Annotated in this window: 54 protein-coding genes and 2 tRNA genes (1 of these 56 only partly in view); 37 read left to right on the top strand and 19 right to left on the bottom strand. The window is 69.6% G+C overall.

Translation table 11 applies throughout. The features are described 5' to 3' along the window. The 4 genes from azf to EXE51_RS01870 all read right to left on the bottom strand — a co-directional run. Nucleotides 1–39 carry the beginning of an NAD-dependent glucose-6-phosphate dehydrogenase Azf gene (gene azf / locus EXE51_RS01885; protein WP_049932190.1) on the bottom strand. Its footprint begins 855 nt before the window's first position, so only the first 39 of its 894 coding nucleotides appear in the window; it begins with the start codon at nt 37–39; its stop codon lies beyond the left edge, outside the window. 120 nt (nt 40–159) lie between these two features. Beyond that, entirely contained in the window at nt 160–510 is a 351-nt protein-coding gene (gene sepF / locus EXE51_RS01880; RefSeq protein WP_049932189.1) for a cell division protein SepF, read from the bottom strand. A gap of 68 nt (nt 511–578) precedes the next feature. Next, nucleotides 579–3,389: a DNA mismatch repair protein MutS gene (gene mutS, locus EXE51_RS01875; RefSeq protein ID WP_137691941.1), complete on the bottom strand. Its 2,811-nt coding sequence runs from the start codon at nt 3,387–3,389 to the stop codon at nt 579–581. An 84-nt stretch (nt 3,390–3,473) separates the two neighbouring features. Further along, nucleotides 3,474–4,028, bottom strand: coding sequence for a hypothetical protein (locus EXE51_RS01870; RefSeq protein ID WP_049932185.1), 555 nt, complete (start codon nt 4,026–4,028; stop codon nt 3,474–3,476). A gap of 269 nt (nt 4,029–4,297) precedes the next feature. Between EXE51_RS01870 and EXE51_RS01865 the strand changes: the two genes are divergently transcribed. Beyond that, nucleotides 4,298–5,161 carry a hypothetical protein gene (locus tag EXE51_RS01865; protein WP_137691940.1) on the top strand — a complete coding sequence of 288 codons (864 nt, stop codon included), beginning with the start codon at nt 4,298–4,300 and terminating at the stop codon, nt 5,159–5,161. An 86-nt stretch (nt 5,162–5,247) separates the two neighbouring features. Here EXE51_RS01865 and EXE51_RS01860 read toward each other — a convergent pair whose 3' ends face one another. Then, the gene (locus tag EXE51_RS01860; protein ID WP_049932183.1) at nt 5,248–5,778 is read right to left on the bottom strand and encodes a hypothetical protein; all 531 of its coding nucleotides are present in this window, start codon (nt 5,776–5,778) and stop codon (nt 5,248–5,250) included. 395 nt (nt 5,779–6,173) lie between these two features. Between EXE51_RS01860 and EXE51_RS01855 the strand changes: the two genes are divergently transcribed. The 8 genes from EXE51_RS01855 (at nt 6,174) to EXE51_RS01820 (ending at nt 16,285) form a co-directional block, all read left to right on the top strand. Beyond that, a complete protein-coding gene (locus EXE51_RS01855; protein ID WP_137691939.1) occupies nt 6,174–7,661 on the top strand; it encodes a VWA domain-containing protein in 1,488 nt (495 codons plus the stop codon). A 121-nt stretch (nt 7,662–7,782) separates the two neighbouring features. Then, the gene (locus EXE51_RS01850; protein ID WP_094593439.1) at nt 7,783–9,108 is read left to right on the top strand and encodes a choice-of-anchor W domain-containing protein; all 1,326 of its coding nucleotides are present in this window, start codon (nt 7,783–7,785) and stop codon (nt 9,106–9,108) included. 138 nt (nt 9,109–9,246) lie between these two features. Further along, nucleotides 9,247–10,953, top strand: coding sequence for a SipW-dependent-type signal peptide-containing protein (locus EXE51_RS01845; protein WP_137691938.1), 1,707 nt, complete (start codon nt 9,247–9,249; stop codon nt 10,951–10,953). Nucleotides 10,954–11,153: 200 nt separating this feature from the next. Continuing rightward, nucleotides 11,154–11,924 (top strand): hypothetical protein, encoded by a 771-nt coding sequence (locus EXE51_RS01840; RefSeq protein ID WP_137691937.1) that lies wholly within the window; start codon nt 11,154–11,156, stop codon nt 11,922–11,924. Further along, entirely contained in the window at nt 11,921–13,030 is a 1,110-nt protein-coding gene (locus EXE51_RS01835; protein ID WP_137691936.1) for a hypothetical protein, read from the top strand. The genes EXE51_RS01840 and EXE51_RS01835 overlap by 4 nt, the downstream gene beginning before the upstream one ends. Beyond that, nucleotides 13,030–14,145 (top strand): signal peptidase I, encoded by a 1,116-nt coding sequence (locus EXE51_RS01830; RefSeq protein ID WP_137691935.1) that lies wholly within the window; start codon nt 13,030–13,032, stop codon nt 14,143–14,145. Before EXE51_RS01835 ends, EXE51_RS01830 begins: the two co-directional genes overlap by 1 nt. Continuing rightward, on the top strand, nt 14,145–15,218 hold the full coding sequence (locus tag EXE51_RS01825; protein ID WP_137691934.1) for a hypothetical protein: 1,074 nt from the start codon (nt 14,145–14,147) through the stop codon (nt 15,216–15,218). Before EXE51_RS01830 ends, EXE51_RS01825 begins: the two co-directional genes overlap by 1 nt. Before the next feature lie 269 nt (nt 15,219–15,487). Then, nucleotides 15,488–16,285, top strand: coding sequence for a ZIP family metal transporter (locus tag EXE51_RS01820; RefSeq protein WP_086216603.1), 798 nt, complete (start codon nt 15,488–15,490; stop codon nt 16,283–16,285). A 19-nt stretch (nt 16,286–16,304) separates the two neighbouring features. Here the strand turns inward: EXE51_RS01820 and thiD are convergent, their stop codons facing one another. The 5 genes from thiD to EXE51_RS01795 all read right to left on the bottom strand — a co-directional run bounded on the left by thiD (nt 16,305) and on the right by EXE51_RS01795 (nt 21,403). Continuing rightward, a complete protein-coding gene (gene thiD, locus EXE51_RS01815; protein ID WP_049932170.1) occupies nt 16,305–17,162 on the bottom strand; it encodes a bifunctional hydroxymethylpyrimidine kinase/phosphomethylpyrimidine kinase in 858 nt (285 codons plus the stop codon). Nucleotides 17,163–17,273: 111 nt separating this feature from the next. After that, complete coding sequence (locus tag EXE51_RS01810; RefSeq protein ID WP_049932168.1) at nt 17,274–17,903, bottom strand: DsbA family protein; 630 nt, start codon at nt 17,901–17,903, stop codon at nt 17,274–17,276. Between the two features lie 56 nt (nt 17,904–17,959). After that, nucleotides 17,960–18,826: a phosphatase PAP2 family protein gene (locus EXE51_RS01805; RefSeq protein ID WP_049932166.1), complete on the bottom strand. Its 867-nt coding sequence runs from the start codon at nt 18,824–18,826 to the stop codon at nt 17,960–17,962. Continuing rightward, nucleotides 18,823–20,718, bottom strand: a complete 1,896-nt coding sequence (locus EXE51_RS01800) for an ABC transporter substrate-binding protein (RefSeq protein ID WP_137691933.1) — start codon at nt 20,716–20,718, stop codon at nt 18,823–18,825. Before EXE51_RS01800 ends, EXE51_RS01805 begins: the two co-directional genes overlap by 4 nt. A gap of 382 nt (nt 20,719–21,100) precedes the next feature. Then, on the bottom strand, nt 21,101–21,403 hold the full coding sequence (locus tag EXE51_RS01795) for a hypothetical protein (RefSeq protein WP_137691932.1): 303 nt from the start codon (nt 21,401–21,403) through the stop codon (nt 21,101–21,103). 128 nt (nt 21,404–21,531) lie between these two features. Between EXE51_RS01795 and EXE51_RS01790 the strand changes: the two genes are divergently transcribed. Continuing rightward, entirely contained in the window at nt 21,532–21,963 is a 432-nt protein-coding gene (locus EXE51_RS01790; protein WP_049932159.1) for an HIT domain-containing protein, read from the top strand. Nucleotides 21,964–22,044: 81 nt separating this feature from the next. Continuing rightward, a complete protein-coding gene (locus EXE51_RS01785; protein WP_137691931.1) occupies nt 22,045–22,839 on the top strand; it encodes a CpsD/CapB family tyrosine-protein kinase in 795 nt (264 codons plus the stop codon). A 27-nt stretch (nt 22,840–22,866) separates the two neighbouring features. On the opposite strand, the gene EXE51_RS01780 is transcribed toward EXE51_RS01785, so the two are convergent. Beyond that, nucleotides 22,867–23,388: a hypothetical protein gene (locus tag EXE51_RS01780; RefSeq protein WP_089308695.1), complete on the bottom strand. Its 522-nt coding sequence runs from the start codon at nt 23,386–23,388 to the stop codon at nt 22,867–22,869. A 163-nt stretch (nt 23,389–23,551) separates the two neighbouring features. Between EXE51_RS01780 and EXE51_RS01775 the strand changes: the two genes are divergently transcribed. After that, entirely contained in the window at nt 23,552–24,562 is a 1,011-nt protein-coding gene (locus EXE51_RS01775) for a transcription initiation factor IIB family protein (protein ID WP_086216609.1), read from the top strand. A 294-nt stretch (nt 24,563–24,856) separates the two neighbouring features. Here EXE51_RS01775 and EXE51_RS01770 read toward each other — a convergent pair whose 3' ends face one another. After that, a complete protein-coding gene (locus EXE51_RS01770) occupies nt 24,857–25,705 on the bottom strand; it encodes a DUF6293 family protein (RefSeq protein WP_049932841.1) in 849 nt (282 codons plus the stop codon). A 162-nt stretch (nt 25,706–25,867) separates the two neighbouring features. Here EXE51_RS01770 and EXE51_RS01765 point away from each other — a divergent pair, with 162 nt between their 5' ends. From EXE51_RS01765 to EXE51_RS01730, 8 genes are all read left to right on the top strand, one after another. Further along, entirely contained in the window at nt 25,868–27,496 is a 1,629-nt protein-coding gene (locus tag EXE51_RS01765; protein ID WP_094495627.1) for a GTPBP1 family GTP-binding protein, read from the top strand. Between the two features lie 283 nt (nt 27,497–27,779). Then, nucleotides 27,780–29,648, top strand: a complete 1,869-nt coding sequence (locus EXE51_RS01760; RefSeq protein WP_094495628.1) for an ABC transporter substrate-binding protein — start codon at nt 27,780–27,782, stop codon at nt 29,646–29,648. Nucleotides 29,649–29,919: 271 nt separating this feature from the next. Continuing rightward, nucleotides 29,920–31,008 (top strand): ABC transporter permease, encoded by a 1,089-nt coding sequence (locus EXE51_RS01755; RefSeq protein ID WP_094495629.1) that lies wholly within the window; start codon nt 29,920–29,922, stop codon nt 31,006–31,008. A gap of 1 nt (nt 31,009) precedes the next feature. Continuing rightward, nucleotides 31,010–32,560 (top strand): ABC transporter permease, encoded by a 1,551-nt coding sequence (locus EXE51_RS01750; protein ID WP_369335074.1) that lies wholly within the window; start codon nt 31,010–31,012, stop codon nt 32,558–32,560. Further along, complete coding sequence (locus EXE51_RS01745; protein ID WP_094495630.1) at nt 32,560–33,648, top strand: ABC transporter ATP-binding protein; 1,089 nt, start codon at nt 32,560–32,562, stop codon at nt 33,646–33,648. Before EXE51_RS01750 ends, EXE51_RS01745 begins: the two co-directional genes overlap by 1 nt. Continuing rightward, nucleotides 33,645–34,979, top strand: a complete 1,335-nt coding sequence (locus tag EXE51_RS01740; RefSeq protein ID WP_094495631.1) for an ABC transporter ATP-binding protein — start codon at nt 33,645–33,647, stop codon at nt 34,977–34,979. Before EXE51_RS01745 ends, EXE51_RS01740 begins: the two co-directional genes overlap by 4 nt. Next, nucleotides 34,963–35,361: a hypothetical protein gene (locus EXE51_RS01735; RefSeq protein WP_094495632.1), complete on the top strand. Its 399-nt coding sequence runs from the start codon at nt 34,963–34,965 to the stop codon at nt 35,359–35,361. The genes EXE51_RS01740 and EXE51_RS01735 overlap by 17 nt, the downstream gene beginning before the upstream one ends. A 40-nt stretch (nt 35,362–35,401) precedes the next feature. Further along, nucleotides 35,402–35,947, top strand: coding sequence for a hypothetical protein (locus tag EXE51_RS01730; protein ID WP_094495633.1), 546 nt, complete (start codon nt 35,402–35,404; stop codon nt 35,945–35,947). Nucleotides 35,948–35,978: 31 nt separating this feature from the next. On the opposite strand, the gene EXE51_RS01725 is transcribed toward EXE51_RS01730, so the two are convergent. Beyond that, complete coding sequence (locus EXE51_RS01725; RefSeq protein WP_094553627.1) at nt 35,979–36,338, bottom strand: dihydroneopterin aldolase family protein; 360 nt, start codon at nt 36,336–36,338, stop codon at nt 35,979–35,981. An 89-nt stretch (nt 36,339–36,427) separates the two neighbouring features. Between EXE51_RS01725 and EXE51_RS01720 the strand changes: the two genes are divergently transcribed. The 8 genes from EXE51_RS01720 to EXE51_RS01690 all read left to right on the top strand — a co-directional run bounded on the left by EXE51_RS01720 (nt 36,428) and on the right by EXE51_RS01690 (nt 45,096). After that, a complete protein-coding gene (locus EXE51_RS01720; RefSeq protein WP_137691930.1) occupies nt 36,428–37,744 on the top strand; it encodes an amidohydrolase in 1,317 nt (438 codons plus the stop codon). A 458-nt stretch (nt 37,745–38,202) separates the two neighbouring features. Further along, complete coding sequence (locus EXE51_RS17455; RefSeq protein WP_158413871.1) at nt 38,203–39,645, top strand: DNA primase; 1,443 nt, start codon at nt 38,203–38,205, stop codon at nt 39,643–39,645. A gap of 118 nt (nt 39,646–39,763) precedes the next feature. Continuing rightward, nucleotides 39,764–41,053: an adenosylhomocysteinase gene (locus EXE51_RS01710; protein ID WP_086220818.1), complete on the top strand. Its 1,290-nt coding sequence runs from the start codon at nt 39,764–39,766 to the stop codon at nt 41,051–41,053. A 70-nt stretch (nt 41,054–41,123) separates the two neighbouring features. Then, a complete protein-coding gene (locus EXE51_RS17635; protein WP_167373095.1) occupies nt 41,124–41,273 on the top strand; it encodes a hypothetical protein in 150 nt (49 codons plus the stop codon). 89 nt (nt 41,274–41,362) lie between these two features. After that, nucleotides 41,363–42,121, top strand: coding sequence for an endonuclease NucS (gene nucS / locus EXE51_RS01705; protein WP_137691929.1), 759 nt, complete (start codon nt 41,363–41,365; stop codon nt 42,119–42,121). A gap of 128 nt (nt 42,122–42,249) precedes the next feature. Beyond that, complete coding sequence (locus EXE51_RS01700; RefSeq protein WP_004599151.1) at nt 42,250–42,780, top strand: 50S ribosomal protein L16; 531 nt, start codon at nt 42,250–42,252, stop codon at nt 42,778–42,780. Between the two features lie 141 nt (nt 42,781–42,921). After that, nucleotides 42,922–44,976 (top strand): DEAD/DEAH box helicase, encoded by a 2,055-nt coding sequence (locus tag EXE51_RS01695; RefSeq protein ID WP_049932853.1) that lies wholly within the window; start codon nt 42,922–42,924, stop codon nt 44,974–44,976. 49 nt (nt 44,977–45,025) lie between these two features. After that, nucleotides 45,026–45,096 (top strand) — tRNA-Pro (locus tag EXE51_RS01690). 503 nt (nt 45,097–45,599) lie between these two features. On the opposite strand, the gene EXE51_RS01685 is transcribed toward EXE51_RS01690, so the two are convergent. After that, nucleotides 45,600–46,748, bottom strand: a complete 1,149-nt coding sequence (locus EXE51_RS01685; protein ID WP_394334821.1) for a DNA cytosine methyltransferase — start codon at nt 46,746–46,748, stop codon at nt 45,600–45,602. Nucleotides 46,749–46,877: 129 nt separating this feature from the next. Next, complete coding sequence (locus EXE51_RS01680) at nt 46,878–47,486, bottom strand: carbonic anhydrase (protein ID WP_049932855.1); 609 nt, start codon at nt 47,484–47,486, stop codon at nt 46,878–46,880. Between the two features lie 218 nt (nt 47,487–47,704). On the opposite strand from EXE51_RS01680, the gene EXE51_RS01675 reads away from it, so the two are divergent. Continuing rightward, nucleotides 47,705–47,778, top strand: a tRNA-Phe gene (locus tag EXE51_RS01675). Nucleotides 47,779–47,819: 41 nt separating this feature from the next. Here EXE51_RS01675 and EXE51_RS17630 read toward each other — a convergent pair. After that, entirely contained in the window at nt 47,820–47,990 is a 171-nt protein-coding gene (locus tag EXE51_RS17630) for a hypothetical protein (protein WP_167373096.1), read from the bottom strand. A 60-nt stretch (nt 47,991–48,050) separates the two neighbouring features. On the opposite strand from EXE51_RS17630, the gene EXE51_RS01670 reads away from it, so the two are divergent. Both EXE51_RS01670 and EXE51_RS01665 read left to right on the top strand, forming a co-directional pair. Continuing rightward, nucleotides 48,051–48,788: an HAD family hydrolase gene (locus EXE51_RS01670; RefSeq protein ID WP_049932881.1), complete on the top strand. Its 738-nt coding sequence runs from the start codon at nt 48,051–48,053 to the stop codon at nt 48,786–48,788. Beyond that, entirely contained in the window at nt 48,785–49,780 is a 996-nt protein-coding gene (locus EXE51_RS01665) for a phosphotransferase family protein (protein WP_137691928.1), read from the top strand. The genes EXE51_RS01670 and EXE51_RS01665 overlap by 4 nt, the downstream gene beginning before the upstream one ends. A 23-nt stretch (nt 49,781–49,803) precedes the next feature. On the opposite strand, the gene EXE51_RS01660 is transcribed toward EXE51_RS01665, so the two are convergent. Then, entirely contained in the window at nt 49,804–50,361 is a 558-nt protein-coding gene (locus tag EXE51_RS01660) for a hypothetical protein (protein ID WP_241990576.1), read from the bottom strand. Between the two features lie 212 nt (nt 50,362–50,573). Here EXE51_RS01660 and EXE51_RS01655 point away from each other — a divergent pair, with 212 nt between their 5' ends. After that, the gene (locus EXE51_RS01655; protein ID WP_004599158.1) at nt 50,574–50,768 is read left to right on the top strand and encodes a cold-shock protein; all 195 of its coding nucleotides are present in this window, start codon (nt 50,574–50,576) and stop codon (nt 50,766–50,768) included. A gap of 185 nt (nt 50,769–50,953) precedes the next feature. Here the strand turns inward: EXE51_RS01655 and EXE51_RS01650 are convergent, their stop codons facing one another. Continuing rightward, nucleotides 50,954–51,268: a 2Fe-2S iron-sulfur cluster-binding protein gene (locus tag EXE51_RS01650; RefSeq protein ID WP_049932858.1), complete on the bottom strand. Its 315-nt coding sequence runs from the start codon at nt 51,266–51,268 to the stop codon at nt 50,954–50,956. Nucleotides 51,269–51,429: 161 nt separating this feature from the next. Between EXE51_RS01650 and EXE51_RS01645 the strand changes: the two genes are divergently transcribed. The 4 genes from EXE51_RS01645 (at nt 51,430) to EXE51_RS01630 (ending at nt 54,795) form a co-directional block, all read left to right on the top strand. Then, nucleotides 51,430–52,542, top strand: coding sequence for a hypothetical protein (locus tag EXE51_RS01645; RefSeq protein WP_137691926.1), 1,113 nt, complete (start codon nt 51,430–51,432; stop codon nt 52,540–52,542). A gap of 86 nt (nt 52,543–52,628) precedes the next feature. Next, a complete protein-coding gene (locus EXE51_RS01640; RefSeq protein WP_049932860.1) occupies nt 52,629–53,012 on the top strand; it encodes a DUF5611 family protein in 384 nt (127 codons plus the stop codon). Nucleotides 53,013–53,268: 256 nt separating this feature from the next. Then, nucleotides 53,269–53,727: a universal stress protein gene (locus EXE51_RS01635; RefSeq protein WP_049932861.1), complete on the top strand. Its 459-nt coding sequence runs from the start codon at nt 53,269–53,271 to the stop codon at nt 53,725–53,727. 90 nt (nt 53,728–53,817) lie between these two features. Continuing rightward, nucleotides 53,818–54,795: an ROK family protein gene (locus tag EXE51_RS01630; RefSeq protein ID WP_049932862.1), complete on the top strand. Its 978-nt coding sequence runs from the start codon at nt 53,818–53,820 to the stop codon at nt 54,793–54,795. A gap of 27 nt (nt 54,796–54,822) precedes the next feature. Here EXE51_RS01630 and EXE51_RS01625 read toward each other — a convergent pair whose 3' ends face one another. Further along, a complete protein-coding gene (locus EXE51_RS01625) occupies nt 54,823–55,833 on the bottom strand; it encodes a PrsW family intramembrane metalloprotease (RefSeq protein WP_049932863.1) in 1,011 nt (336 codons plus the stop codon). 139 nt (nt 55,834–55,972) lie between these two features. On the opposite strand from EXE51_RS01625, the gene EXE51_RS01620 reads away from it, so the two are divergent. Continuing rightward, on the top strand, nt 55,973–56,259 hold a 287-nt coding region (locus EXE51_RS01620), incomplete at its 3' end, for a hypothetical protein (protein ID WP_137691925.1).

Raw genomic sequence — 56,259 nt, 5'->3', positions numbered from 1 at the left:
CCGTCCGCCGGCGCCCGTCAGCAGTACCGGCTCGTCCATTCGACTCTACGTGGGCGGGAGAACGGCATATATGACACGGTTCGACCGGTACGCCCGAATGCTGGCCGCGAGGCCGGGGTCACGAGAAGAAAACGGGGACGAGCGGTCGGGAGGGCGCGCCTATAGCTTCTGCCGCGAGACCTTGACGCCGGTGGGGGTGACGATGATCTGGTCGTCGCCCTTCTGGACGATGTCGCCGTCGACCTCCTGGACGACCTGCCGGAGCTCGTCATAGACGTGTTCTATCGTCCGGTCCGACGTGGAGTGGCGGGTGATGTCGGCGATGACGAAGTCGCCGTCGTACACCGCGTCCTTGATCGGGATGACGTCGCTCTGGTCGGCGATCTCCGCGAAGTGTACCTGCGTGTCCGTTTCCGCGTGCGCGTCGGCGAAGTCGTCCGCGTCGAGTTCGACGTAGTCGTCGACGGAGCGGCTCCCACCCCCGCCGAGGATCTTGCTCATGATGCCCATACACACCACACGACGAGGTCGGACATTAGTTCTTACGTCAGACGCACCCCCGGCGAGCGGACGCGGCCTCAGTCGAGTCGCTCCTGCCACTCCTGGACCCGCGAGAGCAGCTCCACCGGGGGCGTCTCCGCGACGTCGACGTCGCTCAGCTCCTCGATCACGGCGCGGGTCTCGGCGTCGAGCCGCTCGGCCGCCTCGGCGTCGGATCCGGTCGCTGCGGTCTTCGCAGCGCCGCCGGAGCCGCCGGGTTCGACCGACGTGTCCGCGGAATTGCCTCCGTTCCGACGCGCGTTCGAGGGCTGGGCGTCCGCTCCCGTTTCCCCGTCGGCGTCGGACGCGTCCGAGAACGACCCGGACGAGAGGTCGAACACGACCTGCTGGGTGCCGCCTTCGCCGTCGCCGCCGGCGCCCCTGCGGCTCCCGTTTCTCCCGGTCCGCGAGCCGCGGGCCTCGATCGCCTTCTCCTCGCGGAGCCGGTCGAGGACCTCGTCCGAGCGGGAGACGACGGGGTCCGGGACGCCGGCGAGGTCGGCGACGTGGACGCCGTACGAGCGGTTGGTCGGGCCGTCCCGGACGGTGCGGAGGAACGTCACCTCGCCGTCGCGCTCGTCGACGGCGACGTGGACGTTCTCGACGCGCGGAAGGTGGTCAGCGAGCGTCGTCAGCTCGTGGTAGTGGGTGGCGAAAAGGGTGCGCGCGCGGACCTCGTTGTGGAGGTACTCGGTCGCGGCCCACGCGATGGAGATGCCGTCGTAGGTGGCGGTGCCGCGGCCGACCTCGTCGAGGATGACCAGCGAGTCCTCGGTGGCCGAGTGGAGGATGTTCGACAGCTCCTGCATCTCCACCATGAACGTCGATCGACCCTGCGCCAGCTCGTCGAGCGCGCCGACACGCGTGTAGATGCCGTCGACGAGCCCCACCTCGGCGGCTCGCGCGGGGACGAACGAGCCCGCCTGCGCGAGCAGCTGGATCAGCGCGGCCTGCCGCATGTACGTCGACTTGCCGCTCATGTTCGGGCCGGTAACGATGAGGAAGCCGCGGTCGGCGTCGAGCCGCAGGTCGTTCGGGACGAAGTCGGTCGTCCCCTCGACGACGGGGTGGCGGCCGGCCTCCACGTCGAGCCGGCGCTCCGTCGTCAGCTCCGGGCGCGTCCAGTCGCGACGCGCGGCGTGGGTCGCGAGCGAGGCGAGCGCGTCGAGTTCGGCGATCGCGCGCCCGGCGTCCTGAAGCAGTTCCGCGCGCTCGGCGACGCGCTCGCGCAGTTCCTCGAACAGCTCGTACTCCAGCTCGCCGCGGGCCTCCTCGAGGCGGAGGACCTCCCGTTCCTTCTCCGCGAGCTCGTCGGTGACGAACCGCTTCGAGTTCTTCAGCGTCTTGATCTCGCGGTAGTGCTCGGGCACCTGATCGGCGACCGACTTGCCGACCTGAATGTAGTAGCCGTCCGTCTTGTTGCGGTCGACGGTGACGTGGCTGAGCCCGTGCTCTCGCTTCTCGCGCTCCGCGAGCCCGTCGAGCCACGAGTTCACGCCCTCGTGGCGGTCGATCAGGTCGTCGAGCTCGTCGTCGTAGCCGCGCTTCAGGAGTCCGCCGCTCGTCTTCGCCTTGGGCGGATCCTCGGCGAGGGCGTCGGCGAGCTCTTCCCGGAGCGCGGCCGCGCGGTCGCGGTCGACCCTACCGAGCACGGCGGCCGCGGGCGAGTCGGCGAGGGCGGTGTCGTCGAGCGCGTCCGCGAGGGCGGGCAGCAGCGCGAGCGTGTCGCGGATCGAGAGCAGTTCGCGCGCGCCCGCGCTCCCGCTCGTCGTGCGCGCCGCGAGCCGTTCGAGGTCGTACGCGTCGCCGAGCACCTCGCGGAGCCGGTCGCGCGCGAGCGCCGCGGACGCCAGCGCCTCGACCGCGTCGAGCCGGTCGTCGAGCGTCCGGCGATCGCGGCGCGGCCGGGTGAGCCACTCGCGGAGTAGCCGCCCGCCGGCGGCCGTGAGTGTGTGGTCCACCGTGTCGAACAGCGAGCCGTCGGCGTCGCCCCGCATCGTCTCCGTGATCTCGAGGTTGCGCTGCGTGGTCGCGTCCACGTCGACGCGGTCGTCCGCGCCGTACGCCGTCAGGCGGGTCATCGAGGCCAACACGCCCGCCCCCGTCTCCTCGACGTACGAGAGGACCGCGCCCGCGGCGCGGACGGCGAGCGTCGAGTCGAGCCCGACGCTGTCGGTCGTCTCGCGGCCGAACTGCTCCCGTACCGCGTGCTCTGCGCGCCCGGTCGCGAACGCCTCCGCGTCGAAGGCGGTGACGCGTCCCGAGAGGTCCTCGCGGACCGCCCCGAGCAGGCCGTCGTCGTTCCGGACCTGCGGACCGGGCAGCACCTCGGCCGGGTCGAACCGGTACAGCTCCGCGCGCAGTTCGCCCCCGTCGTCGACGGTCGTGGCGAGGAACCGCCCCGTGGTCACGTCGGCGAACGCGAGGCCGTACGGCCCGTCGTCGGCGGGTCCGTCCGCCGCGCCGCGCCCGTCCTCCTCGCGGACGACCGCCGCGAGGTAGCGCGCGTCGTCGTCGCTCGTCTCCAACACCGTGCCCGGCGTGACGACGCGGACGATCTCGCGGGCGTGGTCGCCGCCCTCGGTCTCGTACTGGTCCGCGACCGCGACCCGGTAGCCGCGCTCGACCAAGGCGTTCACGTACGGCGTCAGCTCCGAGAGGGGCACGCCCGCCATCGGGTACGACGAGCCGTGGGAGGACTTCTGCGAGATCGACAGATCGAGCTCGTCGGCGACCAACTCCGCGTCGTCCGCAAAGAACTCGTAGAAGTCGCCGCACTGCATCGCGAGGACGTCCGCGTCCGTCTCCGCCTTGAGATCGAGGAACTCCCCGACGATCCCCGTTGCCATATGTCTCTACTCCCGCCGTGCGCGGCTAAAACCCTGCGGGTGTCCGTCCGGTCGGCCCGAGCCCCGCCGCGCGCCGGCGCGCCGTCATCCCAGCCGGTTCCGCTTCGTCGACGCCCGGTGAGCGATCCCGGACGCCCCGAACACGAGCGTGAAGAGCGCCGCGTACGCGTACCCGGAGACTGCGCCGAACGGGGCGGTCCCGGTCCACCCCGCCGTCGCCAGCAGTCCGCAGACGACCGCGAGCCCCGCGTAGTACTCGGCCCAGAGGATCTCGTTCTCCGAGACGATCTCCAGGTACACCTCCAGCTGTCGGCTCTCCTCGGTGAGCGACACCAGCCCCCGGTCCGACTCGTAGTCGATGAACCCGCTCGCCGCCAGCTTCGGCAGGTGCGACTGGTGGAGCGCGGTGTACACGCGCTTGCGCTGCTTGTACGTCACCGCCGGAATCTCGACGTCGTTCTCCCACGCGGCCAGCTGCTCGGCGATATCCCTGACGCGCGCCTCGGTGCCGTTGGTCTTCAGGTACTTGATCACGTTGCGACGCCGCCGATTGCTCAGCGCGGTGAACACCTCGTCGCGCGAGGGGCCCTCACCGTCGGTGTCCGACGACGCCGCTTGCTTGGCGAGTTGTGGTGTCATAGCTCATACATGCCGAATGAGAGTACGGTTATCATGGGAGGATATATCACTTCGCATTGTACCCACTAGAGCCGGTCCCCGGAAGATTCGCCCGAACAGAACCGTACACACTCGCCGTACTTCGGGCGTTCTTGACGTCTCCGACACAATTCATTACATCGATACAAGTGGATTTGTCCGGGCGCTGTAACGATGTTGTGGGCCGGAGAGCCCGCGTCGGACGCGGTAGGCGGCGCATACATAGGTCGGTGCGTCGCGTTCGGACCAGCATGAACGTGTCACGAGACTCGGTCGTCGGTCGCCTCCGGCAGCCGGAGTACACCGGTGCGAACCGGTGTCTCCCCTGTACGGCCGTCAACGTCGGCATCGCGGCGGCCTGGGCGGGAGCGGTGGCCGCGGTGGGCGCGCCGCTACTCGGGGCGGTCGGGTTCGGCGGCGCGCTCGGAGCCATCTGGCTCCGCGGGTACCTCGTTCCCGGGACGCCGGAACTCACGAAGCGCTACCTCCCGGAGCGGGCGCTCGCGCTGTTCGGCAAGGCGCCCGGCAACGCCGAGCCCCGCGGGCTGGGCGTCGGTGAGGTAGACCCCGAAACGTACCTCCTCGACGCGGGCGTCCTCGTCGAGACGCCCGCGGGCGACGACTTCGCGTTCGCCCCCGACTTCGCCGCGTCGTGGCGGGCGGCGGCCGAGGACGGGGCGGGAGCGACGCCCGACGAGGGGAGACGGACCGACCGCGACGACCTCGCGGCGCTCGCGGCGCTCACCGGACTCGACCGGCACGAACTCTCAATCGACTGGCGGGGCGGCGCGGGGTTCGCGTACGCCGGCGAGGAGCGGATCGGTCACTGGGAGTCGCGGCCGGCGTTCCGGGCCGACGCCGCGGCCGACCGCGTGCTGACGGGGCTCGACGGCGACTGGGCGGATCGCCCGCTCGCCGAGCGGAGCGCGGTCCTCGGCGCCCTCCGGCTGTTCGTCGCGGAGTGTCCGTCGTGCGCCGGGGACGTGGCGCTCGAAGAGCGCGTCGTCGAGTCCTGCTGTTCCAGCTACGACGTGGTCGCCGGTCGCTGTGCGGGCTGTGACGCGCGGGTGTTCGAACTGCGACTGCCGGCGTCGCTCGCGGCCGCGAGCGAGTAGGAAGCCGAGGGAGGTCGGACGAGTCGAGAGGAATGGACGGTCAGTTTTCGGGGAGTGGGTTTCCGGGAAGTCGCGTCGGAGAGGCCTCAGCGTAGCCGTAGCTGTCGCAATACCGAGAAGCGGTTGACCCACAGCTGGGCGGCGCTGGCGGCGGCGAAGGCGCCGAGCGCGAGGCTGGTCCACAGCATGGGGTCGACCGCCGACACGAGCGGGACGTCGAGGAGCGCGGCGAGCACGACGAGCAGCGATCCCACCGCCAGCGCGCGGTACAGCTCCGACCACGTCGCGCCGCCGGGCGCGAGAATCTCCGTGTACAGGCGCACGTCGCGTGCGCGTCGAGAGAGTTCGAGCGTCTGCGACTCGCGGTCGTACGTTATCACGCCCGCCTCGGCCAGCTTCGGGAGGTGCGTCTGGACCAGCGACGTGTACACGCTCTCGCGACAGCGCTTCGGGGGCGGGGTCTCCCCCGTCTCGCGGCGCGCGACGAGCGTCGACAGCTCGTTGACCGAGACCGTCCCGCCGACGGAGCTGAGCTGTTCGATCGCGCGCCGTCGGCGCTCGTTCGCGAGGATGGCGTACACCTGTTCGGCCGGAAGCACGTCGTTTCGGAGTTTCATGGAGATGGGGGCCGGGCGGCCGCGCCCGGCGGCGCCCGAGTTCTGCTACTTCCTGCGTCTGACGGGGGTATATGTATGGGCTGGCTACCCGGGGGGACCGCCGATCGGGTGCGGGAGGTACGGGCCGCCTGCCGGGTTCGACCCGCCGAGTACGGTGTCCGTGCGGCGATCTGGGGTGTGGGTATGAATCGCATGCGGTCGCGATCCGCCACGGTAGGGGCGCCGGACCGCCCGTCGAACGCGACGTTTGACCGGTGGCGTGAAGGCTTCTACCGGCTGGAATCGGTCGTTCGACGGTGACGTGGGAGCGCGTAACTAGGTGGGTGTCCCTCGGAGGGGAAAGTAACCGATTCGGTCAGCCCAGCGCGGACGGGGGGCGAGTCGGAGGAGACACCATGAGCAAAGACACAAACGACAAAATCGGACTCTCGCGGCGCAAGGTGCTCGCGGGCCTCGGCGCGGTCGGCGTCGCGTCCGCAGGCGCGGGACTCGGTACCACGGCGTACTTCAACGACACCGAGTCGTTCGACGGGAACACCCTCACCGCGGGCGAGCTGGACCTGAAGCTGGACTACAAGTCGACGTACCTCGGCGGCCCCGGCCGTCTCGACGACATTCGGGCGATGGGGTACCCTGACGTCGAGGACCTCGGCGACGGGCGCTACCTGCTCGACCAGACGCCCGCGCCCGGAGAGGGGCAGAGTTGGGAGGACTACGTGACCGGCGAGATCGACTTCTGTTCACCGGCGATGGACGAGTTCCTCGTCAACGGCGACGGGATCCCGGTGTTCACGCTCGACGACGTGAAGCCCGGCGACTCCGGCGAGGTGACGATCAGCCTCCACATCTGTGACAACCCCGCGTACGTCTACCTCGCGGGCGAGCTAACCCAGGCGGAGAACGGGCAGTCCGAGCCCGAGGCGGACGCGGACGACACGCCCGACCAGGGCGACCTCGCCGACGCCATCGAGGTCTGCGTCTGGTACGACGAGGACTGCGACAACGTGTACGAGCCCACGGGCACGGGCGAGCGGCAGGAGCTTGAGGTCGCCTTGGTCAGCGACACCTCCGGCTCGATGAGCGGCGCGAACCTTTCGGCGCTACAGGCGGCCGCAACGAGCTTCGTCGGTAACCTCTCGTCGCCGGACGAGGCCGCCGCGATCTCGTTCGCGAGCGGCGCGTCGCTGGACCAGAAGCTGACGACCACCTACCAAGACGTCATCAACGCGATCAACAACTACACCGCGTCCGGCAGCACGAACGTCGCGGGCGGGATCAACGTCGCACAGACCGAGCTCACGAGCGGCACGAACGCGACGCCCGGCGCCTCGAAGGTCATGATCGTCTTGACCGACGGCTTCGAGAACGTCGGCGACGCTCGGACGGCCGCCACCGCGGCCAAGAACGCCGGCACGCGTATCTTCGGGATCGGGCTCGGCAACAACGTCGACGCCAGCCTCGTCCAGGACATCTCGTCGTCGCCCGGCGACGCGTTCCTCGCGCCCGACCCGGCCGACCTCGACACGGTCTACGCCGAGATCGCGCAGATCGTCTTAGCGGGCGAACAGAAGATCCTCTCCGGCACGATGAGCGAGGTCTTCGCGGAGCTGGCCGACGGCGAGGCGCTCGACGGCAACCGGCAGGAGGAGGGTCGGCAGCCGTACCCCGGCGCGACCACCCAGTGCATCGGCTTCGAGTGGACGCTCCCGGCGGATGTCGACAACGAGACCCAGACCGACTCCGTGAGCTTCGATCTCGCCGTCTACGCCGAGCAGTCGCGGCACAACGACGACCCGCAGGTGGCGTTCAACGGGACCGACGTGAACAGCACCAGCCCCGGTCCCGCCCCCAACGGCACCGGCAACATGAGCGGTCAGAACTAGCTCCTCGGAGCGACGCGGCCCCGGACGACGAGACACGTCCGGTTCCCGGCTCGGCGCCTTCGGGCGGCCGACGCGGCGGTTCACGACCGCCGCCGGGAGTTCCCTTCGGGGATGATACACAATGAACGACGACAAAATCGGACTATCGCGGCGCAAGATGCTGGTCGGACTCGGTGCGGTCGGCGTGGCCTCCGCGGGCGCAGGCCTCGGCACCACGGCGTACTTCAACGACACCGAGACGTTCGAAGACAACACGCTGACGGCCGGCTCGCTCGACCTGCGCGTGCTGTACGAGGCCTCCTACGACAGCGACGGTGCGGTCGAGAACATGGCGGACAGCGCCATGGGTACGCAGGACGGCGACCCCGCCGGGATGTTCTACGACCTCGACGACGTGAAGCCCGGCGACTCCGGCGAAGTGAAGTTCTGCTTCGAGATCGTCGACAACCCCTCGTACATGTGGGCGTGCGGTGACCTCTCGCAGGCGGAGAACGGCATCAACGAACCCGAATCGGCCGTCGACAGCACGCCCGATCTCGGCGAACTCGGCGACTCGATTATGGCGAGTCTCGCCTACTGTGACGAGGACGGTGAACCCCTCGCGGACGGAGAGATCGTCTCCGGCTCGCTCGTCGATGTCATCGCGGCAATCTCCAACGGCGCGGCCCTCGACGGCGACGGGATGGCCGGCCTCGTTCCCGGCGAGCAGGCGGAGTACGCCGACGTGGTCGAGCCCGAGGAGGGCGAGGCGTTCATCACCGGCCCGTGCGTATGCCTCTCGTGGGAAATCCCGACGAGCGTCGGCAACGAGGTTCAGTCGGACTCGCTGACGATGGAGTTCGAGTTCCACGCGGTCCAGTCGCGCCACAACGACGGCACGGCGAACCCGTGTGAACCCTCTATCACGACTACGACCGGCGAGGGCTTCGCCAAGCAGCAGGAGTTCGCCACCGAACAGGAGACCTCGTTCGCTCGCGGCCGCTTCGGTGGTCAGAACACGTGGGAAGTCGCGGTCGGCCCCGACGTCGGGAGCGCCAGCACGGCCGACTACAGCTGGTCGTCCGGTAGCACGGTCCCGTTCAGCTACACCTACGACGGCAGCGCCAACGCCTCGTTCACCCTTGACGGCGTGAACGTGGCCAGCACGATTCCCGCCCCCAGCGGGAAGCTCGGCATCACGACGAAGGCCGACGAGGCAACCGTCGCCGTGACAGACCTCGGACTGGACCTAGACGGCACCGCGGTGTCGCTCAGCGGTCCCGACGCGATCTCCGCGTCGAACGACGACGACGGTTCCGACCGCGATGTCACCTACCTCGTGTTCGACACCGACGCCGCGGACGTCGCGAACGCATTCACCATCAGCGGTAACGTGACGGTCACGCTACAGGGCGACTACGATCTGACAGCCGAGGAGGGAGTCGCCTTCGACATCAGCGTCGAATAAGACCGAAACGAGCGCGCGACTTCCGTCTGAAACGGGCGGGCGGAGCGTAGCGCACCCGACCGCGGCGGTCGCGGTCCTCCCACGTGGCGTACGACGGTTCGACTCCGTCGGTGGGACTCCCTTCGGGGATTCACAATCATGGAAGACAACGACAACATCGACTCCATCGGACTGTCGCGGCGGACCGTGCTGGCCGGCCTCGGCGCGGTCGGCGTGGCCTCGGCTGGCGCGGGTCTCGGTACCACGGCGTACTTCAACGACACCGAGTCGTTTGACGGGAACACCCTCACCGCGGGCCAGCTGGACCTGCTCGTCGACTGGCAACAGACCTACGACTTCGGCGAGGGCAACCAGTTCGTCAGCGCGCACCCGGACCACGACGGCGACGGCGAGCAGTCGATCGAGATCGACGGCGAGGTGTTCACGTACAGCGACTTCCCGGACGAGGACGACGAGGACAGCAACGGCGCGAACCTCCCGATCCTGGACTGCGAGACCATCCCGCCGCTGTCGGAGGCGGACTTCGGCACGGACCCCGTCACGGGCGAGGTGATGGAGACGCTGGTCCGGCTCACCGACGTGAAGCCCGGCGACTCCGGCGAGATCACCTTCTCGCTCCACCTCTGTGACAACCCCGGCTACATCTGGATGCAGGCGAGCGACGTCGACGACGACGGCGGCACCGAAACCGAACCGGAACTGATCGTCGACCCGGATAACCTCGGCGACCTCGGCGACGCCATTGAGGCGAAGCTCTGGTACGACGAGGACTGCGACAACGTGTACGACGGCGCGGAGCCGGTCGACATCATGCTCACGCTGGACTTCTCGGGGTCGATGCTGTACGATCAGTTCGACGGCGTGGTGAGCGAGGACAACATCACGGTGGGCGGGACCACCTACGACGAGACCACGAAGATCGACCTCGTCGAGCTCGGCACCCGCCAGTTCGTCGACTACCTCGAGTCGCAGGGGTCGGACGTCCAGGTCGGCGTCACGTACTTCGACGGCGAGGGGAGCGGCGACACCGAGCCTAGGACCGGGCTCCTCCAGCCGTTGACGGCCGACCTCGACGATGTCGACGACGCGCTCGACGGGCTCCGGAAGAAGCTCGCGAACGTCGTCAGCGGGACGAACAACGACCCCGACATCGACGACAGCGACGCGGACCCGTTCTCGAACGCGAGCGGCATCGCGACGGGGACGTACATCGGCGAGGGCGTCAACGACGCGCAGGCCGAACTCGACGCGAACGGCCGCGGCGGCGTCGAGTTCCGGAACATCGTCCTCTCCGACGGGGAGTCGTTCAACGGGACCGGCAGCACCCAGTTCGCCGACCCCGTGGACGCGGCCGACGACGCCCGCGCGGCGTCGCCGAACCCCGCGACGAACGTGTACACCATCTCCGTCGGCAGCGCGAACGACGCGGTGCTGTCGTCGATGGCCGGCCCCGCGGGGGGGCCGGGCGGCGATCCGTCATTCTTCAACGACGTCGACGACCCGCTCGTCATTCCCTCGGTGTTCGGGAACCTCGCGGCACAGACTGGACAGGAGAAGATCATCATCGAGGGCTCGCTCGCGGACGTGCTCGACGAGCTCGAGAGCGGCGACGGAATCCCGCTCGATGGGAACCGCGCGACGCCGTACGGCGAGCTGGCCGACCCGGCCGACGACGAGAACCGCGACCCGTTCGCGGGCGACGGCGTGATGCACTGCGTCGCGCTCGAATGGGAGCTGCCGATCGGCGTGGGCAACGAGGTTCAGGGCGACGCGCTCGGCTTCGACCTCGGCTTCTACACCGAGCAGGCGCGCCACAACGACGGCGCGGGGGTTCAGTCGGCCTGAGAGCGCGTCTCGGACCGCGTCGCGGCGTCGGCGGGCGGGAACGAAGGTCTGTTGCCGATCGGCCGACCGCGGGCGGGTACGGCGTCCGTACCGCCCGGTACGGTCACCGATCCGGGCGGGTAGGGCGCGCATACATACGAGCGTCGTGAGAGTAGGAAGGGTATCGACGATACGGCCGTTCGGAGCCGCGACGACACACAATGACACAGAAAGAATCGGGACTCACGCGGCGGGAGGCACTCGCGGGCGCCGGAGCCGTCGGCTTCGCGGCCCTCGGGGCCGCCTCCGGACGACCGACGGGAACGGACAACTGGGACGAGTACACGAACTACACGTACGCTCAGACGGACACGCCGTTCAATCTGCTCGTCGGGTGGCGGCGCACGGAGAACGGGACGCTCGTTGATTCGAGCGCGGTCGGCGCGGTCGACGACGTCGGAGCGGTCGGCGTCCGGCTCGTCGACGTGGGCAACGCGCTGCCGCACGATTACGGCACCGCGAGCGTCGGGCTCCGGCTCGAAGATCCGGAGGACACCGCCCGCGTGTGGCTGCGGATCGACCCGCACCTCGACGGCGCCGACGCCGCGAGCGCCGCGCTCGCGGAGCGCGTCACGCTCACGGTCCGGCAGGACACCGGGATATTCGGCATCGGTAGCTGCGGCGGCGCCGAAGGCGAGTTCGCGAGCGCCGGGGAGCTGATCGCCGACGAGACGTTCGCGGACATCGACGGCTCCGCGCTCGCGGACGGGATCGAACTGCGCCCCGGGCTCCTCGGCGACGGCTGCCTCGCCCCGGGCGAACAGCGCTGCCTGACCTTCGCGTGGGAGTTCGACGGCGAGGGCGGCAACGCCGGACAGGGCGGCGCGGTCGACTTCCTCGTGGAGTTCGCCGCCGACGAGTGCGGCGCCGAGGGGAACCCCTTCGACGGGAACGTAGCGGCCGGGGGCGGCGGCGCCGGAGGCGACGCATGAGCCCCGACGACGGCGGGCGGCGCCCGAGCGGGCTGAGCCGACGACGGCTGCTCGCCGGGATCGGCGGCGTCGGCGCGGTCGGCATGGCGAGCGGCATGGGCACGGGCGCGTACCTCGCCGATCGGGAGACGTTCCCGGGCAATGTCTTCGGCGCCGGCGAGGTCGGACTGACGGTCGATGGGGTGCCCACCGACGGGACCGTCTCGCTCGGCCCGCTGACGGTCGATCGGACGACGTTCGACGAGCGTCCCGGGCCCGAGACGTTTGACGTGGGGGCGTCGGCGAACCCGGTACGGGTGTGGCTCGCGACCCCCTGTCCGGACGGCGATCGCCTCGGGAACGCCCTAGAGGTCGAGGTCGTCGTCGACGGCGAATCCGTGACCGGCGGGTACCGCCCCCTCGCCGAGGTCGAGCGCGACCTCGCGACCGGGGTGCGGATCGACGCCCGGTGTCTCGGGCCCGACGACGACCCGGTCGCCGTCGAGGTGTTCCCGTACCTCCCGGCGGACTCGCCCGACGTGGGCGGCGCGGCGACCGACCTGACGTTCCGGGTGTACGCGGAGCAGTGCCGCCACGTCGCCGAGGCGGACGCGGCGAGGTCGAACCCCTTCGTAGGGACCGAGTGCGCGTCGGCGTGCGTCCCCTGCGAGGACGAGAACGGCGTCGCGGTCGGCTCGCTCACGCTCCGGTACCTCGGCGACGACTCGGCGACCGTGGTCGTCGTCGCCACCGGCGGCGGCGCGGGCGGTCGAGGCACCGCCGGGACGACCGTGTTCGACGGCGAGGTGACTCCGGACGGGACCTTCGTGGTCGACGGGACCGCCGCGCCAACCAACGGCGACCCGGGCTGGATCGGCCCCAACATCTACCTCGACGACGGCGGGACGGGCACCGACCCCGAGACCGACGCCGACGGTACTGGCGGAAACGGCGGCGGCAGCAGAGGAAACGGAAATGGCGGCAACGGCGGCGGCCACGGGGGCGTCAACATCCACACGAGCTGTTCGGTTCCGCTCCGGGTCGGCGACGTCTACGGCGGGCTGTACGAGATCGCCGCGGCCGCGACCACGAGCGGTGAGCCGCTGTGCGGCACGGAGGAGAACTGATGACCAAACTACTCACATCACCACGGACGAAGCGCGCGGCGAACGTACTCGGGATCGTCCTGCTGATCGCCCTCGTCGCACCGTTCGCGGTGTACGCGGCGCCGGAGGTCGTCGGCGCGGACGAGAGCTTCGTCGTGCTCACGGCGAGCATGACGCCCGCCATCGCGCCGGGCGACGTGGTGATCGTCGCCGAGCGCGACCCGACTGCGATCGCCGAGGGCGATGTGATCACGTTCGTCCGCGGCACGAGCGACGTGCCGGTGACGCACCGCGTGATCGACGTGGTCGACGAGGCCGGCACGCTCGCGTTCGAGACGATGGGCGACGCCAACGAGGGGCCGGATCCGGGGCTCGTCCCCGCCGGGAGCCTCGTCGGCGCCGTGACGCTGACGATCCCGTACGTCGGGTACGTGATCCAGTTCGCGGGGACGCGAGTGGGGTTCGTCGCGCTGGTCCTGTTCCCGTTCGGGCTGCTCGCCGCGACGGAGATCTGGTCTATCGTCCGGGGCCGCGACGGATCTGAATCGCAACCCTCGATGACCGTCGATCCGGTCGACCCCGTCGACGAACCGGTCGACGGAGACGGGGCGACGGCCGGACTCGATCCGGTAGTCGGGCCCGACCCGGCGGCTGGACCCGGTCCCGCGGCCGAAATCGTGACGGCGCAGGCGACGGAGGAGGCGAGCGGTTCCGGGGGCGTCTCGGTCGACGCCGTCGGCGGCGCGGCGGCGGTGCTCGCCGCATTCGCCCCGTACGCGGTGTACGTCGCGTTCGAGCTCCGGACCGCCGTCGCGATATCGGTCGCGATCGGCGTGTCGACGCTGCTGCTCGGGGCGCTCGCCGCGTGGGTGCCCGCCAGCGGTGTCTTGGACCGCAGCGGTGGAACGCCGGATCCGGCTGTCGAGACGGACGCAAGCGGACCGACGACAGACGCGATGCGTAACGGAGACTCCCCCGAGTCCGACGGGGGCGCGTCCGAGCCGAACGACACCGTCGACTCGGCGGCGGTCGCCGCCGGGGCGGAGACGACGGCGGCCGAGGACGGGGCCGAGCCGGCGTCGACGCCCGGGTCGACACCGGTCTCACGTCCCGAGGCCGCCGGGGAGGGCGACTGATGGCCGCGAACCGTGGGCTCGTCGCGCTCGTCGCGCTGGCGGTCCTCGTGTGGGGCGTCGCGTTCGCCGGAGGGGCCACGGTCGCCGTCCTCTCGGCGAGCGTCGACGTGACCGCGACGTTCGAAACCCCGGACGAACTGAACCAGATCAACGAGACCTCGACCAACGGCAGCCAGACCAACGAGACCGCCGATGTCGATCTCACCGCGGTGGCCGTCGAGAACAGGACGAGCGACCCTGACGGAGACGGCGCCGGACTGGATCAGAATGTCTCGGCGCCCGTTGGGAGCAACGTCTCGGCGCCCGCTGGGAGTAACGTCTCGGCGCCCGCTGGGAGTAACGTCTCGGCGCCCGCTGGGAGTAACATCTCGGCGCCCACTGGCGGCAACGTCTCGGCGCCCGCTGGGAGCAACGTCTCGGCGCCCACTGGCGGCAACGTCTCGGCGCCTACCGAAGAGAACGTCTCGGAACCCACCGCGGACACCAACGCCTCGGTCCCGGTAACCGACTCGGCGACAGCCGAAGCGGATCAGTCGGGGAACGAAACGGCAACCATGGAAAACGAGGATCGTCCGTCTGAAACGCCGGACTCCACGGATTCCGATACGTCTGACGCTGCGAACGAGAGCGCGTCGAGCCCGGCCGTGACATCATCAGACACGGACAGCAACGAGTCCGACCCGGCCGTGACATCCGCAGACACGGACAGCAACGAGTCCGACCCGGCCGTGACATCCTCGGGCACCGACGACACGTCGAACACCGACGACAGCACGTCTGACGCACAGAGTTCGGAGACCGACGCGAAGACTCTGACAGACGATGACGACACGTCGAACACCGACGACACGTCGAACACCGACGACAGCACGTCTGACGCGCAGAGGTCGGAGACCGACGCGACGAGCCAGACGGACGATGACGACGCGTCGGAGCCGTCCGAACCGTCGCCGGAGCCGCCGGAGAACACGACCGAGCCGACGGCGAACGGATCGGCCAGCGCGGGGGACGCGACCGGCGCCGCCGCTTCGCCGAGCACGGTCGATGCCGTCGCGGCGGAGACCGACCGGTGACTTCGATTCGACCGCGGGGCGGATCGTGAACGTGGACGTACCGATTCGACCGCGACGGAGCGGAGTTCGAGGCGGCGGTCCGTCTTGTGCGCTCGGCACCAAGCTCGCAGTACTCCTGCTCCTCGTCGCGCTGTTTCTGTTGGTGCTTATTTCCGGTCTCGCTCACGGCTTGGGGTGAACTCGGCTTCGCCTCGGAGGGGTAGGTAGTTCCCAGCGCGTGGGGGCGTCCCTCGGAGTTATGACCCGGAGCGGCGTACCGTCGCGTACGAATGGTCGCACTCGACGCCTACGCGTTCGTGTTCGTCGCCGGGTTGATCACGGCGCTGGCGACCGGGATCGGCGCGCTGCCGTTCTTCTTCTTCGAGACGATCAGCGACCGCGGGAACGTGGCGCTGTGGGGGTTCGCGTCGGGGATCATGCTCTCCGCGTCGCTGTTCGGACTGATCCAAGAGGGGCTCGCGGAGGGGACAGCGGTTGAGATCGGCGTCGGGATGCTCGCGGGCGTCGTCCTCGTCGTCATCGCGCACGAGGTCCTGGCGGACGCCGAGATTGATCCGCGGGAGTACGAGGAGGCCGACTTCAAGAAGCTGATCCTGATCCTCGGCGTGTTGACGGTCCACAGCTTTCCGGAGGGGATCGCGGTCGGCGTCTCCTTCGCCGACCTCGGGCTGGAGGGCGGGACCGCGCTGTTCGGCTTCACCGTCCCGCTGCTCGCCGTGTTCATGACCGTCGCCATCTCGATCCACAACGTCCCCGAGGGGACCGCCATCTCGATCCCGCTGCGGGCGATGGGCGTCTCGAAGTGGAAGATGGTGTGGTGGTCGGTGTTCTCAAGTCTCCCGCAGCCGATCGGCGCCGTGATCGCGTTCGCGTTCGTCCGGTACGCCCGCGAGTTTCTCCCGTACGGCTTCGGCTTCGCGGCGGGCGCGATGATCTATCTCGTCCTCTCGGAGTTCGTCCCCGAGGCGCTCGAAACGGGCGCCGACCTCCCGCGCGGCGGCAAACCGGTCCTCGTCGGCGGCGTCGCGCTCGGCGTCGCGCTTATGATCCCGCTCGCGTACCTGTGAGTTCCGGCGGCGGGGTCCGTCACTCCTCGCCCAACGCCGTGGGATTGACCGCGCCCGGGCCCTCTCCCACGTCGTAACCGCGTCGGACCGCTTCGGTCATCCCGGCGACCGCGGCGTCGACCGCGTCGCGGAGCGGCTCCCCTCTCGCCAGTCGCGCGGCGATCGCGCTCGACAGCGCGCAGCCGGAACCGTGCGTCGCCTCGGTGTCGATCCGCGGCGTCTCGAAGCGGTCGACGGTCGGCGCGACGCGTTCCGGGGCACTACCACCCGCGTCGTCGGCCCGGACGAGGGTGTCGACGACAGCGTCCCTCTCGGCGGATTCGCCGTCGAGGTGCCCGCCCTTCACCAGCGCCGCGTCGGCGCCGAGCGCGACGAGCTCGCGGCCCGCGCGCTCGGCATCGGCGGGGGTGTCGACCGGCGCGTCGGTCAGCACCGCGGCCTCGTCGGCGTTCGGCGTGACGAGCGTCGCGTCCGCGATCAGCCCCTCGTAGGCGTCCTCCGCGGCGGGCGAGAGCAGGCGATCCCCGGTCGCCGCGACCATCACGGGGTCGACGACGAGCGGGGCGTCCGTCTCCGCGACCAGTTCAGTCACTTGCTCGACGGTCTCGGCGGTCGCCAGCATTCCCGTCTTGATCGCCCCGACGGCGAAGTCGTCGGCGACCGCCGCGTACTGGCTCGCGACGTGATCGGCGGGGAGGGGGTGAACGTCCTCGACGCCGCGGGTGTTCTGCGCGGTCGTCGCCGTCACGACTGATGTGCCGAGGACGCCGTGCGCGCGCATCGCGGTCAGGTCCGCTTGGATCCCCGCCCCGCCGCCGCTGTCGCTGCCGGCGATCGTCAGCGCGACCGGCGGCTCGACCGGCTCGTACTCGGGCATAGTCGTGATACAACCTAGTGGTATTAATTAGTGGTGTTCTTCCCGCTCGGCCGAGCTACCGGGTTCCTCGGACGGCGAACGGTCGGTGCCTCACCGCGACGACGAACGGATTCAGGTCCCCTCGACGAGGCGTTCGAGCTGCTCGGGCGGGACGGCGCCGCGCGCCGCGTACCCGTCGTATGCGAAGGTCGGCACGCCGGTAATCCCCTCCCGCTGCGCCTCGGTGAACCGCTCGCGGACGGTCTCGCGGAGCGTCTCGTCGTCGAGGGCCGACCGCACCTCGTCGGCCTCGGCGCCCGCGTCGACGGCGAGTTCGGCTAGGAGGTCGGCGTCGCCGATGTCCTCACCGTCCTCCCAGAGCGCGGCGAAGACCGCCTCGTCGAAGGCGAGCCACGTCTCGTAGTCGTGGTGTTCACGGAGGTAGTACGAGACGATCTGGGCGGGGAGCGAGTCGACATCCTCGGCGATGTCGAGGTCCATCTCCACACCGTAGTCGTCGGCGAGCCGGCGGACGTTCTGTTTCGCCTGTTCGAAGTACTCGTCGTCTTTCCCGTCGTCGACGGAGTGGTCGATCGTCCCGTCCGGGCGGCGCTTCTGGCTCCGCAGGTCGAACGGGCGCCAGTCGATCGCGAGCTCCTCGTCGCGGTTCTCTTGATACTGTGAGAGGGACTGACGACCCAGATAACAGAACGGGCAGACGTAGTCCGAGTACACCGTGATGGTCTGTCGGTCGGCGCTCATGGACGGGCGTAACGCCCGGCGATACAAAACGGTGTGTTCGGCGGCGGTCGAGGGGGTCAGTCGCTCGCGTTCGGCTCCGACGGCGGCTGGTCGTCCTCCGGGCCGTCGCGCGGGACTCCGGGGTCGGACCGCGGTTCGACCAGCCGGTACGCGAGCGCCACCGAGCCGAACGCGAGCGCGAACCCGGCGACGACGTCGGTGAGCCAGTGGATGCCGAGGTACATCGTCGCGACCACGACCGACAGCGAGAGCGGGACCGCGACCGGCGTCCACCGGGGGTACTCCTCGTGGGTCAGCACCGCGAACGTCCCGACGGTGACCGACAGCGAGGTGTGAAGCGACGGGAAGACGTTCGAGTTCACGTTCACCTCGCTCGTCAGCGCCATCACGTCGGGCTGCGTGGTGAACAGCAGCGGCGTCACCATGTCGGGCATCACGTTCCGCGGGCCGTGGGCGAACACCGCCGTGTACAGCACCAGCCCGATCCCGTAGTTGAGCGCGTACGCGACGAGGACGCGGCTGAACGTCGTTGTCCGGGGGAGCGCGAGGTACGCGACCGGCGGGAACGCGAGCAGGAACGCGTAGCCGTACACGTACACCCACGAGAAGTAGGCGGTCAGCGCGGGGGTCGCGAACGTCGCCTGAACCCACGCGACGAAGCCGCCCTCCAGCCCGTAAATGAACGCCGTCGCCTGAAGGCCGAACAGCCTGGAGACGTCCAGTAGCGGGGGGCGCCCGACGGCGCTGGCGATCAGCACCGCGCAGACGACAGCGACGGCCCGACGCGCGTCCCAGAGCCGGTCGCGGAGCCCGCTCCACGTCTCGCGGAGCCGGGCGGGGCCGATCACCGCGACGCTCGCGACGACCAGCATCGCCACGACCCACGCCACGACCGACGTGAGGACCGAGAGGAACGGCGTCATCGCCCCCGCGAGAGCAGCCGCCCCTCGCCGTCGAACCGGTACCCGATTTCCCGGAGCGCCTCGCGGGCGGCCGCGACGTCCAGCGACCCACCGTCGTCGAAGAACGGGTGGACTGGGTCGCTCCCGTCGGCCCACGCCACCGACTCCGGAACATCAGCCGAGGACGCCGCGAGCGGCGAGGTCGCCGCCCGCGCGTAGCCGTCGAAGGCGCCGTCGACGATCGCGGTCTTATCGATCAGCCGAGCGATCACCGCCCGGAACCGGGGGTTCGACAGCGGGCTCCGGCGCACGTTGTACCCGACGTGGTAGAACGCCGCCGACCGCCCGCTCACGAGCCGGGCGTCGGCCGAGCGACCGATCCGCGGGACCGACTCGGGCCCGAGGTTCGAGACGGTGGCGTCCGCGAGTCCCTCGGCGACCGACTCCACGGCCGAGATGTCCGACGGCAGGACCTCGATGCGGAGCCGGCCGAAGGCGGGCTTCCCGTGGTATCGGGACGGGACCCCCGCTCGCGGGTCAGCGGTCCCCCCGGACGCGTCCGCGTCGTCCTCGGGCGTCGACCGGACGAGGAAGTGGTCGGGGTTCCGCTCGAAGGCGACCGACTCCCCGGCGGTCGCCTCGACGAACCGGAGCGGCCCGCTCCCGACGGGGTCGGGGTTGTTCGAGACGATCGCCTCCGTGGTCTCGAAGTCGAACTCGAAGCCGGCGATCGTCGCCGCGCCGGTCCGCTCCGACCAGACGTGTTCCGGGAGGATCGGCACCCGGAGCGCCCTGGCGGCGACCGTCTCGTTCACGTCGGCCACGGTGAGTCGGACCGTCGACTCGTCGCGGGCGCGCGCCCCCTCGACGACGGAAATCCGGCCGCGGAACCGGGGGGTCGGAACCGGGGTCTCGACGTTCCCGAGGGAGGTGTCGCGGAGGAACGCGTAGGTGAACGCCACGTCGCTCGCCGTCACGGGCTCGCCGTCGTGCCACCGGGCCTCTCGGAGCGTGACGTCGAGCGTGGTCTCGTCGACCCGTTCCCAGCCGGTCGCCAGCCACGGGAAGAACTCGTCGCCGTCCGCGCGGACGAGGGGGTCGTACAACAGACCCGTGAACGTGCCGTGGTTCCGGTATTCGGCGGCGATCGGGTTCCAGTTCTCCGTGATCCGGTCGTCGGTCGTCACGAGCCGGAGGGCGTCCCCCGTCGCGTCGGCGGCGGCCGCGTCGGTCGTCGTCTCGACGCCGCCCGCCGACGCGTTCGTCGCGGAACCGCCGCCTCCCGAGCCGTCGGCGGCGACGTCGTCGAGTTCGAGGAGCCCGGTGACGGAGAGCGGCTGTCGGTCCTCCGTCCAGCCGTCGAACCGGCTCTCTTGGACGGCGGTGAGCGCGTCGGGGAACGCGACGACGGAGAAGGGCTGAAGCTCGCACACCGTCTCTTGGAGGGCGTCGACGGCGTCGTCGCGGTCGCGGCCGGCCGCCCGGCGCTGCCGTTCGAGCAGGTCGTCGACGGCCATCTCCGTGAGGCCGAAGGGGTTCTGCCACCCCGACTCCGCGACGAACCGCGAATGGGTCAGCCCGTACAGCGCGTCGGGGTCGAACGGCTCCGTCTCCACGAACTGCCCGACGTAGAGGTCGAAGTTCTGGTTGATGAGCACCTTCCGCCAGAGGTCGGTCTGTCCGACGGTGTTGAGCCGGACATCGATGCCGACGGCGGTCAGGTGCTCTTCGAGCTGTCTGGCGATGCGGATCCCGTTGGGGTCGGCGTCCGCCGGCGTGGCGTTGATCTCGAGGGTCAGCTGCTCGGGGGGATCGCGGCCGGCGATGTTCTCCGTGCGACCGAGACAGCCGGCGCTGGCGGCCGCGAGGCCGAGCCCTGCGAGCGCCGCTCGTCGACTGATCGATCGCGTCATTCGGACGTTTCCACCTGTTTTCAGCCGCTCGGTATATCTCTTCTGTGCCGTCGTCGCGCCGAGAGCGGTCGCACCGACGCCGTCGGGCCGCCCGAGCGCCGAGGCGAGCCGCCTCAGATGGCGTTCGGCAGCGGGAGCGCCAGCTCGGCGAGGAGCCCCGCGCGTGGGGGATAAGGGCGGGCGGAACCGCAACCCGAGCGCCGTGAAGTCAACGAGGAATCCGGTACCAAATCCGGCGACTGCGGCGAGGAGTCCGGCGACGGCTGCGAAGAGTCCGGCGACGGCGGCGGTCCGGTTCATGCGCCGCACCTGTACGTCTGAAAACAAACCGGGGCGTGTCGGACCGCGGCGCTATCGGTGGGTGCCTAGCGCCGGTCCCCCGTCACCACGTCTCGACGACGCCGTCGCGGACGTCCTCGGCGCACCCCTCGCAGTCGGGGTGACCCGACTCGAAGCAGGCCGGACGGCCCTCGGCGTCGACCGGGACGGTCAGGCGCTCCGCGTGGCGGCGGCAGACGATGTGTGCCGCGCCGGACTCGTCGGTCGGGAGGTCGAACCGCGCCGCGGCCGCCGCGTCGCCCTCGGGGTCATCGCGCCCCTCGGCGTAGGCGCGTTTGGCCTCCTCGAACTGTTTGCCCGCCTTGCGGAGCTGCTGGCGGATCACGCGTTCGAGCCGGTCGTCCATACCCGCCGTTTCGGCGCGGCGGATATAGGTCCGTTGGCGGCGCGGGACGCAGGCGCCGCGACGGCGCAAATCTTGAGGGACCGCCGCCCCGGGAAACCTTGATGAGACGGCCGAGCGATCGCTCGGGTATGTCCGACGACTGTATCTTCTGTTCGATCGTCGCCGGCGACATCCCGGCGCGCACCGTCTACGAGACCGATTCCGTGCTGGCGTTCCTCGACGCGAACCCGCTCGCGCGCGGACATACGCTCGTGATCCCCAAGTCGCACGCGCACCACGTCGGCGACCTCGACGCCGACCTCGCGAGCGACCTGTTCGGCGCGGCCGCGTCGCTCACGCCGGAGATTCAAGCGGCCGTCGGCGCCGACGGGGCCAACGTCGGCGTCAACGACGGCGAGGCGGCCGGGCAGGAGGTCCCGCACGTCCACGTTCACGTCGTCCCGCGCTTCGAGGGCGACGGCGGCGCGGCGATCCACGCGGTCGCCGGCGGGCGGCCGGACCTCTCCGACGACGAACTCGACGCGGTCGCCGACGAGGTCGCGGCCGCGATAGACGGGTAACGACGGCGAGGGAAGTAGCGCCGGCGCGACCCGCCGCCCGAGTTCGCGATTCTTAAGAACACCCTCCGGCGAGGCCGGCGTATGAACGCGACGACGCTCGCGCTGGTCGGGGCGACCGGCGGCGCGGGGACGACGCGGACCGCTGTCGAGCTGGCGGCGATGGGTGCGCGCGACGGCGCCGACGTGGCCATCGTCGACGCCGCGTTCACGACGCAGGGACTCTCCGAGTACGTGAGCGGGCGCATCGACCCCGACCTCACGGCGCTCCTCACGGACGACTCGGACGCGGCGCTGTCGGCGGCGGCGTATCCGGTCATCGGGACCGGCGGGGACAGCGGGCGGACCGCGGACGGCGAGCGGGACGCGCCGGACCTCCCGGGACGGGTCGACGCGATACCCGCGCGAGCGCCGTTCGAGCGCGTCGCGCGTGCGAAGACGGCGGAGGCCGCCCGGAAGTTGGAGCGGCGGATCGGCGAGACGGCGACGACGTACGACGCGGTGGTCGTCGACGCCGCGCCGGTCGGGTCGAACGAGGCCGTCGCGGCCGCGACGGCGGTCGACCGCGCGGTCGCGGTCAGGCCGGCGACGGTCCACGGGCGCGACGCGGCCCAGCGGCTCCGCGGCCGGATCGCCGACGTCGGCGGGAGCCTCGACGCGACGCTCGCGATCGAGCGACCGGGGAGCGGTGACGGCGAGGAGGGCGACGGAGTCGTCCGCGTGCCGGCGACCGATCCCGAGGTGGCGGCCGCGCCGACCGCGGCTAGAGGGGATGACGCGTACGCGCGGGCGATCGCGACCGCGTACGAGGCGGCGTTCGACGCGACGCTCGACGTGGAGTTTCCGGAGCCGAGCCTCGTCGAGCGGTTCGCGCCCTGACGCGGAGCGGAAAGACGGGATCGGCGCTCAGCGGAGGCCGTCGGTGGAGCCGAGCGCGTCGCCGAGGGGGTCGTCGGCGCCGAGTCCGTCTCCCAGCGGCGCGGAGCCGGCGACCTGCGCGTCGACCGCCTCCGCGACGGGCTCGACCGGGTCGTGCGTCTCGACGTACGTCGCCAGCGCGAAGTCCGCCTCGTCGCCGCCGGTGAGCGCGACGGCCTCGCTGCGGGGGGTCCGGCCGGCGAGCCAGTCGCGGACGATGTCACGTGCGGTGGGTGAGAGCGGACAGACGCCCGCGACGCCGCAGCGGTGGAGCGCCTTCGCGGCCGTCATCGGGCTGACGCCCGCCTCACGCGCCGCGTCGCCGACGCTCCGGCCGGCGGTGTAGGCGTCGACGAGCGTGGCGGTCGCCTCTGGCGTACACGGGAGCGACTCGGCGTGGTCCGACAGGCGGTCGACGAGCGGCGTCTCCGTGTCGTCGGCGAGGGCGACTCCGCGATCGCGCTGGCGCGAGGTCACCTCGACCCCCGCCGCGATCTCCGACAGCGTCATGCGGATTCGTGTCTCGCACGAAATGTTAAAACCACCGTACCGCGGCGCGGTCGCCGCCGCGATCACCGACCGATAACCGGTCGGTTCGGCGGCGCCGATCCGGCCGATCGACCGCCGATTCGCCCGGGTTTAAGTAAGGCTTCGGGCCGGAGTTCGACGTGTGATGAGTGACGCACGCTCGACCCGCGTTCGTTCGCCCCGTACAGAGACCGACGACGTCGCGACGACGGACCGCTCGGCGACCGCCGACGGTGCCGCGACCGCGGACCGCACAGCGGCCGCCGAGGGGTCCGAGACCGCGTCCGCCGCCGAGACCGGAAACCGCGAGACGTGTCCGGAGTGCGGCGGCCGCACGCGCGTCGACGGCGCGGAGCGCGTCTGCGCCGACTGCGGGCTGGTCGTCGACGCCGACCGGATCGACCACGGCCCCGAGTGGCGGTCGTTCGACGACGAGGACACGGATCCGAAACGCACCGGCGCGCCCCTGACGCGGTCCCGCCACGACCGCGGGCTCTCGACGGAGATCGGCCGGTCGACCAAGGTGAAGGGGCGCAAGCGCCGCCGGCTCGCCCGGATGCGGACCCAGCACAACCGCGCGCAGATCTCGACGAAGCGCGACCGCAACAAGGTGTACGCGTACACCGAGATCCGGCGGCTCACCGGCGTCATGGGCCTGCCCGATAGCGTCCGCGACGCCGCCTGTGCGCTGTTCGACTCCGCGCAGGAGGAGAGCCTGCTCCGCGGGCGCTCGCTGGAGGGCTTCGCGGCCGCCTGCGTCTACGTCGCCTGCCGGACGGCCGACGTGTCCCGCACGGTCGGCGAGGTGTGCGCCGAGGCGAAGGCGACGGAGGACGAGCACCAGGCCGCCTTCGACGCGATGAACCGCGAACTCGGCCTGCCGATCGCGCCCAGCGGTCCCGCGGAGTACCTCCCGCGGTTCGCGAGCGACCTCGGCTGCGATCCCGCCGTCGAGCGTCGGGCGGGCGAGCTTGCCGAGCGCGCCGTCGAGGAAGGGATCGCCAACGGCCGAAACCCGGTCGGCGTCGCGGCCGCCTGTCTGTACACCGCGGCCCGGGAGCTCGACGCGGAGTGTACGCAGCAGGCGGCCGCGGACGTGGCCGGCGTGACGCCGGTGACCGTCCGGCGGACCTACGTCGACCTGACGGAGGAGTAAGTCGGAGAAGCGCCGACGGGGGACCCGTCGGCCGTGACGATCCGCCGGGCGGGCGCGGCGGCGTCAGCGGGGACCGGCCGCCCCGAGAGGGAGCTGGCGACCGGCGGCTGATAGCGGACAGGCGGTGTGGAGGGCAGGGAGGGCACCCCGACCGTCCGGCGGGCGTCACGCATCTGGATCGACGTGCGGGGGATAATTCTACGTTAGCTATTGATAGTACGGATAGACCGAACAACGCGGTTGGGTCGGACGACTCGCGGTTTGCGTGTCGACCGTTTCGTCTGGGCCGCCCTGCTACCGCCCGTCGAGCTTGTGCTTGAACGCGAAGAAGACCCGGCGACCGGTCTCGGTGAGTCGGACCGTGTCGGAGCGCCCGATGTCCTCGAGATCGACGTAGCCGCGCTCCCGCAGCGGCGAGAGGACGTGCGTCTCTAAGGCGCGGTACTTCGCCGTCCGGCTCTCCCCCGCCTCGCGGAGGAACGACAGCTCGCGCTCGCGCGCCCACTCGATCAGGTTCCACTTGTCGGTGGTCAGGTTCCCCTCGGCGCGGTCGTGGAGCCGACCGAGCACCGCGACCTGGTCGGTTGTTGGGGCGTCCATGGGGTAGATCGGGAGGTCGACCGTGCGCTCGATGCCCGTCGTGAGCGGTTCCTCGCGCCGGTCGTGGCGGTGGCGCTCCGGCTCGACGCTGTAGGGCCGCGCGCCGACAATCATACAGGCGAGCGCGACGCCGACCGCGGCGATCCGCGGTCCGGTCGAGACGTTCCCGAAGAGCCGGTCGCCGTCCTCGGCGCTCGCCCGGTGGCGGGCGGCGACGGTCGTCGTCACGCCGAGCACGTCGTACACGTCCGCGTGGGCGACGGGGATCGCGCGGACCTCGGCGAACTCGGCGACCGCCGCCCACGCGTCGCGCTGGTAGGCCGTGAGCCCGTCGGGATCGATGCGGATGTCACCGGGGTCGACCGCCTGCGCGGCGTCGAAGTCAACGTCGCCGCGGGCGGCGTCGCGGTCCGGGGCGTCGACGAGGAGGTACGCGACGTCGGCGCCGTGGCGGCGGAGCGGTTCGACGATCCGGTCGCGCTCGTACCCGAGCGGGACCACGTGGACGCGGCGTTCGGAGACGCTGGGGACCGAGGTGTCCATACATCGGCTCCCGCCGGCGACCGCTTAAAGGGTGCGTCGGGGGTCGGCGGGCAAGCGTACGGTGGCGGCTCCCGGGCGCTCCCGACGCCTCGGTACCGATCACGTGACGTGAGGACTCATAGCACGAAAACCGTTAAGCCCGGCTGTCGCCTACAAGTCGGTATGAGCGCTGACCGGTCCGCCCTCCGGCGGGCCATCGAGCGCGGCGAGCGAGACGGCGGCGCGATCGAGTTCAAGGAGCGCCTGACGCGCGAGGTCCACCTCGCCGACGGGCGCATGGAGTCGCTCGTGGCTCAGCTCCGCCACCGTGTCCTCTCCGGCGACGGCGAGGCTACCTACGTCCTCGGCGTGACCGACGACGGCGGGTTGGCCGGCGTCTCCCCCGACGCCTTCTCCGAGACCATGGACGTGCTCTCGCTTTTGGCCGACGAGGCCGACGCCCACATCGCCGACGCCGAGACGTGGAGCGCCGGCTCCGGCGGCGACGGCGACGAGGCGGGCCTCGTGGGGCTCGCCACGCTCCGCGACGGCGGCGTGTTCGAGGCCGACGAGGACCACCTCGTCGTCGGCACGGCGGGCCACGTCGACCACGGCAAGTCGACGCTGGTCGGGACGCTGGTCACCGGGCGCGCCGACGACGGGCAGGGCGGTACGCGAGGCTTCCTCGACGTCCAGCCCCACGAGGTCGAGCGCGGCCTCTCGGCCGACCTCTCGTACGCGGTGTACGGCTTCGCCGACGGCGCCAACGAGCCGGTCAGGATGGACAACCCCCACCGCAAGTCCGACCGTGCGGGAGTCGTCGAGGCCGCCGACCGGCTCGTCTCCTTCGTCGACACCGTCGGCCACGAGCCGTGGTTGCGGACGACGATCCGCGGGATCGTCGGCCAGAAACTGGACTACGGGCTCCTCGTGGTCGCCGCCGACGACGGCCCGACGAAGACCACCCGCGAACACCTCGGCATCCTCCTGGCGACCGAGCTCCCGACGATCGTCGCGATCACGAAGGCGGACGCCGTGGGCGACGGCCGGCTCGCCGCGGTCGAGCGCGAGGTCGAGTCGATGCTCCGGGACGCGGGCCAGACCCCGCTGCTGGTCGACCGGCACGGCGTCGACACCGCGGTCGCGGAGGTCGGCGACGGAGTCGTCCCCCTGCTGCGGACCAGCGCGGTGACGAAAGACGGGGTCGAGACGCTCGACCGGCTGTTCGAGCGCCTCCCGAAGCGCGCGACGCCGGACCGGGAGGCCTTCCGGATGTACGTCGACCGCAGCTACAAGGTGACGGGCGTGGGCGCCGTCGCGTCCGGCACGGTGAATTCGGGGACCGTCGAGACGGGCGACGAGCTCCTCCTCGGGCCCATGCCCGACGGCTCGTTCCGCGAGGTGGAGGTGCGGTCGATCGAGATGCACTACCACCGGGTCGACAAGGCGACGGCCGGGCGGATCGTCGGCATCGCGCTGAAGGGCGTCGACGAGGCGGAGATCGAACGCGGGATGGCGCTGGTCCCCCGAGACAGCGAGCCGGAACCGGTCCGCGAGTTCGACGCCGAGGTGATGGTGCTCAACCACCCGACGCGGATTCAGGAGGGGTACGAGCCGGTCGTCCACCTCGAGACCGTCTCCGAGGCGGCCGCGTTCTTCCCGGACGAGGGGCGACTGCTCCCGGGCGACACCGGCGAGGCGCGCGTCCGGTTCAAGTTCCGGCCGTACCTGATCGAGGAGGGACAGCGCTTCGTCTTCCGCGAGGGGTCGAGCAAAGGGGTCGGAACGGTGCTGTCGACCGGAGGGGAGTGACGGCCGGAGAGCCGACGCGGACCGGCCGTGGCGAGGGCGGTCGAACGCGCCGTGTTCGACAGCGATTTCGCCCCGACGACGCGGCGGCGACACGCTCGTTTCGGTCGTAGCGGAGGCGTCCGATCGGGACAACAGTCGGATTTCTGCCATCTCTCACGGGACCGAGCGAGTGGGGCCACAGGTTCAGGATCCGGTGAAAAAACTCGGTCCGAACGGTGGGATCGGGTACCGATATCTCAGTATACCGAAAGCGTTAATTATTGTGCTTAGGAATCGAGTGTGTATGTCTGACAAAGACAATTTCAAGCGGCGTCAGTTCCTCCGAGTGACCGGAGCGTCGGCACTCACGGCTGGCATCGCAGGCTGTTCCGGAAACAGTGGCGACGGATCCGACGGCGGAGACGGGTCCGACGGCGAAGACGGGTCCGACGGCGGAGACGGGTCCGACGGCGAGTTGGAGCTCCCGTCTTCGTACCCGTACGGGGCAAACGAGAACCGGATCCAGGACGCCCGGGCGGCGATGGAAGAGGCCGGGTACGGACCTGACAACCGGTTCAGCCTCGATTGGCTCCAGTACAACTCCCCGGCGTGGGAGGAGATCGCGAATACCCTCCGAGCGCGCCTCGAGTCGGTCTACATCGACATGAACATCAGCAAGGCCGACTTCGGCGCCCTCCTCGAGCGGACCGAGAAAGGCGAGATGGACGCGTTCACCCTCGGTTGGATCGCGGACTACCCGGGGATCAGGAACTTCACGCAGCTGGTCGACCCGGACAACACGGTCTACGACGCGGAAGGGGCGTCGCCGAACGGCGCACGGCTGTTCTGGAGCGAAGACTCCAACACCGACCCGCAGGTTCGTAGCGCGATGGTGGAGGCGTTCGATGAGATCTCGGGCAATCCGGAGAACACCGAAGAGGCGGCGAGCGCGCGCGGCGACGCGACTCTCCGGCTGGAGAAGCTGCTCTGGGAGTCCGCGGCGATGCTCCCGGTGTATCACAGCGTCGAAGACCGCTTCTGGTACGACCGAGTCGACTACGACCCGCCGGGCGGGATGGGCGTGTCCCGGGCGAAGACCAGCACGTCCGTCCAGGGGCTCGAGGGGAGCAGCACGCTGAACGGCGCGTCCGCGACGTTCAACGCGCTCGACCCGATCGCCTCGGGGAACACGGCGAGCGGCGCCAAGATCATGGACATGTTCGACGCGCCGTTCAACTACGTCAACGGAACGGTCGAGGTCGAGCCGCTCCTGGTCGAGGACTACTCCACGAACGACGACCTCACCGAGTACGAGTTCACCCTCAAGGAGGGCGTCCAGTTCCACGGCGACTACGGCGAGGTGACCGCGGACGACGTGGTCTACTCGATCCGGCGGCTCGTCGAGTCCTCGAACTCGACGAACACCTACTTCCCGATCAGCGTCCTGAACATCGACCGCGAGACGGACGAGGACGGGAACGTCGTGCCGGAGTCGGTCGCGGTCGAAGCGACCGGCGACTACACCTTCAGCATCACGCTCCGCGAGCCGTTCGGCTACGCGCTCGAGGTGCTCAGCTACTCGGCGTTCTCGGCCGTCCCCGAGGGCATCGTCGGCGACATCGAAGGGTACGACGGCGACATGACCTTCCAGGAGTTCTCGACGAACCCGGTCGGCTGCGGTCCGTTCGTCTTCGACCAGTGGGAGTCCGGCGTCGGCGGCGAGTTCCGCGCCACGGCCTTCGAGGACTACCACGGCGATGCGCCGGCGGTCGAGAACATCCAAGACGCGATCCTCAGCGACCCGAACGCGATCTACAATCGGCTCCTCAACGAGAACACGGACGCCGGCGGGATCCCGACCTCGCAGTTCGATCCCGGGCTCATCGACCTGACGAGCCAGGACGGCGCCCAGCAGACCGGGACGTACGGGCCGCTCGAGAACGACAAGACGATCAACATGTCGCGGACGCCGACGATCGACACGTTCTACGTCGGGTTCAATATGGAGAACGTTCCCAAGCCCGTCCGGAAGGCGATGGCGTACGTGATGACGCGCGACGACTTCGTCGAGAGCGTGTTCAAGGGCCGCGGCGAGTCCGCGTACCACCTCACGCCCCCGCAGGTCTTCCCCGGCGGCGGTGACGGGTACGCCAACCACTGGCAGGGCGAGTAACCCGCGACAGCGTCGTTTATCGGCTTCGAACCGGCCGTTCGCCCTCCCTCTCGGTCGTTTGATCGATATGGTTAAGAATGGCCACCAGTATCAGTCCATTACGTTTGCGCCCCACAGATTCGACGAACGATCGACAGTCGTTGACGGCACCGACAAGCCGCGCGCGGCGCGTCCGGACCGTGTTACGTTCGTGCGGGCCGGTCCCGGCTAACCAGTCCTCCCAGCCTCAACCCGTCGGCGGGACATCGGTTCCCGATCCGGTGATCGAGGCATGAATCGAGGAATCTACATACTCAAGCGGTTAGGACTCGCGATCCCGGTGATGATCTTCGGGATCACGATGTCGTTTCTGATCCTCTACCTCGGGCCGATCGATCCCGTCGGGAGCATCCTCGGTCGACAGGCGACGCCGGCGGACATCCGACAGCTCCGGATGGCGCTGAACTACATCGACTCGGCCGGGAACCCCATACCCCTGTGGGAACAGTACTTCCGAGTCGTCAGCGACCTGTTCCTGCTCGACTTCGGTGACTCGTGGGTCATCCAGCGCGAGACGCCCGTCACCACGCTCATCATCAACCGGATGCCCGCGACGCTCTGGCTCGGGTTCTGGTCGGTCGTCATCGCGCTCGGGGTCGGCGTCCCGGTCGGGCTGTACGCCGGCCTGCGCGCGAACACGTTCCGCGACTACGCGAGTTCGGGGTTCGGGATCATCTGGCGCGCGATGCCGAACTTCTGGCTCGCCGTCATCATCTCCGGGCTGATCACCGCCGGTGGCGCCCTCAGTTTCTACCGCACGGCGATCGTCGAGACGCAGGTCAGCGGGACCCCCGATGCGCTGGGCAACCTGTTCACCAACGTGGATATATTCAGCGGCATCCCGTACCTGGAGCTGTTGTTCATTCCGGTACCCAATCCTGGCCCGATGTTCGTCGCGTTCAAGTGGATACTGCCCGCGGCGCTCGTGCTCGGATCGTCGTCGATGGGTAACGAAGTACGGATCGGACGGACGGCGGTGCTCGAGAGCATCAACTCGAAGTACGTCGAGACAGCGAAGGCCAAGGGCGTGTCACCCCGTCGGATCATCGCCAAACACGTCGGCCGAAACGCGATCATCCCGCTTCTGCCCGTCGTCATGGGCGAGTTCTACCTGCTGATCGGGGGATCCGTCCTCGTCGAGTCGGTGTTCGGTATCAACGGTCTCGGGAATCTCTTCTTCAGCGCGGTGCTGGGGCCGGACATCCCGCTGGTGATGGCTCTCGTGTTCATCTTCATCGTGATCCAGATCCTCTTCAACATCAGCCAAGACCTCCTGTACACGTACATCGACCCGCGAATCAGCCTTGGAGAGAGTGAGTAATATGTCCGATAGACATTCCACCGAGTCGATTCGAGAGGAACTGACACACCGTGATAATCTGTCGCTCACCGCCCGTATCGCGGAGAACCCGGAGCCGTTCGTGTGGTGGGCCGTTCCGATGTTCGTGTTGCTCGCCGTCGAGTTCGCCACGTGGGGCGGGATCCTGGTCGGTATGCTCGACGCGCTGGTCATCGGAGTGACCGGTCTCATCGACATCGTCGTGGGGTTCATCTCGCCCGGGCTGGCGCAGATCGTGACCGATTTCCAGGCCGGTGTGGTCGGGATGCTCCGCAGCGTGGGGGGGACGCTCGGCGAGCTACCGACGCTGTTCAGCCGCGAAGTCATCCCGAACCAGGGGCATCAGACCCCGAACGGCGCGTGGCAGGGCACCTTCCTCGGGCTTCAGCCGGCGGTCGCATGGGCTCTCAGGTTCACGCTCATCATGGCGTACGCGCTCTTTACGGCCTACTGGGCGTTCCGCGGGTGGCTCGTCTACCGCGACCACTACCGCGAGTCCGACTGGACCCCGACGGACGACATCGTCAACAACCTCCGTGGACACCGTTGGGGACAGTTCGGAATCGTCGTGTTGGTCGTGTTCCTGACGATGGCGACGTTCGGGTCCGCGCTGGCTCCCTCGACCGTCAGTCAGAACATCGAGAATACCTACAGCGACGAGAGCCAGATCCAGTACCTCACGGAAGAGGGAACAGTCGAGACGGTGTTCGCAGGCGACGCCAACTTCAACTCGAAGTCGAAGGGTGCGGTCGATACCAACGTGGGCGTGATGACCTACGACGACTACGGCCGCTTCCACCCGTTCGGAACGCTCCCGAACGGCCGCGACCTGTTCACGTTCATGATGGGCGGCGCCAGGATCACGATGATCGTCTCGGGAATGGCGATCACGGGGGCCGCGGTGGTGGCGATGACGCTGTCGATGCTGTCCGCGTACTACAGCGGGTCGCTCGACCTCGGGATACTCACGGTCGCGGACGGAGTCGTCTCCGTGCCACAGCTGCTGTTGCTGATAATGATGAGCGCGGTCTTCGCGAACACGTGGCTCGGGGCGGTACTCGACGGCGGGTTCCTGTTGGCGCTCATATTCGCGTTCACAACGTGGCCGTTCCTGTGGCGGGCGGTTCGGGGCCCAGCGCTACAGGTCGCACAGGAAGACTGGGTCCGCGCCGCGGAAAGCTACGGCCAACGGCCGCGGAACATCATGCAAAAGCACATGCTCCCCTACGTCCTCGGGTACCTGCTCGTCTACGCCTCGATGTCCGTCGGCGGGATCATCATCAGCCTCTCGGCGCTGTCGTTCCTCGGTAACGGCTTGGGGATATCACCCCCGACGCCCGCCTGGGGACGGGCGATATCGGCCGGGCAGAGCTACGTCTCGTCGCCCTCGTGGCACATCTCGCTGATCCCCGGGCTGATGATCGTGATCCTCGTCACCGGGATGAACGCCCTCGGTGACGGGATCCGCGACGCCATCGATCCGGAGGTCGAGACCGGCGATGGCGAGGAGGCGGCCGCCGGAGGTGGTGCGTGATGGCCCGATCACAGAGCGCGAGCACGGACGCCACGGACGGCCGCGAGGATCCGATCCTCTCCGTCAGAGACCTCCAAACGGTCTTCTACACGGACGACGAAACGATCCGGGCGGTCGACTCGGTGAGCTTCGACGTCGGTCGCGGCGAGACGGTCGGAATCGTCGGCGAGTCTGGGTCCGGCAAGAGCGTCACCGCCCGCTCGATCATGGGGCTGATCGAGTCGCCGGGGAAGGTGCTCCCGGAATCGTCGATCTCGTTCGACGGACAGGAGCTCACCGACCTCTCGGAGAAGCAGTACCAGTCGATCCGCGGGAGCGGGATCGGGATGGTCTTCCAGGACCCGCAGCAGTCGCTTAACCCGGTCTACACTGTCGGCAACCAGATCCGTGAGTCGCTCGCGGTCAACCGCGACATCACGGGCGAGGAGGCGACCGAGGAGGCGACGAGACTGCTCCGAGCCGTCGGCATTCCGGACGCCAAGCGTCGGTTGGACGAGTACCCGCACGAGTTCTCCGGCGGAATGCGCCAGCGCGCCGTCATCGCGATGATGCTGGCGTGTGACCCCGACTTCCTGATCTGCGACGAGCCGACGACCGCGCTCGACGTGACGATTCAGGCGCAGATCCTCGACCTCCTGAAGGAGCTACAGGAGGAGCGCGGGCTGTCGATACTGTTCATCACCCACGACATGGGAGTCATCGCGGACATCGCGGACCGCGTGAACGTGATGTACGCGGGACAGATCGTCGAGAAGGCGCCCGTCGAAGAGCTGTTCGGGAATCCACATCACCCGTACACGCGGGCGCTGCTCCGGTCTATCCCGGGCGAACACTCCCGTGCGGACGGGCTCGAAACGATCGAAGGACAGGTTCCGACGCCGAACGAGCCGGCCGATCACTGTCGGTTCGCGCCCCGGTGTTCGAAGGCGTTCGGCGACTGCGAGAAGGTACCGCCGCAGCACGTTGCCGTCGGTGACGCCGAGGACCACACGGCGGCGTGCCTGTTGTACCCCGACGATCTGAGCGAGACGGCGCGCGTGGAGAAACACGTCGAAATAGCGAACGAGAGTACGGAGGACCACTCATGAGCAACGCAGTCGAGCAGTCGCCTCCGACCGAGGAGTCGGAGGTGCTGGTGGAAGTCGAGGGATTGAAAAAGTACTACGGAGGCGACGGGATGTTCGCCGACCCGCCGGTGAAGGCGGTCGACGGCGTCTCCTTCGAGATCAAGCGCGGCGAGACGGTCGGGTTGGTCGGCGAGTCCGGGTGCGGAAAGAGCACGCTCGGGCGCACCATGCTGGCGCTCGAAAACGCCACCGAGGGCTCGATCAGATACGACGGCACTGACATCACGACGCTCTCCGGGAAGGATCTGAAGGAGTGGCGAAAGAACGCCCAGATGGTGTTCCAAGACCCCGAATCCAGCCTGAACGACCGGATGACGGTCGGTGAGATCATTCGGGAGCCGCTCGACGCGCACGACTGGAAGACGATGAACGACCGCCGCGAGCGGGTGCTCGATCTGCTGTCCGCGGTCGGTCTCCCCGACAAACACTACTTCCGGTACCCCCACCAGTTCTCCGGGGGCCAACGCCAGCGGATAGGGATCGCTCGCGCGCTCGCGCTTGAGCCGGACTTCCTCGTCCTCGACGAGCCGGTCTCCGCGCTCGACGTGAGCGTTCAGGCGAAGATCATCAGTCTCCTCGAGGACCTCCAAGAGGAGTTCAACCTCACCTATCTGCTCATCGCTCACGACCTCTCCGTGGTCCGGTACATCTCAGACCGCGTCGCCGTGATGTACCTGGGGAAGATCATGGAGATGGGCGAAGCGGAGGAACTGTTCACGGACGCGTCGAACCCGTACACGCAGTCGCTGTTGTCTGCGATTCCAGAGCCAGACCCGACCAAGACGTCTCGCCGGATAACGCTCTCGGGGACGCCCCCGAGTCCGAGCGACGCGCCGGCGGGCTGTAACCTCTCGACGCGCTGCCCGGCGAAGATCAAACCGGAGTCGTACGCCGACCTCGACGAGGACCTCTGGGAGGGGATCGAGCAGTTCAGGGAGGTCGTCCGCGAACGCGCTCGCATCGCGCTCTCGACGGGGGACCGGGTCAGGCGGCGGCTCGACCGGTTCGACCGGTTCGACGACATCGAGGAGAGCAGGGCGGACACCTTCGACGGCATCGAGGTGCCGGAGCGGGTCGACGAGGAGATTCAGACCGCGGTCGAGATGGTCAAACGGGGGCGGCCGACGGAGGCGCAAGAACACCTCTACGAGGAGTTCGCCAGCGTCTGTGACGACGAACAGCCCGAGATGTACGAGGTGTCCGCGTCGGGTCGGTACAGCTACTGTCACCGGCACGCCGACGAGTACGAGGACGTAGACCCCGTGCTTACGCGCCGTGCAGACAGCGACTAACGCCGACCGGATCAGCGAGTTCGCCGTCTGGGTCGGCGCCGCGTCGGCCGCCGTGGTCGGGGGCTGCGCCGTCGTCGCCTTCGCGTTCGGCGACGGCCTGATCACGCTGAAGTACGTCCTGTTCGTCGTCGGGTTCGTGCTGTTCGGTCTGGGGTCGTTAGCCATTCAGCCCAAGTCGAAGCGTCGTGACCGCGAACGCATCACCCTCGACACCGACGAGGCGTGGGACGTCGAGAGCAGACTCATGCGGCTTCCCCCACTCCGCGAGCGAACGATTCCGTTCGAAGAGCGCGTGAGTCGCAACGTGAAGGCGTTCGTGACGAGCCTGGTCGTGTTGGGCGTGTCGCTGTCGCTCGAACTCGTCGCGGGCGTCGGCGTCTGAAGCGCACAAGCGTTTTACCTCTCTGTAACAGTGCGAGAGCATGGTTCGAACGGACCCCAACGGACAGGACGCGGACGACGCCGAGCGGCGCGCACGGTCGGTTGAACAGTCCAAGACGGGGCTACAGCAGACGATCGAGGACATGAAGGCGATGGCCGCCGACCGCGAGGAGGCCGGGTACGAGACGTTCACGGTCGCGGCGGGGGACACGACGCCGAAGGCGCCGGACACGGGCGAGACGGACGAGTGGGGACTGAGCTACGTCGTTCCGGGCGACGTCGAAGACGAGTTCGTCGGGCTGTCCGAACGGGCCGACTTCGACGAGATCGGGGTGTATCAGGCCGACGGAGAGGGGGTGCGGTTCATCGTCACCGAGTGTCTCGACCACGACGAGCAGATCGCGGTGTTCATCGCCGGCACGTTCCGGCTCCGGTTCGCGGCGCCGCTCGTCAGGACGGCCCTCGACCGCGGACGCATGTACACGCACGTGAAGAAGGTCGACGGGACGACTCTCGGATCGATCGAACACGAGGACCCGAGCGCGTTCTTCCCGGAACCGGAGTCGGTGTACGCCTACGAGCGCTGACCGCGTCTCGGCGGGAGCGAGCGGTCGCCGGTCACCGGTCGGGGTCCGCCGTCTCGACCACGTCGACCAGTTCCATCAGCGGGTACCCGTCTTCCATCGCCATCCGCGTGTGAACCGTGACGCCCTCGTACGCGATCCGCATCTCCACGTCCATCAGCGAGCCGGTGAGCTCCGTGTAGCCGTTCTCGTGGTCGATCGCGTCGGCGACGCGGTCGTCGTGGATGTCGACGGTCACCGCCTCGCAGTGCGGTTGGTTCTCGATTGCCTCCGCCATCGCGGCCTCCATGCTCCGCGTGCTCGACGGGCTGACCGGCGTGCCGGCGAACTGGTGGTACAGCGAGCCGAACTTGATCCCGGCCTCGAAACACGCCTGCTGGGCGTCGGTTGCCATGCCCGCACTGCGGCGGCGCCGGCCTAAGAGGCTTCGGAGGGGCCCGGCGGAACCGAAGCCGTTTGGTTCGGGGGGCGGGATCGGTCCGTATGAACGCGCTTCGCGTGACGGGCGGCCGCGTCCTCCGCCCCGACGGCTCCGTGACCGAGGCCGACGTGACGATCGACCGCGACGCCGGGCGGATCGTCGAGGTACGAGACGTGAGCGCGGACGGCGAGGCGCCGCCCGACGCCGACGAGACGCTCGACGCGTCGGGGTCGCTCGTGATCCCGGGGCTCGTCAACGCGCACACGCACGTCGCGATGACGCTGCTCCGCGGGTACGCAGACGACAAACCGCTCGACCCGTGGCTCCGCGAGGACATCTGGCCGGCGGAGGCCGAACTGACGCCGGACGACGTCGAGGCGGGCGCGGAGCTCGGCGCCCTGGAGATGATCCGGTCTGGGACGACCGCGTTCGCGGACATGTACTTCGCGATGGACCGGGTCGCGGACGTCGTCGACCGCGCGGGGCTGCGCGCGCGGCTCGGCCACGGGGTCGTGACGGTCGGCAAGGACGCGGCCGACGCCCGCGCGGACGTCGAGGAGAGCCTCGCGGTCGCCCGCGAACTTGACGGCGCGGCGGACAGCCGGATCCGCACGGCGTTCATGCCGCACTCGCTGACGACGGTCGGCGAGGAGTTCCTCCGCGAGGGGGTCGCGGAGGCGCGGGAGGCGGGCGTTCCGGTCCACCTCCACGCCAACGAGACGGCGGACGAGGTCGACCCGATCGTCGACGAGCGCGGGGAGCGACCGATCGCGTACGCCGAGGACCTCGGCGCGCTCGGCCCGGACGACTTCTTCGCGCACGGCGTTCACGTCGGCGGCGGCGAGATCGACCGGCTCGCCGAGTCGGGAACGGCGGTCGTCCACTGCCCGGCCTCGAACATGAAGCTCGCCAGCGGGATGGCCCCGGTTCAGCGGCTCCGCGAGGCCGGCGTGACCGTCGCGCTCGGCACCGACGGCGCGGCCTCGAACAACGACCTCGACGTGTTCGACGAGATGCGCGACGCCGCCATGCTCGGGAAGCTCGCCGCGGACGACGCGAGCGCGGTCCCTGCGGGGGCGGTCGTTGAGATGGCGACGGCCGGCGGCGCGGACGCCCTCGGACTCCCGGGTGGTCGGATCGAGGCGGGTGCGGCCGCCGACCTCGCAGTCGTCGACCTCGACGCGCCGCACCTGACGCCGGTCCACGACCCCGTCTCGCACCTCGCGTACGCGGCCCGCGGGAGCGACGTGCGCCACACGGTCTGTGACGGCGACATTCTCATGCGCGACCGAGAGGTGCTGACGGTGGACGCCGCGGCCGTACAGGAGCGCGCCGCGGCCGCCGCGAGCGACCTCGTCGACCGCGTGGATTCGGCGTAGCGGACGCACGGCTATTCATGTATAGAACTGCGGTGGCGCGTGCGACTCGCGCCCTGCGGGCGCTCGTCAGCACGCGCGAGGTCGCCGGCGCGTAGCGCCGGCTGCCGGGGAATCTTCGCTTCTCGCTGGAGTCGGCCGACCGGAGGGAGGCCGACGACGCTGGAGAGGCGTGAGGCTGCGGTGCCGGGCGGGGAGGGATTCAAAGGGGCAGCCACGGGGGCTTTGGGCGTGTTCTCTGCGGGAGCGACTCGGAATACGACCGGAGAAACGTGTCGCGCGCGAGCGACGACCGAGCCGAATCGGGGGCGAACTCGGGGGGATCACGACCGAGATACTCGCGTTAACGGCGATCAACCAAAACAGACGCAGCAGCGCCGTTAACCCGGATACAAACCGGATTAAACCGCGTTAAGCGACTTCGCTTTTTATACGGAAAGGGGGACTGGACCCGAGTGGACATGAGCGAACGCACGAGAGCGATCCTACTGGCCGCGGTCGTCGCGCTCGGCGCCGTGACGGGCGTCGCGGCGACGGGCGTCGCGGCCGCCGACGGCGGCCTCGAAGTGGCCGTCGACGACGCGGACGGCGAACCGACGGTCACGGTGACCGAGAACGACACCGCGGTCGAGAACGCGACGGTCGTCGTGAGCGTCGTCGACGATGGCGACGAGAACGCGTCGTACGCGGGGACCGGCGAGTACGAGACCGACGCGAACGGCACGGTCGACCTTCCCGCCGCCGAGGAGGACGTCACCGTCGCGGTGACCGCCGCCGCGGGCGACGACACCGCCTCGACGACGGTCGACCTCGAAGCGCCCGACGGCCTCGAACTCGACGTGGAGAACGCCGAGAGCGAGCCCGTCGTCACAGTGACGAACGACGACGACCCGGTCGAGAACGCCTCGGTGAACGTCACGGCCGTCGACGAGAACGCCTCCTACGCCGGCGCGGGCGAGTACGAGACCGACGCGAACGGCACGGTGACGCTGCCGGCCGCCGAGGAGGACGTGACGGTGAACGTCACGGCCGAATACGACAACGAGAGCGCCTCGGAGACGGTCGACATCGAGGCGCCCGACGGCCTCGAAGTGGCCGTCGACGACACCGACGGCGAGCCCGTCGTCACGGTCACCGACAACGGCACCGCGGTCGAGAACGCCTCGGTGACCGTCACGACCGTCGACGAGAACGCCACCTACGCCGGCGCGGGCGAGTACGAGACGGACGAAGACGGAACCGTCGGCCTCCCGGCCGCCGAGGAGAACGTCACGGTCGAGGTGACCGCCGCGTACGAGGGCGAGAGCGTCTCGACGACCGTCGACCTCACCGTCGGCGACGAGGACGAGGCCGAGGGGCAGCCGTTCGGCCAGCTCGTCCGGGAGTTCATCGAGGACATCGAGGACCGCGAGGGCGGCATCGGTGGCGCGGTCTCCGACTTCGTGACGGAGAACAACCCCGGTAACGCCCCGGACCACGCGGGCGGCCCCGGCGGTCCGGACGACGCGGACGATGGCGACGACGCCGAGAACGAGACCGACGCGCCCGGTAACGCGCCCGATCACGCCGGTCCCGACGGTGAGGATGACGACGAGCGCGGCCCGCCGTCCGACGCCGACCCTGACCGCGAGGAGGACGACGATGCCGAGGAGACCGAGGGTGACGCTGAAGACGACGACGCCGACGAAGAGGGCGAGGACGCCGACGAGGACGAAGAGGACGAGGAGAGCGCGGAAGACGAAGAGGACGAGGAGAGCGCGGAAGACGAGGCTGAAGACGACGCCGACGAGGAGGAAACGGAAGCCGACGAGGACGCTGACGAAGACGAAGCGGACGAGGAAGCCGACGATGACGACGGCGAGGGCGGACCGCCGGACCACGCGGGCGGCCCGGGCGGAAACTGACGACGCGGTCCGCAGTTCGGTTCGGTAACGCGGGCGACGGTCGCCGAGACCGACTCTCATTTTGCGGACGCACTCCGGTGTCGGCAGGGTTTAGTGCGCCGTGAGCGAACCGAGAGGTATGAGCGAAACCGCGTATCCGCCGGTGTCACAGCACCTCTCCGACGTCGATGCGGCCCGGGAAGAGGGCCGCCGGAAGATGGACTGGGCGCTCCAGCACATGCCGATATTGAACGCGCTCCGCGAGGAGTTCGTCGACGAGCAGCCGCTCGCGGGCGAGACCATCGCGATGGCGATGCACGTCGAGGCGAAGACGGCGAACCTCGTCGAACTGCTCGCCGAGGGCGGCGCCGAGGTCGCGATCACCGGGTGTAACCCCCTCTCGACGCACGACGACGTGTCGGCCGCGCTCGACGACCACGAGTCGATCACCTCCTACGCCGTGCGGGGCGTCGACGACGACGAGTACTACGACGCGATGCACGCCTGCATCGCCCACGAGCCGACCGTCACCGTCGACGACGGGATGGACATGGTGAAACTCGTCCACGAGGAGTACCCCGACCTGATCGACTCCATCGTCGGCGGCGCCGAGGAGACGACCACGGGCGTCGACCGCCTGCGCGCGATGGACGCCGACGGCGAGCTCCACTACCCCGTCTTCGCCGTCAACGACACGCCGATGAAGCAGCTGTTCGACAACGTCCACGGCACGGGCGAGTCGTCGCTCGCGACCATCGCGATGACGACGAACCTCTCGTGGGCCGGGAAGAACGTCGTCGTCGGTGGCTACGGCCAGTGCGGGAAGGGCGTCGCCAAGAAGGCGTCCGGGCAGAACGCGAACGTCATCGTCTGCGAGGTCGACCCGCGGAAGGCGCTCGAAGCGCACATGGAGGGGTACGAGGTGCTCCCCATGGAGGAGGCCGCCGCGAAGGGCGACGTGTTCATCACGACGACGGGCAACCGCGACGTGATCACCCGCGAGCACTTCGCGGAGATGAGCGACGGCGTCCTGCTCGCGAACGCCGGCCACTTCGACGTGGAGGTGAACCTCGACGACCTCGACGACCTCGCCGTGGACCGCTACGAGGTCCGCGACGGCGTCGAGGGGTTCGAGATGCCCGACGGCCGCGTCCTCAACGTCATCGCGGAGGGCCGCCTCGTCAACCTCGCCGCGCCCATCGCCTTAGGCCACCCGGTCGAGGTGATGGACCAGAGCTTCGGCGTTCAGGCGGTCGTCGTCCGCGAGCTCGCCGCCAACGGCGACGCGTACGACGCCGGCGTCCACGACGTGCCCGACGAGCTCGATCGCGAGGTGGCGGACATCAAGCTCGCCGCCGAGGGCGTCGAGTACGACGACCTCAGCGACGAGCAGCGCGAGTACATGGGGAGCTGGGAACACGGGACCTGACCCGGCCGGACGGCGACCGCCGAGCCCGCCGGTTCGACCCGCTTTTGTGCCGCGCGACCGTACCGGACGTATGAATCTCACCGCGGTGTTACACTCCGGATTCGGTGTCTCGGTGTTGGCCGGAATCCTCGTCTCCGACACGACGCTTCGCGTCGCCGCGTTCGCGCTCGGCGCGGTCCTCTTCGTCGCCGGCATTGTCGTGTCGCGGCGCGGCGACTGAGACGAGCCGAACGGCGCGTCGCCTCGCCGAACGGTGACGACCGGCTCCGGCTCGCGTCCTTTTTCCCCCGCGACCGCCTACGAGAGCCAGTGACAGTCACGAGCGTCCACGACCCGAGCCACCGCGAGGCCCTCTGGGAGCTGGAGGACGCCTTCGAGCGCGGCGACCTGATCAGCGTCTTCGGCCGCTGTACGGTCAGCTACGAGGGGCGTGCGGCCTCGGACCTGGGCGCCGGCGACCGCCTGCTCGTGTTGAAGCCCGACGGCGCCGCCCTCGTCCACACCGACGAGGGGCGGCAACCCGTCAACTGGCAGCCGCCGGGGTCGGAACACCGCGCCGCGGTGCGCGAGGGACGGCTGCGCGTGCGCTCGACGCGGAGCAACCCCGACGAGACCCTGACCGTCCGCTTCGCGGCCGTCGACCAGCTCTCCGCGATGGCCGTGACCGGCGGCCGCGACCTCACGCTCCACGGGAGCGAGGAGGACCTCCGGACCCGAATCTTGGAGCGCCCCGACCTCGTCGAGCCCGGGTTCGAGCCCCGCGAGACCGAACGCCCGTCCAGCGCCGGTCCGATGGACCTCTTCGGCGTCGACGCCGACGGCACGCCGGTCGTCGTCGAGCTGAAGCGCCGCCGGGTCGGTCCGGACGCCGTGGGACAGCTCGCGCGGTACGTCCGGGCGCTCCGCGAGGAGTTGGGGATCGAGGCGAACGACGGCGAGACCGACGACGCGGACTCGCCGGAGGTGCGCGGAATCTTAGTCGCCCCGTCGGTCACCGACCGTGCCGCCGAGCGGCTCGCGGAGCGCGGGTTCGACCACGTCGCGCTCGAACCGACGCCGGAGGAGTGAGCGGGCGGCGTGTCAACGCAGACCGCAATCCGGCGGATCGCCGGCGCTGACTCCCCGAGGAGCCGCGGCGGACGCCTCGCTATCGAAGGGTTTATCGCCGCAGCGCGGGCTACATCGGACAAGTAGCCATGTCTGACAAACCCGCCTCTATGTATCGGACGATCGACAAGCCGTCGTACACCCGCCGCGAGTACATCACGGGTATCCCCGGCTCGAAGATCGCCCAGCACAACATGGGCGACCTCTCCGCGGAGCCGGACGACTACCCCGTCCAGATCAGCCTCCGCGTCGAGGAGGAGCTCCAGGTTCGACACGGGTCGCTTGAGAGCGCGCGCCTCTCGGCGAACCGCCACCTGATCAAGGAGCTCGGCGAGGGCAACTACAAGATGACCCTCCGCAAGTTCCCCCACCAGGTCATCCGAGAGAACAAGCAGGCGACCGGCGCCGGCGCGGACCGCGTCTCCGACGGGATGCGCCAGGCGTTCGGCAAGCCCGTCGGCACCGCCGCGCGGCTCAACAAGGACGACGTCGTGTTCACCGCCTACTGCGACGTCGAGCAGGCCTCCGTCGTGAAGGAGGCGTTCCGCCGCGCGTACAACAAGCTCTCGCCGCCGTGCCGGATCACGGTCGACCGCGGCGAGAAGCTGCTCGTCTCGTAGACCCCTCGACCCCGACCCCGTCCGTGAGGCGGGTTTTTCTCCGCGCGTTCGCGTGACGTAGCCGCGGCGCCGCGTGTCTCCGAACCGGTTCCGATCCCCGAGCCGAACACCTGAAATACCTCGCTCGCGTACCGCACGGCAGTGTCACAGCAGCTGGCCGAGGTCGAGACGCTGTTCCTCCACGAGGCGCGGAGCGACTACACCGTCGTCGCGAACCGCGACGGCAAGCGCGTGCTCCGCGGGCGGCTCGAACTCAAGGAGACCTCCGCGGGCCCGCGCCCGGGGAAGTTCCGGGTGATCCGCGACGGGGAGGACCACCCCCGCCAGCCGGACGAGTTCGTCGACCTCGCGCGGGCGGCCGGTCGGATCCGCATCTCCGAGCAGACCTCGCCGGAGAACCGGACGCGGCTGAAGGAGATGCTCGACGGCTACCAGCTGGAGGCGACGGCGGTCCGGACCTGCCGGCGCTGCGCGAGCGACGGGCGCTACGGGCCGATCACGAGCGAGGACGCCATCGACCACAACGGCGAGCTGATCTGTCGGGACTGCGCCCGCCGGGAGCTAGAGCGGGAGCTGTCGTACAAAGGGGAGTTCACGGGCGCGGCCGAGGAACGCCTCGAGGAGCTGCTGTACGAGTCGGGCGACCTCGACCGGATCGTGAGTCTCCTCCAGGGCGGACTCGACCCCGACCTCACGAAGTACGACGAGGTGTCGGCGAACGTCGACGACGTCTCGCCAGTCCGGACCGAAGACTTGGACCTCCATCCGGACCTCTCTTCGCACCTCCAAGGCCGCTTCGAGGAGCTACTGCCGGTCCAGAGTCTCTCCGTGCGGAACGGCCTGCTCGACGGCGACGACCAGCTCGTGGTGAGCGCCACGGCGACGGGGAAGACGCTCGTCGGCGAGCTGACCGGGATCGACCGCGCGCTGAAGGGGGACGGGAAGCTGCTCTTCTTGGTCCCGCTCGTCGCGCTCGCCAACCAGAAGCACGAGGACTTCGAGGACCGCTACGGCGACCTGCTCGACGTCTCCATCCGGGTCGGCTCCTCGCGGGTGAACGACGACGGCAACCGCTTCGACCCGAACGCCGACGTGATCGTCGGCACCTACGAGGGGATCGACCACGCGCTCCGGACGGGCAAGGACCTCGGCGACGTGGGGACGGTCGTCATCGACGAGGTCCACACGCTGAAGGAGGGCGAGCGCGGCCACCGGCTCGACGGGCTCATCTCCCGGCTGAAGTACTACAGCGAGGACCGGATGGAGACCCGCGCGGGCTACGACGGGACGCAGTTCGTCTACCTCTCGGCGACCGTCGGGAACCCGGAGTGGCTCGCGGAGAAGCTCCGCGCGACGCTCATCGAGTACGAGGAGCGCCCGGTCCCCATCGAGCGCCACGTCACCTTCGCTGACAGCCGTGAGAAGGCCCAGATCGCCGACAAGCTCGTGAAACGCGAGTTCGACACGAAGTCGTCGAAGGGGTACCGCGGGCAGACGATCATCTTCACCAACTCGCGGCGGCGCTGTCACGAGATCAGCCGCAAGCTCCGGTACGACTCCGCGCCGTACCACGCCGGCCTCGACTACGGGCGCCGGAAGAAGGTCGAGCGCATGTTCGGGAATCAGGACCTCTCGGCGGTCGTCACCACCGCGGCGCTGGCGGCCGGCGTCGACTTCCCCGCCTCGCAGGTGATCTTCGACTCGCTGGCGATGGGGATCGAGTGGCTCTCCGTCCAGGAGTTCTCGCAGATGCTCGGGCGCGCCGGACGCCCGGACTACCACGACCGCGGCCGAGTCTACCTCCTCGTCGAGCCGGACGGCGTCTACCACGGGTCGATGGACCGCACGGAGGACGAGGTGGCGTTCACCCTGCTGAAAGGCGAGATGGAGGACGTGGCGACGCACTACGACGAGACCGCGGCCGCCGAGGAGACGCTCGCGAACGTCGTCGTCGCCGGCAAGAAGGCGAAGCGGCTCAACGACCGGATGATCGGCGAGGTCCCCACCAAGCACGCGCTCGGGAAGCTGCTGGAGTGGAACTTCATCGACGGCTTCGAGCCGACGCCGCTCGGCCGCGGGGTGACGCGGCACTTCCTCGCGCCCGACGAGGCGTTCTTCATCCTCGACTCGGTCCGGAAGGGGACCGACCCGTACGACATCGTCGCCGACCTCGAACGGCGCGACGACGAGGAGTGACGACGCGCAACGAAACCCTTTAGCGGCTCTTCGGGGTACATAGGAGTACGGGACCGTGGGTTAGTGGTATACTCCGAGCCTTGGGTGCTCGTGACCCCGGTTCGAATCCGGGCGGTCCCATTCTGCCGCTGCGAGCAATTCGCGAGCAGCGGCGGTGGAACGGATTCGAAGCAGGGAGTGGAGCGAGCAGCGCGAGCGGAACGACCGAGGTTCGAATCCGGGCGGTCCCATTCTGCTGTTGCGAACAATCCGTGAGCAGTGGCGACTATTTACAAATAAGAGGCGGTGGCGCGTGCCTGCGAGGCCGCCCCGCGGCCGAGCAGCACGCGCGAGGGAGTCAGTCACCGGAGCGAAGCGGAGGCGACTGACGAGGCTGGGGAGGTGTGAGGTGCGGTCGCGGTGCGGGGTGGGACTCAAAAGGGCAGCCGGGAGGCGGGCGCAGGTGACGCAAGCACCGCAGCGAGGGAGCGAACGGAGTGACGAGGAGCGCAGCGAGCGTGCGCCCGCCTCCCGGCTGGGACTTTGGAGGTGTTCACCACTGATCCAGCGGCGCCTGTTTATAAATAGACCGCCAGGATTTTGAAATTCCGCACCGCACCACCGATCACTGTTTAAAAACGATCTCAGGCCAAGTCAGTCAGCGACTGCTGTTCGTACACGTCGGGGTCGGCGGGGGGCGCATCCCGGATCTCGGGGTAGTACTCCAGCAGCTGCGTCGCCAGCTCCTCGCCGAGCCGGACCGGGACGGCGTTGCCGATCTGTTTCATCACGTCGGTCTTCGTCCCCTCGAAGACGAACTCGTCGGGGAACGTCTGGAGCCGAGCCATCTCGCGGGGCGTGAGGTACCGGTCCTCACTGGGGTGGATGAAGACGTTCGTGCTCACCGTCAGCGACGGCTCCTCGGGGTCGAGCCGGCGGAGGTACGTCCCGTACCGCTTGACGATCTCCGGCTCGTGCGGGCAGGTGTCGGTGTCCTCGCAGTCGCACTGGTACTTCTTCGTCTTCAGGCGGTCGGGGAGGTCGCGGTAGTAACCGCCCGGGGGAACGTGACGGATGCGTTCGAGCGTCTTCTCGCCGGTGTCGGCGTACGTCATGTTCGGGAGGTCGTCGGTCGCGTCCGCGAGCGCCTCGCCGGCGGTGCGCCAGTGCCCCTCGGGCGTCGTCGGCTCAGGAAAGCGGATCGGCACGTCGCGATTGGTGCCCATGAAGAAGATCCGGCGGCGCTTCTGGGGGACGCCGTACTGTTCGGCCTCCAGCACTCGGTACTCGCACTTGTAGCCGTGCGCCGCGAACTCGTCGACGATGAGGTCTTTCACGTACCGGTCGTCACTGGTCTGGCGGTTGATCAGGTCGCGGACGTTCTCCATCAACACCAACTGTGGTTCGAGGACGGAGACGACCCGGAGGAACTCCTCGAACAGCGTGTTCCGGCGGTCCTTCTCCATCTCGTCGAGCTCGATCTGCTCGTTGTTGAGCCGGCTGAACCCCTGACAGGGCGGCCCGCCGATCACCACGTCGACGCCGTCAGGGTCGTAGCCCGCGCCCGCGGCCGCCTCGCGGATCGCCGGGGCGTCAAGTTCGCGCACGTCCCCTTCGAGGAACTCGGTGTCGGCGAAGTTCCGTCGGTACGTCTCCGCCGCGGGCTCCCACTGGTCGCTCCCGAGGGCCACGTCGAAGCCCGCCCGCTCGAATCCCAAGTCGAGGCCGCCGCAGCCGGAGAAGAAGCCGGCGACCACCGGCGCGTCAGCGTCGGCGTCAGCGCCCACCGGGATCACCTCGGCGATGCGGGGACACGCGTGCTCGATCCATTTCGTGCCTCGATTCGCCGCGGGCGCATAAAAGCGTCACACCTCAGGCCGGGACGGCAGGTTCGCTGGCGGCCGGCGCGTCGTCGTCCGGCGTCAGGCCCGCCGCTCGCTGATCTCCTCGGCGATCCGCTCGTCGGGGCGGCGGAGCTCGCCGGACTCGACCTCGTAGACGTAGCCGGAGACGGTGGTGTCGTCCGGGATGAACGCGGACTCGCGGAGGTACTCGACCTGCGCGGCGCAGGCCGCGTCGATGTCGTCGGTCATCTTCACCCAGTCGAGGAGGTCGGCGTCGCCGATCGTGAGCTCCGGCAGCGACGGGTCGAGGTCCGCGGCGTCGATGTCGCCCGTCTCGGCTTCGAGCCCCTCGCGGATCGCCTCGTCGGGCGCGCTCATCATCCCGCAGTCGGTGTGGTTAATAACGACGATCTCGTCGGTGTCGAAGAAGTTCGTCGTGAGCGCGGCCGACCGGATCACGTCGTCGGTCACCTTCCCGCCGGCGTTGCGGAACACCTGCGCGTCGCCGAGGTCGATGCCGAGCGCCTCCTCGATCGGGATTCGCTCGTCCATACAGGCGACGACGAGGAGGTTCTTATCGGTCGGGATCCCTTTCCGGCGGCGGCGCGCCCAGTCGTCGCGCTCGTCGACCGCGGCGTCGAGATGTTCGTGGTGCGCGTCGTGGTCGGCGTGGTCGTGCGATGGCATCGCTCGATCGGAGGGGTGGGACAAAAGGGATCGTTGCGAAAACCGAGATCCCCGCCGTCGACGCGGATCGGCGGCGATATCGTCCGATATCGAGGACGCGTGGCAGATCGGTCGATCCGGATTCGACCGACGCGGGCGGGTCGAGGCGTCGACCGAGGCGGTCCGCCCGCGGCCTTTCGAAATCCTTTTGTCCCGAATCGGCATTGATGTGAGTGCGAGCCGCCTTAGCTCAGACTGGGAGAGCACTCGACTGAAGATCGAGCTGTCCCCCGTTCAAATCGGGGAGGCGGCATATTCTGAACCCGCGAGCGACAGCGAGCGGACGACCGCGGGTCACTCGTCGTCGACGAGGACGGTCGCGAGGCGGTCGCCGCAGTGCGGGCAGTTCAGCGTCTGCCAGGTGTCGGGATCCAGATCGCCGAACGGCTCGGACCGGCGCGCGTCCGCGGCGGCGACGCTCGCGCCGCAGGTCTCGCAGTCGTGGGTGTCGTCGGGATCGGTCATCGCCGGGCGTACGGGCGCCTCGGCGAAACCGACTTCGCCGCGCGGCGCCTCCGATCGTCCATGAGCCGGTTCGCGGCGGTGGCGTTCGACCTCGACGACACGCTGTGCCGCCACGACCACGACGTGGACGCCCTCTACCGCCGGGCGTTCGAGGAGGCGGGCGTGGAGCCGTTCGGCGAGCCGGAGGAGCTGTGGCCCCTCCTCGACGGCCCGCCGGACCCCGACGATCGCGTCGGTTACCTCGGCGCGGGGTTCGCGCGGTTGGCGGCGCAACACGGGAGAGACGTGGACCCCGTCGCGCTCGCGGCGGCGTTCGAGGCGGTCGCGGACGAGTCGCGGGTGGCGTACCTGCCGGGCGCGACCGAGGCGCTGGCGGCCGCGGCGGCGGCGGGTCCCGTGGGCGTGCTCACGAACGGTCCCGAGGACCGCCAGCGGGCGAAGATCGAGGCGCTCGGGTTGGACGATCTCGTCGACGCGATCGTGTACGCCGGGGACCTGCCCCGCCGGAAGCCGCACGCGGAACCGTTCGAGCGGCTGACCGCGGCGCTGTCGGTCGATGCCGAAGAGACGCTGTACGTCGGGAACTCGCTGTCGTACGACGTCGCGGGCGCGCACAACGCCGGGCTCCGGTCCGCGTGGCTCCGCGCGAGTCCCGACGACGCGCCCGGCGCGTACGGGCCGGACCACGTCGTCGACTCGTTAGCGGAGATCGCGGACCTGCTGGCCGAGGGGCGCGGAGCCGACGGCCGCGAGCCCGGAGGCGAAGCAGCGGCGACCGAGCCGGAGGAGAGTCGGTGAGCGACGCGGTCAGGGGTCGCGCCCTCGCCAAGGCGAGACCGGGGGCGACGGTCGCGAGCGTCGAACCGCTCGGGCGGGGGAACCGCAAGCGGACGGAGGTGGTGCGATTCGAGAGCGCCGCGCCGGTGGTCGTCCAACGCTCCGAAACGCCGGCCGCGACCCGGACCGAGGCGGCGCTGCTGACAGCGATCGGCGATCGGACGGACGTGCCAGTTCCCCGGCCGCTCGGCGAGGGCGTCGCCGACGGGACGGGGTGGTTCGTGACGCCGCTGATCGACGGCCGCGACCTCCACGGGGCGTTCGTCGACCTCGGTCCGGCGGACCGGCGGGGGGTCGCGCGGGCGTTCGGCCGCTGGCTCGCGGCGCTCCACGAGGCGTTTCGGTTCTCGGGGTGCGGGCGGCTCGCGGTCGACGGCGCGGCGGGCGACGGAGCGATCGACGCGGAATCGGTCCTCGGACGCGACGCGTCGCTGTCCGTCCGCGATCCGGTCGGCGCCGACGAGTGGCTCCGGGAGTTCGGGGAGCGACACGCCGACCGGCTCCCCGAGGAGTTCGACGGGCTCCGCGCTCGGCTTCGGGACGCGTTCCGGGAGTCGACCGCGTCCGACACCGATCCGCGGCTGTTCCCGTGGGACTTCCGCCCGGGGAACGCCCTCGTCGCGGACGGCGCGGTGACGGCCGTCCTCGACTGGGAGGCGCCGCTGGCCGCCCCGCGTGGTGTGTCGGTCGCGAAGACCGAACACCTCGTCGTCGGCTGGTACGTGCCGGCGGCCGAGACCGGGCCGCTCAGGCGGGCGTTCCGCGACGGCTACGAGTCCGTCGCGCCGCTCCCGCGCGTCGAGCGTGCCCACCGCGCCGCGGCCGTCGCGAGCGCGGTCGTCGACGGCGAGGGCGTGGTGACGAACCCGCGCTACCCGCCGGTCGACCGCGACGCGGCGGTCGAGTTCCACCGACGGGCGCTTCGGCGCGCGCTGGACAACGGACCCGGATAGACCACTCCGAGACGAGGCGCCGGTCAGTACAGCGCCGTGGCCGTGAGGATGCCGGCGGTCTGGCCGAGGCCGACGAGCGCGATGCCCGCGACCGTCCCCGCCGCGGAGCCGGCGAACGCGGCGACGACCGCGCCCACGACCGAACACGCGGCCGCGGCGTGGTGGACGGTCGAGCGCGGGGCCGTCGCGTCGCGAAGCCCCGTGTAGACGAACGCCGGCGCGGGCAGGAGCATCCAGCCGTAGAAGGCGACGGCGAGGAGCGCGCCGGTCGGGAGCGCGGCCGCGAGCCCGGTCCCGTCGCGTGCGAGGAACCCGAGGACGCCGGCGAGCGTGACCGGGGTCCCCGCGAGGATCACCAGCTTCCACGCGCGGAGGACTCCCGTCGCCATGTCGCGCCACGAGGCGACGACGAAGGCGACGAGCAGGGCGCTCATGACGACGTGCGCGACGAACAGCGCGTGGAGGGAGACCGCACCGAGGACCGCCGCCGCGGCGACGCCCCACGCCGCGGGGACCAGCAGCGCGGGACCGTTCTCGCGGAGCGTGATGGCGGGGCCGTCCGCTTGGTACTCGTGTGACACGTTGGTCGCTTCCGCGCCGAGGAATATAAACGTCGGCGTCCGGTGGGGCGCCGAAGAACGACACGATCCGGTCTCGCTCGCGCCGCGAATCTGTTGTTCGGGCAGTGTTCGCTGATAAAGTTTCGGTTATTCGGAAACGATCGTCTAGAGAGAGTCGTGGTAACTGTACACTCGCAATCCTTATGACCCGACAGGGCCTCTCTCTATTCGCAATGGCGACCGGAAAGGTTGATTTCTTCAACGACACTGGCGGCTACGGATTTATCGAGACTGACGACGCGGACGACGACGTGTTCTTCCACATGGAAGACGTCGGCGGCCCGGACCTCGAAGAGGGTCAGGAGCTCGAGTTCGACATCGAGTCCTCCGAGAAGGGTCCCCGCGCGACGAACGTCGTTCGGCAGTAAGCCGATCCGAGAAGGTGGGTCGGTCCGGCTGACGCCGAACGCGACTCTGACACACGGTATCAAACGTTTTCGTCCGCGTCGCGGGCTCGCGTCCGCCGCGGTCGTATTTTACGCTCGACGAGCGCCCCGCTCGTCGCGTGCGCACGTCGTACCCGGAGAAGAGATGAGAGCGACCGCGTCCGCGCTCAGATGTGTTGCCCGAAGAGCCCGCGGCCCTTCGTCACCTCGACGTCGCCCTCAACTTTCGTCTGACAGGAGAGGCGGACGTCGTGGTTCGGGTGGTGCGGCGGGAGCCAGAGACGGGCCTTCTCCTTCTTGCTCGGCTCGCTGACCTCGCCGTCGACCTGGACCGCACAGGAGCCGCACGACCCGGAACCGCGGCAGTTGAGCTGTTCCATCTTGCCGTTGTAGACGGAGAGACCGGCCTCTTTGAGCACGTCGCGCAGATTGGCGCCCTTCTCGCACTCGATTTCCTCGCCCTTGTAGGATACAGTAGGCATGTCGACTCACGGTACGCGAGCGATCCACAAAAGAGTCTGTGTCCGCGGGGCGCGGCGACCGGAACCGCAAGCGCCGACCGCGGCACGCCCAGAAACGGTCGTGTGCCGAGCGTCGGACGCCGACGGGGCGTTTTTTACCCTCGGCACCGCAGGGTGGCACAATGGGACTCAGGTGTCTGCTCGGACACGACTTCGGCGAACCCGAACTCCAGCGCGAGCGCGAGGAGGAGGGCGACGAGGTCGTCACGACCGTCAAGGAGGTGAAGACCTGCGCTCGCTGCGGCGAGACGCAGATCGTCAGCGAGAATACCGAGGTGACGACGATGGAGCAGCTGGCGGACGAGGCCGCCGCGAACGTCGGCGGCGAGACCGCCGGCGCGTCGGCCGCGGCGCCGACGCGCGACGACGCCCCGGACGCTGCCGAGGAGGGCGCCGGACCCGGCACGGCGTCGGGAGGGGTCGGTGCGGCCGACGCCGGGACGGCGGACGAGGGCGTGACCCTCGACGAGGAGCCCGGAGCCGGGAGCGACGACGCGGTGATCCTCGACGACGGGGCCGCGGCCGACGAGCCGTCGGGGCCGACCGACGCCGCTCCGGCCGCGGACCGCGTCGACGCGGCGACGGGCGCGGCGGACGGTCCGAACGCACCGGACGAGGCGGGCTCGCCGGACGGAGCAGCTCCGGCGGACGAGGACACGGAGGTGTTGGGCGCGGGCGGCGAGTCGGCGTCCGCGCCGTCGCCCCCGGCCGAGACCGAGTCCGGTGCCCCCTCGGGCGACGAGGCGGACGCGGAGAGCGACGACGGCGTGATCCTCGACGAGGACGAGGAGCCGGCCGACGACCGGGAGCGGGGCGCGTGGCCGGAGGTCGACGAGGAGGACGCCGGCGCCGACGGAGCCACCGCGTGGCCCGATCACGGCGGCGAAGACGAGGGGTTCAGCGCGGAGGTCGGTGAGGGCGGTGACGCCGACGTCGAGTTCGGCGGCGGGCTCACCCCGGAGGCCGCGGACGGGCGGGAAGAGCAGGAATCGGCGACGGAGTACGTCGAGGCGCCCGACGACGGCGAGGGCGCCACGTTCGACGCCGGCGGCGAGGGCGGGACGGGGATCACCCGGGGCGAGAGCCCCGAGTTGGAGACGGTGGGCGACGACGCCCCGACGGAGTACTACTGTCCCGAGTGCGGGATGGTCCGGGCGGCGGACGGGAGTTCGATGCGCGCGGGAGACATCTGTCCGGAGTGTAAGCGCGGGTACGTCGACGAGCGTCCTCGGTAGGCGAAGCGGAAGCGGGCCGTTCGGGCCGAACCCGCCGAGCGGCCGTGACGAAACTGGTTTACGCCGGCCTGTCGAACGGTCGCGGCATGAAGGAGTACAAGATGCGCCGCGGCGAGCATCTGGACGACCGCATGCCGGACCTGAAGGGTTCGATCGAGGAGTACTTCGGCGAGGTCACCGGCACCGAGGAGTGGGAGGGGCACGAGCTGTACGTCGTCGCCGACCCCGACAACCCGGTGTTCGAGCGCATCGTCGCGGGCGCCGCCGAGTACGGGAGCAAGAAGGACAAGCTGGCGGTCCACTTCGAGGAGCGCCCCGCCGAGGACGTCATCGCGGAGGGGAACGCCGACGCCGCCGCGGACGCCGTCGACGCGAAAAACGACTTCCTCCTGGAGGCGACCGGGCGCGACGCGAAGTCGCGCCGCGACTCGCTGAAGCGCGAAGTCGAGGACGACGCCCCCGATTACTGAGCGGTTCTGCGGCGACCGGTTCTCGTCCGTCGAGGAAAGCGCGGAGCCCGCTAGCGTCCCGCTCGCGCGACTGAACCCCGCGAGAGAGTTGTCACCGTCCTCGAAACGTCGTCGCCTCCTCACGGGAAGCGTCATCGCCCGACGAGAATCGGCTCCACTCGGCGGTGAGACTGTCAGGATCGATCTGGTAAATATTTATTCAGATTTGAGTTAAAACTCCGGCAGTTTTAAGGCGTACGGGGACGAAACGGTGTGTATGAGCATTGAGACGGTCGTGCTGGCGGTCGGATCGGAGGACGGGAAACGCGTCGAGCGGCTCGCCGAGGAGATCATCTCCGTCGCCGAGCCGGCGGACGCCGAGGTCGTGTTGACCCACGTGTTCGACAGGGAGGAGTTCGACGAGACCAGCGCGAAGCTCGGGTTTGAGCCGGAGAGCGAGAGCTCGACGCCCGACGCCATCGCGGAGCGACACACCACCACCCGGAAGCTCTCGGAGGCGCTCTCCGAGGCCGGCGTGCGACACTCCGTCCGGGGCGCGGTGGGGGACCTCGCGGACGAGGTCGTCGAGACAGCCGAGGGCCTCGAAGCCGACCGCGTCGTGGTCGGCGGACGGCACCGCTCGCCGACCGGGAAGGCCGTCTTCGGCAGCGTCGCGCAGGAGGTCATGCTCTCGGCGCCGTGCCCGGTCACCTTCGTCCGCGAGCCGGCGTCGTAACGCGGTTTCGCGGTACGGACCCCGTTTGTTATTCACGGTCGACCGCGCGAAGCGTCCCGCTTAAGTGAGACGGGTCCGCGCTTACACCCGATGTACTACGTGGGCGTCGACCTCGGGGCGACGAACGTCCGGGCGGCCGTCGGCGACGAGAGCGCGGCGGTCCTCGGCTCCGCGTCGCGGGGTACGCCGCGGGGACCGAACGGCATCGCCGTCACCGAGGCCGTGTTGGAGGTGGTCCGCGGGGCCTGTACGGACGCGGGAATCGCGCCGAGCGAGGCGGTCGCGGCCGGGATCGGCTCCATCGGTCCGCTCGATCTGGCGGAGGGGGTCGTCCAGGGGCCCGCGAACCTCCCGGACACGGTCGAGCGCATCCCGCTCGTCGGGCCGGTCGGTCGGCTGCTCGACACCGACGAGGTGTACCTCCACAACGACACCATCGCGGGCGTCATCGGCGAGCGCTTCCACTCCGAGCGCAACCCCGACGACATGGTGTATCTCACCATCTCCTCGGGGATCGGCGCGGGCGTCGCCGTCGACGGGAACGTCCTCTCTGGGTGGGACGGCAACGCCGGCGAGGTCGGCCACATGACCGTCGACCCGCACGGGTTCATGACCTGCGGCTGCGGGCTCGACGGCCACTGGGAGGGGTACTGCTCGGGCAACAACATCCCGAAGTACGCCCGGGAGCTCCACGAGGAGGACCCCATCGAGACGATCCTCCCGATCGAGGACCCCGACTTCTCCGCGGTCGACGTGTTCGAGGCGGCGGGCGAGGACACCTTCGCCGACCACGTGATCGACCAGGTCGCCCACTGGAACGCCATGGGGATCGCCAACATCATCCACGCGTACGCGCCGCTCGTCGTGAGCGTCGGCGGCGCGGTCGCGCTCAACAACCCCGACCGCGTCCTCGACCCGATCCGCGAGAAGCTCCCGGAGATGGTGTTCATCAACGTCCCGGAGGTTCGGCTCACCGACCTCGGCGACGACGTCGTGGTGAAAGGCGCCCTCGCGAGCGCGCTGACGGGCGGGACCGGCGACCGGGCGCGCGTCGAGAACGCGCCCTGACCGAGCGCGGCGACGACGGCCCGCGGGCTACTGCTCGAACTCGTCGAGCTCCGGTTCCACGTCGGCGCCGACCGCGTCGCGCGTGTCGAGGTACGCGTCGCGGTACCGCCAGATCTTCCGGAGGAGGACGTACCCGAACGCGCCCTGGAAGACGATGACGAAGCCGAACAGCGCGAGGACCTGCGGGAGGCCGAAGAGTCCCGCAGCGACGCCGGTCACCGGACCGACGAGCGTGTTGTACAGCGCGTGGATCGCCGCCGCGAGGACGAGCCCCTTGACGATGATCGGGCCGCGGTTCCCGGGATTGAACTTCGCGAGCCCGAGGTAGTAGCCCGCGAACGCCGAGTAGACGACGTGTCCCGGTCCCGCGAGCGCCCGGAGCGCGGCGATGCCGTCGCCGGCGCCCAGCGCCGCGATGCCGACCGTCAGCTCCGCCATGTCGACGTTCTGGGCGATGTACACGAAGTTCTCGATGACGACGAAGCCGAGCCCCGCGATGGCGCCGTAGACGGCGCCGTCGATGACGGCGTCGAAGCGGGCGTCGGTGTACGCGTACAGCCGCACCGCGAGCAGCTTCACCGACTCCTCTATCGGGCCGACGACGACGAAGAAGAACACGACGATTCCGAGGAAGCCGAGCGGCCGGAAGTACGGCTGGAGCACGCTGTTCAGGATCGCCGCGAACGTCGCGGTGAGGATAGAGAGGAGGAACGTCGCCACGAGGAGCGACAGCGGCTCGCCGGTCGTCACGTCCGAGACGTACACGTACGCGGCCAGCCCCAGAGCGGGGATCACGGAGAGCCCGAGGAGGACCGCGATGGCCGGGTCGAAGAGGAGCCCGAGTCCGAACGAGCCGAGGATCGCCAAGAGTCCGACGAACGCGACGAGGACGACCCCGGCCTTCGCGGAGCGCGTGAGGAGCCAGTACAGCGCGACCGACAGCCCGTCGAGGGAGGTGCGCTCCTCCCACGTCGCGACGTCGTAGAGGTCGCGGTCGTCGTCGGCCCGAGACGCGATCGGGTCCTCGTCGCTTGGCATGGCCCCCGTTTCGCCCCCCGGTGACTTAACGGATTGGCGGAACCGGACGGGCGCGCTGAGGGCGGTGGGCGGGATGCGTCACCGACCGCGCTCGCTCCGCGGCCGACAGGATTGAAACCGCGGCGGACGAAGGTCGGGTATGCACTTCGATCCGCGGGTCCAGCGCGCCCTGAAGGAGGCCGGGCTGGACGCCGACGCCGTCGCCGACGCCTCGGACCGAGTCGCCGAACTCGTCGCCCGCGACGCCGACCGCCTCCGGGAGTTCTTCGACGGCGACGACCCGTACTACTCGGACATGGAGATGGCGCACAGCGCGGCGTCGAGACAGGGGCACGCGAGCGCCGACGTGGACCTGTTCACCCACGGGAGCGACCTCCGCGGGTACCTCTCGCTCGACGGGTGGGGCGTCCCGGTCGAGGGCGGGCG

The sequence above is a fragment of the Halorubrum sp. CGM5_25_10-8B genome (genome assembly GCF_005435095.1).
In the GTDB taxonomy this organism is placed as follows: domain Archaea; phylum Halobacteriota; class Halobacteria; order Halobacteriales; family Haloferacaceae; genus Halorubrum; species Halorubrum ezzemoulense.
The sequence above is the reverse complement of the archived record's forward strand: the minus strand, read 5'-3'. Positions and strand labels throughout refer to the sequence as shown.

Excerpts from the sequence above, each read along its gene's own strand:
- sepF (WP_049932189.1), bottom strand. The coding sequence starts at position 510 with ATGGGCATCATGAGCAAGATCCTCGGCGGGGGTGGGAGCCGCTCCGTC.
- mutS (WP_137691941.1), bottom strand. The coding sequence starts at position 3,389 with ATGGCAACGGGGATCGTCGGGGAGTTCCTCGATCTCAAGGCGGAGACG.
- EXE51_RS01870 (WP_049932185.1), bottom strand. The coding sequence starts at position 4,028 with ATGACACCACAACTCGCCAAGCAAGCGGCGTCGTCGGACACCGACGGT.
- EXE51_RS01865 (WP_137691940.1), top strand. The coding sequence starts at position 4,298 with ATGAACGTGTCACGAGACTCGGTCGTCGGTCGCCTCCGGCAGCCGGAG.
- EXE51_RS01860 (WP_049932183.1), bottom strand. The coding sequence starts at position 5,778 with ATGAAACTCCGAAACGACGTGCTTCCGGCCGAACAGGTGTACGCCATC.
- EXE51_RS01855 (WP_137691939.1), top strand. The coding sequence starts at position 6,174 with ATGAGCAAAGACACAAACGACAAAATCGGACTCTCGCGGCGCAAGGTG.
- EXE51_RS01850 (WP_094593439.1), top strand. The coding sequence starts at position 7,783 with ATGAACGACGACAAAATCGGACTATCGCGGCGCAAGATGCTGGTCGGA.
- EXE51_RS01845 (WP_137691938.1), top strand. The coding sequence starts at position 9,247 with ATGGAAGACAACGACAACATCGACTCCATCGGACTGTCGCGGCGGACC.
- EXE51_RS01840 (WP_137691937.1), top strand. The coding sequence starts at position 11,154 with ATGACACAGAAAGAATCGGGACTCACGCGGCGGGAGGCACTCGCGGGC.
- EXE51_RS01835 (WP_137691936.1), top strand. The coding sequence starts at position 11,921 with ATGAGCCCCGACGACGGCGGGCGGCGCCCGAGCGGGCTGAGCCGACGA.
- EXE51_RS01830 (WP_137691935.1), top strand. The coding sequence starts at position 13,030 with ATGACCAAACTACTCACATCACCACGGACGAAGCGCGCGGCGAACGTA.
- EXE51_RS01825 (WP_137691934.1), top strand. The coding sequence starts at position 14,145 with ATGGCCGCGAACCGTGGGCTCGTCGCGCTCGTCGCGCTGGCGGTCCTC.
- EXE51_RS01820 (WP_086216603.1), top strand. The coding sequence starts at position 15,488 with ATGGTCGCACTCGACGCCTACGCGTTCGTGTTCGTCGCCGGGTTGATC.
- thiD (WP_049932170.1), bottom strand. The coding sequence starts at position 17,162 with ATGCCCGAGTACGAGCCGGTCGAGCCGCCGGTCGCGCTGACGATCGCC.
- EXE51_RS01810 (WP_049932168.1), bottom strand. The coding sequence starts at position 17,903 with ATGAGCGCCGACCGACAGACCATCACGGTGTACTCGGACTACGTCTGC.
- EXE51_RS01805 (WP_049932166.1), bottom strand. The coding sequence starts at position 18,826 with ATGACGCCGTTCCTCTCGGTCCTCACGTCGGTCGTGGCGTGGGTCGTG.
- EXE51_RS01800 (WP_137691933.1), bottom strand. The coding sequence starts at position 20,718 with ATGACGCGATCGATCAGTCGACGAGCGGCGCTCGCAGGGCTCGGCCTC.
- EXE51_RS01795 (WP_137691932.1), bottom strand. The coding sequence starts at position 21,403 with ATGGACGACCGGCTCGAACGCGTGATCCGCCAGCAGCTCCGCAAGGCG.
- EXE51_RS01790 (WP_049932159.1), top strand. The coding sequence starts at position 21,532 with ATGTCCGACGACTGTATCTTCTGTTCGATCGTCGCCGGCGACATCCCG.
- EXE51_RS01785 (WP_137691931.1), top strand. The coding sequence starts at position 22,045 with ATGAACGCGACGACGCTCGCGCTGGTCGGGGCGACCGGCGGCGCGGGG.
- EXE51_RS01780 (WP_089308695.1), bottom strand. The coding sequence starts at position 23,388 with ATGACGCTGTCGGAGATCGCGGCGGGGGTCGAGGTGACCTCGCGCCAG.
- EXE51_RS01775 (WP_086216609.1), top strand. The coding sequence starts at position 23,552 with ATGAGTGACGCACGCTCGACCCGCGTTCGTTCGCCCCGTACAGAGACC.
- EXE51_RS01770 (WP_049932841.1), bottom strand. The coding sequence starts at position 25,705 with ATGGACACCTCGGTCCCCAGCGTCTCCGAACGCCGCGTCCACGTGGTC.
- EXE51_RS01765 (WP_094495627.1), top strand. The coding sequence starts at position 25,868 with ATGAGCGCTGACCGGTCCGCCCTCCGGCGGGCCATCGAGCGCGGCGAG.
- EXE51_RS01760 (WP_094495628.1), top strand. The coding sequence starts at position 27,780 with ATGTCTGACAAAGACAATTTCAAGCGGCGTCAGTTCCTCCGAGTGACC.
- EXE51_RS01755 (WP_094495629.1), top strand. The coding sequence starts at position 29,920 with ATGAATCGAGGAATCTACATACTCAAGCGGTTAGGACTCGCGATCCCG.
- EXE51_RS01750 (WP_369335074.1), top strand. The coding sequence starts at position 31,010 with ATGTCCGATAGACATTCCACCGAGTCGATTCGAGAGGAACTGACACAC.
- EXE51_RS01745 (WP_094495630.1), top strand. The coding sequence starts at position 32,560 with ATGGCCCGATCACAGAGCGCGAGCACGGACGCCACGGACGGCCGCGAG.
- EXE51_RS01740 (WP_094495631.1), top strand. The coding sequence starts at position 33,645 with ATGAGCAACGCAGTCGAGCAGTCGCCTCCGACCGAGGAGTCGGAGGTG.
- EXE51_RS01730 (WP_094495633.1), top strand. The coding sequence starts at position 35,402 with ATGGTTCGAACGGACCCCAACGGACAGGACGCGGACGACGCCGAGCGG.
- EXE51_RS01725 (WP_094553627.1), bottom strand. The coding sequence starts at position 36,338 with ATGGCAACCGACGCCCAGCAGGCGTGTTTCGAGGCCGGGATCAAGTTC.
- EXE51_RS01720 (WP_137691930.1), top strand. The coding sequence starts at position 36,428 with ATGAACGCGCTTCGCGTGACGGGCGGCCGCGTCCTCCGCCCCGACGGC.
- EXE51_RS17455 (WP_158413871.1), top strand. The coding sequence starts at position 38,203 with ATGAGCGAACGCACGAGAGCGATCCTACTGGCCGCGGTCGTCGCGCTC.
- EXE51_RS01710 (WP_086220818.1), top strand. The coding sequence starts at position 39,764 with ATGAGCGAAACCGCGTATCCGCCGGTGTCACAGCACCTCTCCGACGTC.
- EXE51_RS17635 (WP_167373095.1), top strand. The coding sequence starts at position 41,124 with ATGAATCTCACCGCGGTGTTACACTCCGGATTCGGTGTCTCGGTGTTG.
- EXE51_RS01700 (WP_004599151.1), top strand. The coding sequence starts at position 42,250 with ATGTCTGACAAACCCGCCTCTATGTATCGGACGATCGACAAGCCGTCG.
- EXE51_RS01680 (WP_049932855.1), bottom strand. The coding sequence starts at position 47,486 with ATGCCATCGCACGACCACGCCGACCACGACGCGCACCACGAACATCTC.
- EXE51_RS17630 (WP_167373096.1), bottom strand. The coding sequence starts at position 47,990 with ATGACCGATCCCGACGACACCCACGACTGCGAGACCTGCGGCGCGAGC.
- EXE51_RS01670 (WP_049932881.1), top strand. The coding sequence starts at position 48,051 with ATGAGCCGGTTCGCGGCGGTGGCGTTCGACCTCGACGACACGCTGTGC.
- EXE51_RS01655 (WP_004599158.1), top strand. The coding sequence starts at position 50,574 with ATGGCGACCGGAAAGGTTGATTTCTTCAACGACACTGGCGGCTACGGA.
- EXE51_RS01650 (WP_049932858.1), bottom strand. The coding sequence starts at position 51,268 with ATGCCTACTGTATCCTACAAGGGCGAGGAAATCGAGTGCGAGAAGGGC.
- EXE51_RS01645 (WP_137691926.1), top strand. The coding sequence starts at position 51,430 with ATGGGACTCAGGTGTCTGCTCGGACACGACTTCGGCGAACCCGAACTC.
- EXE51_RS01640 (WP_049932860.1), top strand. The coding sequence starts at position 52,629 with ATGAAGGAGTACAAGATGCGCCGCGGCGAGCATCTGGACGACCGCATG.
- EXE51_RS01635 (WP_049932861.1), top strand. The coding sequence starts at position 53,269 with ATGAGCATTGAGACGGTCGTGCTGGCGGTCGGATCGGAGGACGGGAAA.
- EXE51_RS01630 (WP_049932862.1), top strand. The coding sequence starts at position 53,818 with ATGTACTACGTGGGCGTCGACCTCGGGGCGACGAACGTCCGGGCGGCC.
- EXE51_RS01625 (WP_049932863.1), bottom strand. The coding sequence starts at position 55,833 with ATGCCAAGCGACGAGGACCCGATCGCGTCTCGGGCCGACGACGACCGC.